The organism is Photobacterium kishitanii, from assembly GCF_003026355.1.
Lineage (GTDB): Bacteria > Pseudomonadota > Gammaproteobacteria > Enterobacterales > Vibrionaceae > Photobacterium > Photobacterium kishitanii.
In genome coordinates, this window is the sequence record NZ_PYON01000012.1 from 57,672 (window position 1) to 115,342 (window position 57,671).

56 protein-coding genes and 2 riboswitches (2 of these 58 cut by a window edge) are annotated in these 57,671 nt (G+C 35.9%); of the genes, 21 read left to right on the forward strand and 35 right to left on the reverse strand.

Annotation, left to right across the window (positions count from 1 at the left end):
- Window positions 1-141, reverse strand: the 5' portion of a protein-coding gene (locus C0W29_RS14350; RefSeq protein ID WP_036790572.1) for a cupredoxin domain-containing protein. Its footprint begins 207 nt before the window's first position; the window shows 141 of its 348 coding nt (coding positions 1-141); it begins with the start codon at window positions 139-141; its stop codon lies beyond the left edge, outside the window.
- A 70-nt stretch (window positions 142-211) separates the two neighbouring features.
- Window positions 212-766, reverse strand: a complete 555-nt coding sequence (locus tag C0W29_RS14355; RefSeq protein ID WP_045041354.1) for an iron transporter — start codon at window positions 764-766, stop codon at window positions 212-214.
- A 485-nt stretch (window positions 767-1,251) separates the two neighbouring features.
- Between C0W29_RS14355 and C0W29_RS14360 the strand changes: the two genes are divergently transcribed.
- Window positions 1,252-1,671 (forward strand): lipocalin-like domain-containing protein, encoded by a 420-nt coding sequence (locus C0W29_RS14360; protein WP_045044787.1) that lies wholly within the window; start codon window positions 1,252-1,254, stop codon window positions 1,669-1,671.
- A gap of 92 nt (window positions 1,672-1,763) precedes the next feature.
- On the opposite strand, the gene C0W29_RS14365 is transcribed toward C0W29_RS14360, so the two are convergent.
- On the reverse strand, window positions 1,764-2,876 hold the full coding sequence (locus C0W29_RS14365; protein ID WP_045044788.1) for a polysaccharide deacetylase family protein: 1,113 nt from the start codon (window positions 2,874-2,876) through the stop codon (window positions 1,764-1,766).
- A 457-nt stretch (window positions 2,877-3,333) separates the two neighbouring features.
- Window positions 3,334-3,433: riboswitch (purine riboswitch) on the forward strand.
- Between the two features lie 84 nt (window positions 3,434-3,517).
- Between C0W29_RS14365 and C0W29_RS14370 the strand changes: the two genes are divergently transcribed.
- Complete coding sequence (locus C0W29_RS14370; protein ID WP_045041357.1) at window positions 3,518-4,534, forward strand: adenosine deaminase; 1,017 nt, start codon at window positions 3,518-3,520, stop codon at window positions 4,532-4,534.
- Window positions 4,535-4,648: 114 nt separating this feature from the next.
- Here C0W29_RS14370 and C0W29_RS14375 read toward each other — a convergent pair whose 3' ends face one another.
- A complete protein-coding gene (locus tag C0W29_RS14375; protein ID WP_045044789.1) occupies window positions 4,649-6,190 on the reverse strand; it encodes an EAL domain-containing protein in 1,542 nt (513 codons plus the stop codon).
- A gap of 400 nt (window positions 6,191-6,590) precedes the next feature.
- Window positions 6,591-7,958 (reverse strand): MATE family efflux transporter, encoded by a 1,368-nt coding sequence (locus C0W29_RS14380; RefSeq protein ID WP_045044790.1) that lies wholly within the window; start codon window positions 7,956-7,958, stop codon window positions 6,591-6,593.
- Window positions 7,959-8,348: 390 nt separating this feature from the next.
- Here C0W29_RS14380 and C0W29_RS14385 point away from each other — a divergent pair, with 390 nt between their 5' ends.
- Together C0W29_RS14385 and C0W29_RS14390 are read left to right on the forward strand one after the other, a co-directional pair.
- Entirely contained in the window at window positions 8,349-8,984 is a 636-nt protein-coding gene (locus C0W29_RS14385) for an NAD(P)-dependent oxidoreductase (RefSeq protein ID WP_181317527.1), read from the forward strand.
- A 155-nt stretch (window positions 8,985-9,139) separates the two neighbouring features.
- Window positions 9,140-9,991, forward strand: a complete 852-nt coding sequence (locus C0W29_RS14390; RefSeq protein WP_045041360.1) for a cysteine hydrolase family protein — start codon at window positions 9,140-9,142, stop codon at window positions 9,989-9,991.
- Window positions 9,992-10,072: 81 nt separating this feature from the next.
- On the opposite strand, the gene C0W29_RS14395 is transcribed toward C0W29_RS14390, so the two are convergent.
- From C0W29_RS14395 to katE1, 9 genes are all read right to left on the reverse strand, one after another.
- Complete coding sequence (locus C0W29_RS14395) at window positions 10,073-11,575, reverse strand: YadA C-terminal domain-containing protein (protein WP_158260028.1); 1,503 nt, start codon at window positions 11,573-11,575, stop codon at window positions 10,073-10,075.
- A 762-nt stretch (window positions 11,576-12,337) separates the two neighbouring features.
- Window positions 12,338-13,501 carry an alpha-hydroxy acid oxidase gene (locus C0W29_RS14400; RefSeq protein ID WP_045044792.1) on the reverse strand — a complete coding sequence of 388 codons (1,164 nt, stop codon included), beginning with the start codon at window positions 13,499-13,501 and terminating at the stop codon, window positions 12,338-12,340.
- A 279-nt stretch (window positions 13,502-13,780) separates the two neighbouring features.
- Entirely contained in the window at window positions 13,781-14,125 is a 345-nt protein-coding gene (locus C0W29_RS14405) for a hypothetical protein (RefSeq protein WP_045041363.1), read from the reverse strand.
- Between the two features lie 576 nt (window positions 14,126-14,701).
- Window positions 14,702-15,094, reverse strand: coding sequence for an H-NS family histone-like protein (locus tag C0W29_RS14410; protein ID WP_045041364.1), 393 nt, complete (start codon window positions 15,092-15,094; stop codon window positions 14,702-14,704).
- Window positions 15,095-15,260: 166 nt separating this feature from the next.
- Window positions 15,261-16,901 carry a HAMP domain-containing methyl-accepting chemotaxis protein gene (locus tag C0W29_RS14415; RefSeq protein WP_107174064.1) on the reverse strand — a complete coding sequence of 547 codons (1,641 nt, stop codon included), beginning with the start codon at window positions 16,899-16,901 and terminating at the stop codon, window positions 15,261-15,263.
- Window positions 16,902-17,726: 825 nt separating this feature from the next.
- Window positions 17,727-18,164, reverse strand: a complete 438-nt coding sequence (locus C0W29_RS14420; protein WP_045044793.1) for a hypothetical protein — start codon at window positions 18,162-18,164, stop codon at window positions 17,727-17,729.
- Window positions 18,165-18,981: 817 nt separating this feature from the next.
- Complete coding sequence (locus C0W29_RS14425) at window positions 18,982-19,491, reverse strand: superoxide dismutase family protein (protein WP_045044794.1); 510 nt, start codon at window positions 19,489-19,491, stop codon at window positions 18,982-18,984.
- Window positions 19,492-19,548: 57 nt separating this feature from the next.
- On the reverse strand, window positions 19,549-19,962 hold the full coding sequence (locus C0W29_RS14430) for an ankyrin repeat domain-containing protein (RefSeq protein WP_373455688.1): 414 nt from the start codon (window positions 19,960-19,962) through the stop codon (window positions 19,549-19,551).
- Window positions 19,963-20,102: 140 nt separating this feature from the next.
- Window positions 20,103-21,611 (reverse strand): catalase KatE1, encoded by a 1,509-nt coding sequence (gene katE1, locus C0W29_RS14435; protein ID WP_045044796.1) that lies wholly within the window; start codon window positions 21,609-21,611, stop codon window positions 20,103-20,105.
- A gap of 682 nt (window positions 21,612-22,293) precedes the next feature.
- Here katE1 and C0W29_RS14440 point away from each other — a divergent pair.
- The 9 genes from C0W29_RS14440 (at window position 22,294) to thiE (ending at window position 32,140) form a co-directional block, all read left to right on the forward strand.
- A complete protein-coding gene (locus C0W29_RS14440) occupies window positions 22,294-25,305 on the forward strand; it encodes a YncE family protein (RefSeq protein WP_158260029.1) in 3,012 nt (1,003 codons plus the stop codon).
- A gap of 339 nt (window positions 25,306-25,644) precedes the next feature.
- The gene (locus tag C0W29_RS14445) at window positions 25,645-26,163 is read left to right on the forward strand and encodes an ester cyclase (RefSeq protein WP_045044797.1); all 519 of its coding nucleotides are present in this window, start codon (window positions 25,645-25,647) and stop codon (window positions 26,161-26,163) included.
- A 177-nt stretch (window positions 26,164-26,340) separates the two neighbouring features.
- Window positions 26,341-26,441: riboswitch (TPP riboswitch) on the forward strand.
- A gap of 108 nt (window positions 26,442-26,549) precedes the next feature.
- Entirely contained in the window at window positions 26,550-27,392 is an 843-nt protein-coding gene (thiD, locus tag C0W29_RS14450) for a bifunctional hydroxymethylpyrimidine kinase/phosphomethylpyrimidine kinase (protein ID WP_045044798.1), read from the forward strand.
- A complete protein-coding gene (locus C0W29_RS14455; protein ID WP_052671607.1) occupies window positions 27,382-28,149 on the forward strand; it encodes an ABC transporter ATP-binding protein in 768 nt (255 codons plus the stop codon). The genes thiD and C0W29_RS14455 overlap by 11 nt, the downstream gene beginning before the upstream one ends.
- The gene (locus C0W29_RS14460) at window positions 28,142-28,945 is read left to right on the forward strand and encodes an ABC transporter permease (protein ID WP_045044800.1); all 804 of its coding nucleotides are present in this window, start codon (window positions 28,142-28,144) and stop codon (window positions 28,943-28,945) included. The genes C0W29_RS14455 and C0W29_RS14460 overlap by 8 nt, the downstream gene beginning before the upstream one ends.
- Before the next feature lie 60 nt (window positions 28,946-29,005).
- Window positions 29,006-29,968 carry an ABC transporter substrate-binding protein gene (locus tag C0W29_RS14465; protein WP_373455517.1) on the forward strand — a complete coding sequence of 321 codons (963 nt, stop codon included), beginning with the start codon at window positions 29,006-29,008 and terminating at the stop codon, window positions 29,966-29,968.
- 12 nt (window positions 29,969-29,980) lie between these two features.
- On the forward strand, window positions 29,981-30,658 hold the full coding sequence (gene tenA / locus C0W29_RS14470; protein ID WP_045044801.1) for a thiaminase II: 678 nt from the start codon (window positions 29,981-29,983) through the stop codon (window positions 30,656-30,658).
- Window positions 30,648-31,487: a hydroxyethylthiazole kinase gene (thiM, locus tag C0W29_RS14475; protein WP_373455689.1), complete on the forward strand. Its 840-nt coding sequence runs from the start codon at window positions 30,648-30,650 to the stop codon at window positions 31,485-31,487. Before tenA ends, thiM begins: the two co-directional genes overlap by 11 nt.
- Window positions 31,484-32,140: a thiamine phosphate synthase gene (thiE, locus tag C0W29_RS14480; RefSeq protein WP_045044802.1), complete on the forward strand. Its 657-nt coding sequence runs from the start codon at window positions 31,484-31,486 to the stop codon at window positions 32,138-32,140. Before thiM ends, thiE begins: the two co-directional genes overlap by 4 nt.
- 49 nt (window positions 32,141-32,189) lie before the next feature.
- Here thiE and C0W29_RS14485 read toward each other — a convergent pair whose 3' ends face one another.
- The 3 genes from C0W29_RS14485 to C0W29_RS14495 all read right to left on the reverse strand — a co-directional run bounded on the left by C0W29_RS14485 (window position 32,190) and on the right by C0W29_RS14495 (window position 35,680).
- Window positions 32,190-34,862 carry an ExeM/NucH family extracellular endonuclease gene (locus C0W29_RS14485; RefSeq protein ID WP_052671608.1) on the reverse strand — a complete coding sequence of 891 codons (2,673 nt, stop codon included), beginning with the start codon at window positions 34,860-34,862 and terminating at the stop codon, window positions 32,190-32,192.
- 18 nt (window positions 34,863-34,880) lie between these two features.
- Window positions 34,881-35,072, reverse strand: a complete 192-nt coding sequence (locus C0W29_RS14490; RefSeq protein WP_045041376.1) for a hypothetical protein — start codon at window positions 35,070-35,072, stop codon at window positions 34,881-34,883.
- Between the two features lie 284 nt (window positions 35,073-35,356).
- A complete protein-coding gene (locus C0W29_RS14495) occupies window positions 35,357-35,680 on the reverse strand; it encodes a YkgJ family cysteine cluster protein (protein ID WP_045041377.1) in 324 nt (107 codons plus the stop codon).
- A gap of 239 nt (window positions 35,681-35,919) precedes the next feature.
- On the opposite strand from C0W29_RS14495, the gene C0W29_RS14500 reads away from it, so the two are divergent.
- Together C0W29_RS14500 and C0W29_RS14505 are read left to right on the forward strand one after the other, a co-directional pair.
- Window positions 35,920-36,567, forward strand: coding sequence for a MarC family protein (locus C0W29_RS14500; protein ID WP_045044803.1), 648 nt, complete (start codon window positions 35,920-35,922; stop codon window positions 36,565-36,567).
- Window positions 36,568-36,777: 210 nt separating this feature from the next.
- On the forward strand, window positions 36,778-38,382 hold the full coding sequence (locus C0W29_RS14505) for an ABC-F family ATPase (RefSeq protein ID WP_080888815.1): 1,605 nt from the start codon (window positions 36,778-36,780) through the stop codon (window positions 38,380-38,382).
- A 92-nt stretch (window positions 38,383-38,474) separates the two neighbouring features.
- On the opposite strand, the gene C0W29_RS14510 is transcribed toward C0W29_RS14505, so the two are convergent.
- A complete protein-coding gene (locus C0W29_RS14510; protein WP_045044804.1) occupies window positions 38,475-39,449 on the reverse strand; it encodes a Gfo/Idh/MocA family protein in 975 nt (324 codons plus the stop codon).
- A 110-nt stretch (window positions 39,450-39,559) separates the two neighbouring features.
- Here C0W29_RS14510 and C0W29_RS14515 point away from each other — a divergent pair, with 110 nt between their 5' ends.
- Window positions 39,560-40,060, forward strand: coding sequence for a peptidylprolyl isomerase (locus C0W29_RS14515; protein WP_045044805.1), 501 nt, complete (start codon window positions 39,560-39,562; stop codon window positions 40,058-40,060).
- 67 nt (window positions 40,061-40,127) lie between these two features.
- On the opposite strand, the gene C0W29_RS14520 is transcribed toward C0W29_RS14515, so the two are convergent.
- Window positions 40,128-40,496, reverse strand: a complete 369-nt coding sequence (locus tag C0W29_RS14520) for a DUF3703 domain-containing protein (RefSeq protein ID WP_201257795.1) — start codon at window positions 40,494-40,496, stop codon at window positions 40,128-40,130.
- A gap of 49 nt (window positions 40,497-40,545) precedes the next feature.
- Window positions 40,546-40,863 carry a heavy metal-binding domain-containing protein gene (locus C0W29_RS14525; protein WP_036790739.1) on the reverse strand — a complete coding sequence of 106 codons (318 nt, stop codon included), beginning with the start codon at window positions 40,861-40,863 and terminating at the stop codon, window positions 40,546-40,548.
- A gap of 205 nt (window positions 40,864-41,068) precedes the next feature.
- Here C0W29_RS14525 and C0W29_RS14530 point away from each other — a divergent pair, with 205 nt between their 5' ends.
- Window positions 41,069-41,443: a DUF2541 family protein gene (locus C0W29_RS14530; RefSeq protein ID WP_036790740.1), complete on the forward strand. Its 375-nt coding sequence runs from the start codon at window positions 41,069-41,071 to the stop codon at window positions 41,441-41,443.
- A gap of 100 nt (window positions 41,444-41,543) precedes the next feature.
- On the opposite strand, the gene C0W29_RS14535 is transcribed toward C0W29_RS14530, so the two are convergent.
- Both C0W29_RS14535 and C0W29_RS14540 read right to left on the reverse strand, forming a co-directional pair.
- Window positions 41,544-42,134: a hypothetical protein gene (locus tag C0W29_RS14535; protein WP_045041382.1), complete on the reverse strand. Its 591-nt coding sequence runs from the start codon at window positions 42,132-42,134 to the stop codon at window positions 41,544-41,546.
- A gap of 325 nt (window positions 42,135-42,459) precedes the next feature.
- Complete coding sequence (locus C0W29_RS14540) at window positions 42,460-42,780, reverse strand: hypothetical protein (RefSeq protein ID WP_045041383.1); 321 nt, start codon at window positions 42,778-42,780, stop codon at window positions 42,460-42,462.
- Window positions 42,781-43,116: 336 nt separating this feature from the next.
- On the opposite strand from C0W29_RS14540, the gene C0W29_RS14545 reads away from it, so the two are divergent.
- Entirely contained in the window at window positions 43,117-44,238 is a 1,122-nt protein-coding gene (locus C0W29_RS14545; protein ID WP_045041384.1) for a TDT family transporter, read from the forward strand.
- A 71-nt stretch (window positions 44,239-44,309) separates the two neighbouring features.
- On the opposite strand, the gene C0W29_RS14550 is transcribed toward C0W29_RS14545, so the two are convergent.
- Complete coding sequence (locus C0W29_RS14550; protein ID WP_080895372.1) at window positions 44,310-45,209, reverse strand: DMT family transporter; 900 nt, start codon at window positions 45,207-45,209, stop codon at window positions 44,310-44,312.
- A gap of 221 nt (window positions 45,210-45,430) precedes the next feature.
- Between C0W29_RS14550 and C0W29_RS14555 the strand changes: the two genes are divergently transcribed.
- Both C0W29_RS14555 and C0W29_RS14560 read left to right on the forward strand, forming a co-directional pair.
- Window positions 45,431-46,894: a C69 family dipeptidase gene (locus tag C0W29_RS14555; protein WP_045044806.1), complete on the forward strand. Its 1,464-nt coding sequence runs from the start codon at window positions 45,431-45,433 to the stop codon at window positions 46,892-46,894.
- Between the two features lie 175 nt (window positions 46,895-47,069).
- A complete protein-coding gene (locus C0W29_RS14560; protein WP_045044807.1) occupies window positions 47,070-48,203 on the forward strand; it encodes a ribosomal protein uL16 3-hydroxylase in 1,134 nt (377 codons plus the stop codon).
- Window positions 48,204-48,235: 32 nt separating this feature from the next.
- Here the strand turns inward: C0W29_RS14560 and C0W29_RS14565 are convergent, their stop codons facing one another.
- Complete coding sequence (locus tag C0W29_RS14565; RefSeq protein ID WP_045041386.1) at window positions 48,236-48,820, reverse strand: MarR family winged helix-turn-helix transcriptional regulator; 585 nt, start codon at window positions 48,818-48,820, stop codon at window positions 48,236-48,238.
- Between the two features lie 123 nt (window positions 48,821-48,943).
- Between C0W29_RS14565 and C0W29_RS14570 the strand changes: the two genes are divergently transcribed.
- Complete coding sequence (locus C0W29_RS14570) at window positions 48,944-49,705, forward strand: hypothetical protein (protein ID WP_045041387.1); 762 nt, start codon at window positions 48,944-48,946, stop codon at window positions 49,703-49,705.
- A gap of 78 nt (window positions 49,706-49,783) precedes the next feature.
- Here C0W29_RS14570 and C0W29_RS14575 read toward each other — a convergent pair whose 3' ends face one another.
- From C0W29_RS14575 to C0W29_RS14630, 11 genes are all read right to left on the reverse strand, one after another.
- Window positions 49,784-51,247, reverse strand: a complete 1,464-nt coding sequence (locus C0W29_RS14575; protein WP_045044808.1) for a BCCT family transporter — start codon at window positions 51,245-51,247, stop codon at window positions 49,784-49,786.
- A 234-nt stretch (window positions 51,248-51,481) separates the two neighbouring features.
- Window positions 51,482-51,901 carry a thiol-disulfide oxidoreductase DCC family protein gene (locus tag C0W29_RS14580; RefSeq protein ID WP_158260030.1) on the reverse strand — a complete coding sequence of 140 codons (420 nt, stop codon included), beginning with the start codon at window positions 51,899-51,901 and terminating at the stop codon, window positions 51,482-51,484.
- A gap of 130 nt (window positions 51,902-52,031) precedes the next feature.
- Window positions 52,032-53,144: an NADH:flavin oxidoreductase gene (locus C0W29_RS14585; protein WP_045041388.1), complete on the reverse strand. Its 1,113-nt coding sequence runs from the start codon at window positions 53,142-53,144 to the stop codon at window positions 52,032-52,034.
- 219 nt (window positions 53,145-53,363) lie between these two features.
- The gene (locus tag C0W29_RS14590) at window positions 53,364-53,645 is read right to left on the reverse strand and encodes a hypothetical protein (RefSeq protein WP_045041389.1); all 282 of its coding nucleotides are present in this window, start codon (window positions 53,643-53,645) and stop codon (window positions 53,364-53,366) included.
- 88 nt (window positions 53,646-53,733) lie between these two features.
- Window positions 53,734-54,204: a pyrimidine dimer DNA glycosylase/endonuclease V gene (locus C0W29_RS14595; RefSeq protein WP_173425420.1), complete on the reverse strand. Its 471-nt coding sequence runs from the start codon at window positions 54,202-54,204 to the stop codon at window positions 53,734-53,736.
- A gap of 50 nt (window positions 54,205-54,254) precedes the next feature.
- Window positions 54,255-54,731: a prolyl-tRNA synthetase associated domain-containing protein gene (locus C0W29_RS14600; protein ID WP_045041390.1), complete on the reverse strand. Its 477-nt coding sequence runs from the start codon at window positions 54,729-54,731 to the stop codon at window positions 54,255-54,257.
- 274 nt (window positions 54,732-55,005) lie between these two features.
- Entirely contained in the window at window positions 55,006-55,254 is a 249-nt protein-coding gene (locus C0W29_RS14605) for a DUF3297 family protein (protein WP_036790764.1), read from the reverse strand.
- A gap of 84 nt (window positions 55,255-55,338) precedes the next feature.
- The gene (locus C0W29_RS14610; protein ID WP_045041391.1) at window positions 55,339-55,734 is read right to left on the reverse strand and encodes an ACT domain-containing protein; all 396 of its coding nucleotides are present in this window, start codon (window positions 55,732-55,734) and stop codon (window positions 55,339-55,341) included.
- A gap of 297 nt (window positions 55,735-56,031) precedes the next feature.
- Window positions 56,032-56,433, reverse strand: coding sequence for a type II toxin-antitoxin system RelE/ParE family toxin (locus tag C0W29_RS14620; RefSeq protein ID WP_235869030.1), 402 nt, complete (start codon window positions 56,431-56,433; stop codon window positions 56,032-56,034).
- A gap of 64 nt (window positions 56,434-56,497) precedes the next feature.
- Window positions 56,498-56,992 (reverse strand): peptide-methionine (S)-S-oxide reductase MsrA, encoded by a 495-nt coding sequence (gene msrA / locus C0W29_RS14625; protein ID WP_045044809.1) that lies wholly within the window; start codon window positions 56,990-56,992, stop codon window positions 56,498-56,500.
- Between the two features lie 295 nt (window positions 56,993-57,287).
- Window positions 57,288-57,671, reverse strand: the 3' end of a protein-coding gene (locus C0W29_RS14630; protein WP_045044810.1) for a L,D-transpeptidase family protein. Its footprint extends 1,326 nt past the window's final position; only the last 384 of its 1,710 coding nucleotides appear in the window; its start codon lies beyond the right edge, outside the window; it ends in the stop codon at window positions 57,288-57,290.

The following is a 57,671-nucleotide window of genomic DNA, read 5'->3' on the forward strand; positions in this document are numbered from 1 at the left end:
TTTTGTTGGAACCTCTAATACAAGTGGAATTAGATCGCCATTTTTAATTTGTAAATTAACCGTAAATTTTTCAGCGGCATGAACAGATATAGGCGAAAATAAATAAAATGAGAGAATAATAAGTGTTAAATACTTTTTCATTTTGCCTCAATATTAATTTGATAAATAAAAATAAGAGGAGGTCACCCTCCTCTTTATTTATATATAATGTTTAATAGCTTCCCTTTCGCCCGACACCGGCATAATTAAATTCCCATGAAACATCAAAAGGTTTAAACCATGGTGCAACACCTGTTTCTTTATCAATATGGCGGAAAAAAGGAGCATTTTTATTGTATGATGGCGGATAAATCGTAAAGACAACTTTATATTTTCCATTTCCATCCAATTTGATGTTTTTACCATAATGAGGACCATCACTAGCAACCATTGGCATAAACATACCTGACTGTGCTTCTTTTTTATCTCCCAATTTAGTTACAGAATATTTGATCGTTAGATATGGAATCCAGTCTCCTTCGGCAAACCCATTTGGATTTTCCTCAACTGCATGTATATCCGCTTCCAAATGGATATCTGCCTTATTAGCTGGTAATTGAGTCATGGTTTTATCTTTTCCCATGTCCATCGTTATAGGCTGTAAATAAACGCCTTGGATTTCCATACCATCTTTAATAGTTGGTTGACCTAAAGGGTATTCTTGAGAAATTGCAGTGGCTGAAAACAAAATTAAAGTTGATGCGATAGCTAGAGATGTTTTTTTCATTATCTATTCCATGATTGATTGCAACAAAGAACCAGATGATATTGATTATCACTCTCATTAACCAATCTTTTTATCGAATCTTACTGAAAACTAAGTTTTACAAAATAAACACAAACATCCACCTTCAGCTACATTTGCCGTTTTAGCATCACATTTAGACTTAACACATTAATGAAAATAGCACTTCGATTGCGACTCTTTAGTAACCATTTATATTTAAAAATTGTATATAAGTCGGTAGATAGGTAGATAGGTAGATAGGTAGATAGGTAGATAGGTAGATAGGTAGATATTGTATATCATACCGTGATGCAAATTTGTTGATATATACATTATGACAGTATTTTTATATCTTCTTTTATAATTTACTGCATAAAATAACTCAATATTTATCTATAATAGTCAAACTTTAATCATTAATATCAGCAATAAAATATTTTAATATTACACTTAATAAATTATTTTATAAAAAGAAAGGGTTATATATGAACATAAAAGAACTATGGGGTTCTTGGAACTTAATTTCATTTAGTCATACCCTCTTAGAGACTAAAATTAAAACTAACATTATGGGTGATAATCCTAATGGAACAATTCTATTCACTGAAGATAATTGTGTTAGTGTTATCATCACGAATGAATCCAGAAAAACAAGTAACGACATTGAAGATACTAATTATCTTTATAATAGCATGATGGCATACATGGGGCGTTATAGCCTCAATGGAAACAAATGTGACTTTCATATTGAAATTTCATGGAATCCATCTTGGGTTGGTTTAATATTACAACGTGAAATAATACTTGAAGATAACAAACTTATTATTAACACACTACCACAGATTGGTATTGATGGTAATTTAAGTACTGCCACATTAATATGGAAAAGAAAGAATAATAATTAAAGACAAGCATCGGTTTTATTAATTTACTAAATACTAAAATTGATGTGTACATGAATGTACACATCATAAATAGCATATATTTTTACAGCTTTTTATTTATCTAAAAATGCTTTAATTTGTTCAGGAGTAAGATCTACACCTATTTTATAATAATCACTAACCTGACTTGCTGTTACAAAATACGTATTTGGATACTCTAGTTGAACTTCTTTAATAAATGCATTTAAACCATCAACTTCATCACTAATTGATAATGACTGACGATGTAAATAAATACCAAATGGCGGTCGAGAAGCATCCTTATAATGATTTAAGAAATTTTCCATCCAAATATTCTTTGCTTGCTCTGGAGTACAAGTTTGGTTACAAGCTCCAAACACTGTATCCATAACGTTTACAATACTACCATCGATATATTTGTAACCCATAAATAATTGATTACTTTTAGGCTGTGTTGCTACTGTATATTTAGGGTAACCACCATCTTCCCAATTAAATTGCTCTTTTTGAGTGAAATCACAGTGTACGTTATCCCATCCACCAGGTACTGATGTACAGTGGCGAACCCCTTTTCTTGGTTGCGTTTGTTCTGGTGCTGCAGAAAGTGAAGAATCATAACTAATATTTAATTGATTCATTATACCTTGCAAATGACCTAGCGCCGCATTCTTATTCTCACGGTCCCAACCACTACTGTTAGTATCTAAAAAGGGTGCACGGAATCCTTTTATCTTATCGCCTGGAATACCTGAAGCGACCAAAAATTCATAATTTTTCTTTAATTCATTCTCAATTTGAGATTGAGTTAAAGGTTCACCTTGATTACCTGACGCAATAGCTGGGTGTGAATATGTATGTAGAGCAAATTCGTGACCTTTCTTATATAAATTATTAATTGATTTAGGGTTGCTTACACATTGTGGCTCGCCTGTTGTTAATCCATCATCATTTACACAAACGATATCAAGCATTGATTCTTCATAAACCCATCCACCAGCTTGTTGCACAACATTGACATAAAATGTTAATGGGATAGTACTGTTTAATTGAGCAACACTTTTTTCCATTTCTTGATTCACACCGTCATCAAGACTGATAACGACAAATTGTGGTTTATTATTAATGTCATCTACTGATGCAAATGTTGAAAATGAAATAGATGTTAAAAAAAGGCATGCCAAATGTGTGTTTTTAATACGAGTCATAAATTCCCTAAATAAAAAAATAAAACTATTCGTAATGAGAATAATTTTCGGGAGAATCATATACGAGTATGCATCACGTTCAATAATATATGTGTAATATATTATGTCGATTTGAGATCATACCTAATGCGTTGCATATTAAGCAATTGATTTCATTAGCTCAGCTGACAATCTAAATGTAACATTTTCCTGCTTATAATTAATTAACATAACATTTAAACACTCTATTCCACTACCGCTCAGGGGATGCTTTATACATATCGTACCAACCAGCGTACTCGCCATTTTTGTCGGTAATTACTTTCTTCTCAGCTCACACTCAACCTCCGCCGCAATAGCTAAACCACGGTCCTCTTGGAAGTAAAAATATTAAACACGTGCAACAAACAGATATAAATTATGAAAATTGCTCTAATATTAAGAAAAGCAATTTATATTTGAAGCATTGCATCACTTTGATATAATCATAAAGTTTCTTCGTATAACCCCAATAATATGGTTTGGGGGTTTCTACCAGTCCCCGCAAAGTACTGATTATGAAGAGTGAAGGTTAAATTGATCTTACTCTGAGTAATCGCATACAACTTCTCGTTCGTTTCTTAGAGTGATCTTCTCCATCCACATAATTAGACAGGTCATATATGAAAGAATTTATTTTAGGGTTACCAAAAGTAGAACTCCATTTACACATCGAAGGTTCATTAGAGCCTGAACTATTATTTAAGATTGCAGAACGCAACCAAATAGATATTCCTTATGATTCACCAGAGGCATTACGCCAAGCTTATCAATTTGAAGACCTACAGTCCTTTCTGGATATCTATTATCAAGGTGCGCATGCTTTACACACAGAACAAGACTTCTATGATTTAACATGGGCATACCTAGAACGCTGTAAACTGGATAATGTGATCCATACAGAAATCTTTTTTGATCCTCAAACACATACAGATCGAGGCATTGCATTTGACACCGTCATTAATGGCATTTACAACGCATTACTTGATGGAGAAAAGTCATTTGGTATTTCTTCAAATATCATTGCATGTTTCTTACGCCATTTATCCCAAGAAAGTGCTATTGAAACATTAGAATCCATATTAAAGCACCAAGATAAAATAACGGGTGTTGGATTAGACTCTTCAGAGGCAGGTAACCCACCAGAGAAGTTCAAATATGCCTTTCAATTAGCGAAACAAGCAGGATTAAAAACAGTAGCTCACGCCGGAGAAGAAGGGCCAGCACAAAATATTATTGACGCAATTGATATGCTTAAAGTTAGCCGAGTTGATCATGGTGTGCGTTGTGTTGAAGATGAAGACTTAGTTAAGCAACTCATTAATAATAAAATGGCATTGACCGTTTGCCCTCTTTCAAATATTAAGCTGCGTGTCTTTAACGATATGAGCCAACATAATATTGTTGATTTATTACGTAGAGGAGTTACTGTAACAATCAATTCAGATGATCCTGCCTACTTTGGAGGATATATGACTGATAATTTTATGGCAGTCAATCAATCACATAAAATGACCAAAAGTGAATTAACACAGTTAACGATTAACGCAATAGAGGCGAGCTTCATTAGCGAAGAACTAAAAGATAAATATAGAATAGAAGTAACAAATTACCTCGAAAACTATAGAGCTAATATTTAACTCATTTTTATCAAAATATACATTACTTTTAATTAATTATGAGTATCTCAAGTTAATTAAGTAACCACCAAGGCTAAGTAATTATAGCCTTGGTTTTTCTCTGTCTTAAACGGCTTAATCACTATCTATGACACTAATATTCTGATTGTAATTTTGAAGAAACTCTCCTAATGGTATTGGTTTTGCAAAAAGAAACCCTTGTAAATTTTCTATACCTTGTTTCTTTAAATATTCAGCTTGCGCTTCAGTCTCAACCCCTTCAGCGATAATACGAAGGGACAAACGCTTAGCAAGTTCTACTGTACTTTCAATTAAATGTTCTGAAGTACAGTCAACACCTATATTTTTAACAAAAATCTGATCTATTTTAAGATAATCTAGATTAATTTTTTGCAAATTAACTAAACTCGAATGCCCAGTTCCAAAATCATCGATAGCAATCTTACAACCGAGTATTTTTAAATCATGAAATAGATCCTGTGTAAACTCAGAAACATCAAGAGCCTCACGTTCAGTTAATTCCAATACCAATATAATATTATGATTTGAAACCTCATCGACAAAGTATTTACATTCATCTAGTAGAATTGAACTATTGCAATGTTGGGGAGAAATATTTACTCCAACATGAAACGGAGCTGGTAAGCAATGTTTATATTCCCGCAATTGTCTTGAGGTTTCTTTTAAAAGCATATGAGTCATTGGAATAATCAGTCCAGAATCTTCTGCTTGTGGGATAAAAAGATCTGGACGAACGATTCCTTGGTAAGGATGCTTCCACCTCATCAAGATTTCTACACCAATAATTTCTTGTGTTACTGAATCTACGACAGGCTGCGCATAGGGCACAAACTCATTTTTCCTGATTGCTCTCTCTAATTCTAAATATAGAGGTCGTGGTCGGGTTAATTGCCACCAGCAGAAAATAGAAAACAATATTTGAAATAATAAAATAACAACAATATAAAACTGATCTTCTTGCCAAAATGCTAGCCAAGATGATGAGCTATTGAAACCAGAATAAACTGAAAAAGGGAAATTTTTTGATTCCACTCGTTGAACGGCTAAAAATGATTTATTGGGGTTATCATGAGTAAATTCATTATTATGGGTTAACCATGAATCTCCTATCGCTAACGATATAACAAATGAATTATTTTTTTGTTCAGATAATAGCTGTTTGATATAACGTCCATCGATACCACTAAGCGCAACATTTTCCCCAATCACAGTCCGAACGGCGATTAATGGGTATTTCTGTTCAACATTACTCCCCGGCATCAGATATAATTTACCGGAAATGTACTTCATTGAGTCACTATGAAATTCAGCAGCTCCCCAAAGAGACGTACAATAAATATTATTACCGTGAGCTAGATTAATAGTTCTCACATAAGGAATACGAGCTACATTTATTCTCATTTCACTATATATTTTTTCGCAACTATCCCCATCAGAGATTAAATTTAGAGCTAGGTTGTTAGACTCTTCACCATAGTTGAGAATAGAATCAATTTCTTTTACTACTTTAACAGCATGTTGCTTTGATTCTTTGTGTAAAGAAAACTCAAAACCAGCATGAAACAAAAGCAAAATGAAAATGCATGGTAAAAAAGTCAAAAGCACAATTAAGATGTTCTTTATTTTACCTCCCATAACCCTCCTTTAAATCCGCCATTAGATATTTTGACATGTGAACTACACATCGTTTATCTCGTGGATATTTCAGCCGTATAATCAATATAATAAAAATCATATTACAATAAAAACATATACACAATATATATAACATTATTTAAAATAACTTTTTACACACAAGCCACTCACAATTGTTTATTAATTAGTCACCAGAAAACCTACTTTTCTACTCGCAATGGTGTTTACGCTAAGCCTATCGAGCACAGCTAAAATAAGATAAGTCTAATAAAGCACATAAATAAAGGGCACATTTAAAATGCGACCCTTTATTCTCTGAAACGAGGACACTCACACAATATAAATTTACTTGCTTATATGCGAGCCATATCAGACTTAACGAACATATGCTTATAAAACATTAGAGTCCAGGAGCAGTATGGCCATCTCCTATACGTTGTTGGCGGAAAATATGACACCACATGAGAGGCAATACGATTAAAGCTAATATTGCATTTGATATAGGCATTGACATCCAAACGCCCTCTAATCCAAATTTTTTCGGTAATATAAAAAGAATTGGAAACTGCATTAGTACGTTTGCAACCGAAATACTAATCGATATGCTACCTTTCCCTATTGACATAAAGTACATTGAGGCAAGAATAATCAACCCTTCTAAATAAATTGCCGCAAGATGAAGGCGAATCCCCAAGGTTGCTTCATCTATTAGCAGAGGATCACCGGATGTAAACAATCCAATCATTTTATGAGGAAATGCATTTACTAAGGCTAACCAAAGTAAACCGATACACAATGTCACTATTGACGCTAGCTTCACGACCTTAGCAATATTAGTGTATTGCTTTGCACCATGATAGAAGCTCACTTGTGGCTGCATACCTTCTGCTATTCCTTCTGCAACGTGGTAATATAAAGTCATAAAGTAAGCAACTATCGCAAATGCAGCAATACTTGTTGGTGAGCCATATTCAACAAATAAACGATTATGTGCAGCCACCACCACTGCATAGTAAAGGAACATCACTAAGGAAGAAGCTCCCATCACTATACTTTTTCGTGCATCGCTTAAACTAAATTGCAATGTGTGTTTGAATACAACGAGGTAAGAATAACGCGACATCAAGTATACGAGTGCCATTACCACGGTCACAATTTGCGCTATCACCGTTCCCCATGCCGCGCCTTTTAATCCCCAATTTAATACACCAATAAAAACATAATCCAGCACCACATTGGTAAGCGCACCCACGACCATCATCGCTGTAGCGACAATAGGACTATCATCATTTCGTATCAGAAATGGTAACGCTCCAGAAGCGACAGTAATTATGCCATACAACGAAAAAACCGTAAGATAGTCATTAGCATATTGTAATGTTTTTCCTGTTGCTCCTTGCAAAGCAATCAATGGCTCACTAAACATAATAAGGTACAGGGAAGCAAGTAGTCCTAAAGCAATAATTAAGCCTAACCCAGTCACCATAGCAGTACGCGCGTACTCAGCGTTTTGCTCACCACGATAGATCGAAATTAAACTACCAGCCCCCATACCAATCAGTAAACCGAGCCCACTAACTAGTGCAATAACAGGCCAAGAGGTATTAATTGCAGCAAGTCCCTCAGCTCCAACATAATGACCAACGAACACTCCATCGACTACTTGATAGAGGCCATTAACCGCCATAGCAGCCACTGCGGGAATAGTATATCGCCAAAAAGTACGTGCAATAGAGCTGTTTTGTTGTATTTCTGATGATGTGTACATAAGAAAAATCCAGTAGAAAATATACGATTATTATCTACTGATATAGGATAGTAAAAAGTCACTTACTATCCGAATATGAGATGGTTTTTTCAGTTGTTGATATTATGCATTCCTGAACTACTACGCATCTATGCATTAATCACATTCAACATTCTAAACAACAATAAAGCCAATTAGCTTATAAAGTAATTATCCCTAAGGGTAATGAAAATATTAAACAAATTAATATTTTTAATTCATAATCCAAAGAAAAAGCTTTAATTTATTATTTATCGCTCAAATAACTCAGACTTATGTAAGTGCTAATGCCGATGAAGTGGACAAAAAGAGTTGGCGATTACCGCATTAAACATGCAAACTATTATCATTATCAACAACTGAGATATATAGATGATGAATATAGCCATATGGGGTGCAGGAAGCGGATTAGGATCAGCCATGATCGACTACTTTCATAAACAAGGAGCTAATGTTATAGCGATAGCACGAAACCCAAGTAAAAACCCCAAAATTACAGAATACAATATTACCGCTATTTCCTGCGATGCAACGGATAAAAAACAAGTTGAAAGTGCTGTTTCTATGCTACCTGAAAATACTATCAATATTTCAACGATGGGTAGCTTTCATGCTGATACCCCTGTTGACTATATTGGACATCGTTATTTGATTGATGCACTAGAACAAAGTGCTTCGAACCGACTATTACTCATTACTTCTCTTGGGTGTGGCAATTCATGGCAATATCTTTCAGACCGAGCTAAACAAGTTTTTGGTAACGCAATTCGCGAAAAAACACTTGCAGAAGCATGGCTTCAAAGTAGTTCATTAGATTTCACGATTCTCCGCCCAGGAGGACTCAAAGATGGCGCTCCAACTAACCAAGGTGAGATTTCACAAGACATTGAAGTACACGGTGCAATTACCCGTGGAGAGGTTGCTCGATTGAGCTACGAATTACTTTTGAATAATGATAGCTCAGGTCATATATTCCAGTGCGTTGACCCTAATCTAGCACCCTACTAAATTTCGACACCCGCGAGGGGTAAACTTTGCCCCTCTCTAATATAGATAACTATCTTATTTCTTTTAAATTAACACTCACCCACGTATATTTAGTTCAATTTATGGCATGATTTCACCAGTATCATGTCACTACCTCAAACATAATGGAGTATGTAATGCGTCAAAAAATGACATCGCTACTCATCATTGATCCTCAATATGACTTTTATGATGTTCCACTCAACGAACAGCTGATTTTAGACTCAAAACAAAACACTATTTCACCGTCTCTTCCTGTTCCTAATTCATGGGAAGATGCAAAAATGCTTGCGGCATTTATTAATAAACAACAAGACCACATCAACAATATTGTTGTTACCCTCGATAGCCACCATGAATACGACATTGCTCATTCTATTTATTGGCAAAATAAGCTAGGTGAACATCCAACACCATTTACGCTAATTAGCCATCAAGATATTATCGATGGCATATGGCAACCAACTAAAATAGAACAGCTTAGCCATGTACTTAAATATACTCAATCACTCGAAAAATCAGGTAAATATAACCTTATTATTTGGCCAACTCACTGTGTTATAGGTTCAGTAGGACATTGCATTGTGAGCCCTATTCATGCCGCTATTACTGCTTGGGAAATGCATAAAGCAACTCAACATCATGTTATTTCAAAAGGTGAAAATCCACATACTGAACACTATGGCGGCTGTGAAGCAGAATATCCGCTTCGAGATGACATAAAAACTCAATTTGATCCGCAATTAATCGAATTAGTTAAGAGTAGTGATCAAGTCTTTATCTCTGGCCAAGCTCTATCACACTGTATTGCCAGTACCGTTGAGCAAATAGTCAAAAAGCTATCATCTGATGATATTAATAAATTAACAATCCTTATTGATACCACGAGTCCTGTAGCAGGCTTTGAGCAACAAGCAAAGACATTTACTGAAAACATGGCCAATTTGGGAGTAAACGTAACTAAAACAGCTGAAGTTACAATGGATTAAATAACAAAGGCTACCAATGGCAGCCTTTAATGCTTATCGTTAATGGATATAAAACTAATGCTGTATCTTCAAAGGAGATAATTAATTAAAAGACCAATTTGCACCGACAGAAGTACCAAAATTATGCTGAGAATCATAAGATGATGTTAAACCAACAGTAGTATTCTGATTAACTCTAAATTTTGCCCCCAATGCCGTTGCTGCTTGCTCACCATATGAACCAAGACCAATACCAATATTATATTTATACCCATTTAACGGTGCAGCTATTTGCGTCATTGCCATAGCAGAAGCAGTTCCTGCATTAGCCCGTTTTCTTACTTGGTAAATATCTTTTTTTAATTGATTCAACTTATTATCAACATCAATTCTATTGTACTCAATGCGAGCAGAGTTACGCTGGATATTAGTACGGTTTGCATCTATGTGCGTTTTATTTTTACTAATATGAGTTTGGTTATTAACTGCTAATTTTTTATTTTTAACTATATCAGAACTGTTGTTCGTGATAACACTTTTATTTGTTTCGATTTGACCTTTGTTGTTTGAAATATTTGTACTGTTAGCCGCAATAGCGCTTTTATTAATGTAAATACCAGAACTGTTGTTCGAAATAACACTTTTATTCGTTCCAATTTGACCTTTATTATTTGAAATACTTGTACTGTTAGCCGCAATAGCGCTTTTATTAATGGAAATACCTGAACTGTTGTTCGAAATAACACTTTTATTCGTTCCAATTTGACCTTTATTATTTGAAATACTTGTACTGTTAGCCGCAATAGCGCTTTTATTAATGGAAATACCTGAACTGTTGTTTGAAATAACACTTTTATTCGTTCCGATTTGACCTTTGTTGTTTGAAATATTTGTACTGTTAACCGCAATAGCGCTTTTATTAATGGAAATACCTGAACTGTTGTTCGAAATAACACTTTTATTCGTTCCAATTTGACCTTTATTATTTGAAATACTTGTACTGTTAGCCGCAATAGTACTTTTATTAATGGAAATACCTGAACTGTTGTTTGTTATAGCATTTTTACTCGTTTCGATTTGACTTTTGTTGTTTGAAATACCTGAGCTGTTTTCTACAACAATCATTTCAACTGTTTTAATTTTATTTTTATTAACCGTAATATTATTTTTTAATGGTATCAACTGGCTAACATTAACACCATCTGTAGCTTTTTGACCTGCTGCCATATTTTCAATACGACGCTGTTCATATATATTACCAATAGAAACCTGACCATCCTCAGAAAAAGAGTGAAAACCAATCGCAATACTTTTGTTACTGGCAACAGAACCGGATCCTAATGCAAGAGACTCATGATCAGAGGTAGCATGATTACCGATAGAAATAGATTCATCCTTACTCTTGCTTTCAATACCAAAATTTAAATTGCCGCTACCTACAAATGTTGTATTTAAACCAATAGCAATATTATAATTTTCCAACTTTCCATTAACATATGGATCATCTTCCCCTGTATTTGGCTGACCAAAAATTATATTTGTCTGTGCAGCGAATGCCGATGTTGTTATTACAGTTGAAAATAATAGAAGACATTGTAGCTTCATTGTTAACATTCCAATTTATAGTAGTTATATAACTATGATTAATGAGATAAAAACATTAGCCTAAAATATTACATTTGCTATTCGAATAAAATGATTAACGTAATTCATAAAAACGATTTACATAATAATCATAAAAAAATAACCATCGGAATTTATTTTACAAAAGCAACAAAGTTATATTAATTATTGTTTTTATTAACAATTAAAAGTTAACAAAAGAAACATAAGACAAATAACTACGGTGTTTATTTTACATATGTGGCGAAAGATATCAATAAATGAAATATATGATTTCACTTATCAGCATTCGTAGTACTAATGAAAAGAATAGATAAAAGCTAAGATAAAACATATATCTAGTTAAAACTCATTAAACACAATCCTTTTTTCTACCTTTCAATACGTAATAAAGACTTGGCGAATTTCAATTCTTATCAAATCCATAACATAACATTTAATTATCTACTACGACATTCATAGACAATCAACTCAGTATATTAAAGAACAAGCTTACAGATCTAGAAGGGATTAATTTACATTAAAAAATAGTCAACGGATATAATTCAAGTAAGATTTAAACTTAGAGTTATAACTACGACTAACTCTATATTATTTTGTATAAAAAAGGCCGCCTACTGGCAGCCTTTAGTGAGCTTCTAATTTTAATATTTTCTCAGAATCTCTACGATTCCGATTTTACGATATAAATAAAAAGTAACATCTACATCGTTTCAAACAGTTCAGATAACAACGTACGATTGATCACCAAATATTCTTGATTTTTGCTAAATGATTAGGCAAATCTTGTGGTTTTTCACAGCATACTTGTTCCATCACTTGCTGGAGCTGTTTCTTAATCATATTCATCGCATGATGACCACCATTTTGACCTAGTGCGCCGACACTATACATAAAACTCCTCCCCATAAATGTAAAATCCATCCCTGCAGCTAGAGTACAAGCAATATCAGAGCCTTCTCTTATACCACTATCCATCATAATAGCTGTTTGGCCTTTACACGCATTAAGGATTTCAACCCCTTTACTTATGGTTGATGGGCCAGCATCCAGCTGTCGTCCACCATGATTAGAGACAATGATCCCATCCAACCCTATTTCAATAGATTTTTTTGCATCTTCAACAGTCGATAAGCCTTTTAGTACTAAGTTCCCATCCCATTTATCACGTAACTTTCGTACTTTTTCCTCACTTAAGCGACCATTAAAGGTTTTATCCATAAATAGGGCTAAATGATGCATATCCATTGAGCCCGACATATATTTGGTTAACGTTTTAAACTCTGGTTTTCCTTTAATTAAGGTCTCAAGCGCCCATTCAGGAGAAAGCATTATCTGCAGCATATTTTCTGCTGTCATTTTTGGAGGCATTGCCAACCCGTTTTTTATTTCTTTCGGACGATAAGCAAATGTAGGAACGTCTGATAATAGTACTAACGTTTTAACCCCTGCTGCTTTACAACGAGCAAGTAAATCATCAGTGATAGCATCATCAACTGGATGATATAACTGAAACCACATTTTACCCTCAGTAATTTCAGCAATCGTTTCAATGGATGCTGTTGACACTGTACTCAATATAAATGGGACGTTATGCTCAAAAGCCGCTTTTGCCAAAATCTCAGGTGCTTCCGGCCAAATAAGCCCTTGTAGTCCAACTGGACTTACACCAAATGGAGCATCATAAGTTTCACCGAACAATGTCGTTTTTAATGAAACATCCTTATAGTCCCTTAAATAATAAGGAATAAGTTCAAGTTCTCGAATATCATCCGTATTACGTCTTAAACCAATCTCGTTGTTACAGCCACCATCAACATATTCAAAAGCAAACTTTGGCAAACGCGATTTTGCTTTTTTCCTGAGTAAATCAACAGATGGATATCTAGTATTAAAATAGTCGTTCATGATACTTCCTTTATTATATTTTTATTTTGATTATCTATTTTTGTATTCATAACTAAGGCCTATTTATCCAATAAACACTACCACTTATCACTCACTAACTCACCATTAATACATCTGTAATATGAAAAACATAGATCACAATTATGCTAATATCTCGATCGTAACTAAATAATAAAAAAGAGGAATAAGAAAAGCTGTATCCCAAGAGAATACAGCTTTACATTATGAAACTTTTCAATCATTAGATTTACAAACAGTTATAAATTATAAAATATAGCGTTACCAACCTAAATTACAGGCATTAAGCTTAGCATTAGATAAACTGTAATATTTTCGTTTAATTAAATAAGTACCATCATTACTTATACCTTCTAATCTCAACCATTTATTTTTACCAAATCGAGCTTTAACAGGAACGCCAACTGCAAATCGCTTACCTGACACATACTTAGCTACATAGAATGAATCTCGAACCCTAAATATATAACCATTTTTCCCACAAATTCTAGCACTTTCAACGCGTCCTTTTTGAATACCTCCCCAACTTCCCCAATCATTAGCTTGAACTGAAGTAGAGGCAATAACAGCTAAACCAAGTAATACGGCAACGATCATCTTTTTCATATCAAATTCCATCTCAAGAATGAATTCAGTACCTATGGTTTATACCTAAAATGGATAAATAAAAAGATCTATTTACATATTTATTTTTCAGAGAGAAATATTATATATTTTCATTCGTTAAATTAAGATATACGAGATTTTACAATACCCAATTTGTAAGCAACGTTGCGTGATAGAAAAAAGAAATAGAATATTAGTTAATATTTTATAAATAAACTACCATTATACAATTTAAATAAAGTTTAACATGCAGATTAAATATAAAATCAACAATACAGATAATAATACTATAAATAAAAAATTATATAGGTAGTATTAAATAATAAACTTACTTCATATTTATAAAATAAAAGGCACGTTCAATTGTGAAATATAATCTATCTTGTTAGAATCAGGTGATAATGCATGCCGTTAATAGAACAATGATAGTTATCAGATACTGCGAATCGAACTAAAATTAAATCACCTAAACTTTAGATATAAAAAAGCCCTAAGAAAACAAATAAACCTAGGGCGATTAAATACAATAGATAAATTACTTTAATTAAAGTTTATCTATTTCATTATTAAATATACTTAAATTTCCAGATCTTCTAATGAATAACCTTGCTCAAGCAATTCCTTTATTATTTTTGGCATACGCCCTTGACCTGTCCATGTTCTTTCATTGCCATTTTCATCATTGAATTTGTACTTTGCAGGACGAGGAGTTCGTTTGGTTTTCTTTTCTGTAATTATACTACTCAGTTCATGCAGTTCAATACCATCTTCAGCTAGCATTAAACGATATTGTTCTAATTTTTCTAATCGTTCAGCATCCTCTTTTTCTTTTTTTTCTGATTCTTCAAAAATCTCATTTACAACTAATGTTAATTTATCTAGCGCATCTTTAAGGTCAGATAATTCAATGTCACGACATACTACACGTAAGCTACGTAAATTAAGTAAAATCTTCATTGTGTCATTCATTTTATTCTTCTCTAAATAGGTTTATAAACAATCTAAACAGATGTTTTTATATTTTATAGTACTAACGTTACGATAAAGGCAGCCACAGCGACCTCTTAAGAATATCCGTATTCAAATATTTTATTTGCAAATAGCATTCAATCTCATTGAATATGAGATAAATTTATTAACTTAATTTAAAACGATTTATTGTATTTTGTAATGATAAAGATAATTGACTAATTTCAGCGCAAGACTTAGCCGTATAGTCAGCTCCCCTTGCCACCTCTATCGCAGAGTTACTAATATTTTCAATATTTTCCCCTAATGCTTCGGTTACAGAGTCTTGTTCACTGCAAGCAGTTGCTATTTGAAAGCTCAGTTCAGACATGCCGTTTACTTGTAATCCAATCGCTTTAATATCTTCACCAGTTTGATGGCTATTTTCAACACATCTATTTATTAACTCTTCACTTTTATGCGTGACCGCTTTAGCAGCATTTACGCTCAATTGTAATTTTTCAATAATAGAAATAATTTCGCCTGTTGAATCCTGAGTTCTACCAGCTAATGTACGAACTTCATCAGCAACAACAGCAAAACCACGGCCTTGCTCTCCAGCTCTAGCGGCTTCAATAGCAGCGTTTAAAGCTAGAAGGTTTGTTTGATCAGCTATGCTTCGAATAACATCAACAACAACATTAATATTTATTGATTCCTTTTCTAGCAGACTAACTATTTCTTCAGCTCTGTTTATTTCAATTGACGCTTTTTCAATTTCTGAGATTGTCAATGAAAGATCACTAATACCTTGTTTTACATTATTATTAATATCACTGGCTGACGATGATGATTTTTCGGTATTATGGGCTACTTCTGCGACGGTTACCCGCATCTGTTCCATTGCAGTTGCAATCAATATAACTTGATTTTGTTGTTCCTGCATACCTGTCGATGACTGCTGAGCAACAGAGCTTACCTCATCAACAGATGAGTTAAGTTGAATAACTAACACTCTTATTTCTTCAATAAGGTTTAGAAGATTATCTTTCATAAGTAGACTAATATCAGCTAATTTACCAAATTCATCATTTGCAATATCAGTACGATTAAACTTATATGTAAGATTACCCTTAGAGATTTCTTCTAATAAATTATTGATTAAAGTTAAAGGATTTATAATTTGGCGATTAAGTATAATATTAATCATAATAAATAAAATAGCCAATATAGAAAAGCTAATTATCGAAACATAAAATGCACTCGATATTTCAGATGATACCTTTTTGTTGTTTTTTTGTGTATATCCAACATTTACTTTATATAAACTATTGACCTTATCATTCATATCTATAAATTTTTTATATGAATGTTCTAATATATCACCGGCTAAATTGATATTATTACTGTTAATATAACTATCAAAATCATCACATTTATTCTTATACGTCTGCCATGATTTCTTTAGCTCATTATAAGCATATTTATCATCGTTTCCATCCACAATTTTACTATATTTTAAGATCAGATTATCAATATTACTATAATATCCATCTATTTTAGATAGAGAGGTGGTTTTTCTCTCTATACCAGAATTATTATATAGAATTACAGCAAATTGTTCTCTTCTTAAGTTAGATATATTTTGATTAATGTCACTGACAATCATTAATCCTGGTATCGATATATCGGATATTCTTATTATTTCCTGACCTATACTTTTCAATTGTTTATTTATTGTGAAAAACAGACACAAAACAAACACAAACATAACTATAAAAGATATTGTTATTTTTCTTACAATCGATGTGTTTTTTAAAAAATTCAAACTAGACTCATTGCTTATAAGGTTTTTAATATTAAGTATATCGACAAAAAACAATGAAATTTAAATATAATAATCTCTATCTTATTAAAAATGTTATAATTCATTGAATCAGTAATGCCTGTAAACCTAGTATAGACAAGGGATAAATAACTTTTTCATCGATATTTTCCCTACCAAAAATCAACTACACATACAGTAAGATCAAGCATTCGATCGAGTTTATCTTTACCTTTTAGGATCTTCCTACACAGCGATAAAGGCTTTTCCTATTCTACCCGCATAATTAATAGGGTTATTATCATTCAGCCGCTATACTTATCTGAACGTGATAATAAAGAACGTATTAATTTGCTCGTACTTCATAGCTATATTTATATTTTTATCGCCAATTTCAAAATCAGTATTAATAATATCTGTTTCAATAATATGGTCACTAATAGCATCTGAAAAATGACCTTTCTCTGTACCAGCGGCACTATCAACAGTAGGACTTACTAATATTCCTGGTTCAGTACTTATCCATTTACTTATAGAGCTAGTTGAAATATTTGGTATGATATAAACTCATTTTATTATCTTTTGCTAACCCTTAAAATAAAAATAATAACTATCGATATAATTATCATCATTTAAACCCTAAGATTTACATATAAATTTAAGTACTTAACCTATTGATTATAAATTAATTATCTCTGGAATGGTTAAATGAATCACCTGCATATAATCATATATAGCAATCATTAATCCTGATTGATAACTGAAGCTTTAATTATTAAATTTTATTTTTTGGTTTAATAAAAAGGCATCCTTGCCTTATTTATATTATTACTGAAGTTTTTCAAACGCTTGATTAAATGAGTTCGTTGAATAAGTTAAGTTTTCAATTATTACACCATCTTTTGTCTTGAACTCATTTAAAAGATATTGAGTGCCAGCCTCTGTTTTAGGATTGAAGCTCCTTAATTGACCCTGTCGTTGCTCTTCCATCATGATTTTTTTGCCGTTAACCATAATCGGGGACTCAGTTTCAATCAATTTGATCCCTACATCATCTGATTTTTTATCGGAAACCATCATCATAGAAAAGATAATCTTTCCATCTTTTTTCTCGAAAGATGAAACCGCCGTAATTCCATCTTGCTTCACTTGAGGGGAACCGATAAGACCGTCTTCAACGACCCAGCCAGTTACAGGACTGACCGCAAATGTTCCAAATGAAGCGAACAAAGACGCAATAGCAATAGTTTTAATTGTAGTTTTCATAAATTTACCTATTTAAATAATGAGAGATTTTAAGTGTTTTACTTTTACGAACGTAATCAACAAACTTTGATAATTCAGTAATTAGTTATTTATTTTTAAGAGGATATTTCACCCCGAAACCGCTTACCTATAAAGCAACAAAGTTGAAATAAAAAAACCGTCATCGACGGTTGCATCCAAACAATAAGTCTTCTTTATTTAGGCATAAAGAATTTAACTCTTACCAGTTTCACTTCCTTATAAGCCCTTGATACTCGATAACAATTCCGATGTGAAACTTCACTATAACCACTAAAAACCCAATAAACTCTAGTGCTTATATCTTCAATGCACAAACACCTGTACCACTAGTCGCAACATTCAATATGGTACTTATTATTATTTTATAGAAAATTAGTGCTAGAAGCTTTTATTAAGAATTATACAATTCAATTCTTAATCAGTTGGACTAATAGTTTATTAAGTACATTTATTGACGTACGTAATTTATAAAAGAGCTATGAGATCTATCTCAATAGCCTGAATTATAATAGCATAATTAGTACAGAGTCAATACAAGTGTTAACTTTATGGTTAACAGTATAGATAATAGTATACCATGACTATAGATCTGATTTTATAGTAACACATTCAACTTATTGCTTTTCCGAAGTTTATTTTTTACTCTATTCACTTACTCTAAAAATAAATTTCGTTGCTAAAGCTAATTCCCTTTGGCTTTAATATAGATAAAATAAATAATCTTGATACAAACAATAAACTTAGTGATTAAAACAGCCATAATACTTCTGCTAAATATTATAGCTGCAATCATTTATTATTTAACCACCCCACAAACCAAACGTGCGCCACCACCACCAAGAGGGCTAGGATGGTCTGAATGGTTATCACCTCCAGCATGAATCATTAAAGCTCGCCCTTTTAAATCAGACAATTTCAATCTAGGAGCGAGAACGGGTTGCTCAACATTACCTTTCATGTCGACATAAAGCGGCGGTAAGTCACCTAAATGATTATCATCATTCCATGGATAGCCATGTTTATTCGTTTTCATTGGATCATAGTGACCACCTGCAGCACCACCTAAAACAGGTTTGCCCATTTTTTCTGTTGTGCCACATGATGGATTAACATGAACATGGAAACCATGTAATCCTGCAGGTAATCCAGCTAAGTGCGGAGTAAAGACTACACCATATTTTGTTTGCTGTGCTGATATAGTACCTACCATTGCACCAGAATTAAGATCTGTCATTTTAACAGAAAGATCTGCAGCACTTACGCTCGCAGAAGCTAAAATCAAAGTAGAAAGTAGTATTTTTTTCATATTTATTATCCTTTAAAATAATTCCATACCACAGTTAAATAATATTTTATTAATTATTTACCGCTCCAACTTATTAAATGAATCTAATGCTTTTCGTTGTCCAAATAAAGTAGCAAACTCTTCTAAACTTAGCCCTGATTTATTACGATGATCTCCATAACTACAATTAGCCTTATATAACTTCCTTGCTATTTTTATTTCACCTTTAAGTAAAGCACCCATGAATGCAGTATTTCCTTTTTTATCTTCAATACAAGCATTAGCGCCTTCTTTAAGCAATAAATCGACGGATGATTCATTTCCATAATAAGCTGCAACCATCAATACGGTATAACTTTGAGGATTACGCTCATTAATAGGAAACCCAGCATAAATAAATTCATTTAGCACTTCATTATTTCCAATCCTAGCAGCATCAAAAAATAATAATATTAACTGTTCAGAGTCTTTTTTATGATGATCTAAGGCCATTGCTAAATTTGATGTTGCTAATAACATCAGAGAAAACGTAATATAAATTATATTTTTCATTTTCTTCACCTTTGAATAGAGGAAACTTACAAAGGTGTTAATTGGGGGAATTAGTAATACCCTTTGTAAGCTAATGTTATTTAAATACTTTTATTAGTTATTTTCTCCAATGGTATATGGGTAGCTTTAGCTAAACGCATCCCATAGTTTTCATCTGCTAAATAAAAATAACGTACCATTTTTATTTTTATTTCTTCATCATTAACTTTATTTAAGTCACTTGAAAGGTTATGAATAAGATCTTTTTTGTCTTGCTCATTAAGACTTCTATAAAATATACCTGCTTGATAAAAATCGCGTGGATTATTAATCCCCTCCTGTTGAATAACGCCATGAAGTTTTGTTTCAATACTTTTATATTGTGGATCATCCGATAATTTTATCTGATTACTTGGTTCGTAATTAATATTTGAATCTATTTTAGCGTTATTACTAAATCCATCTTGATTATAGTTGTTGACCGGCGCTAATGGACGGTTTATTGGTAACTGAAATTGATTTACACCTACACGATGGAGCTGCGTATCAGCATAAGCAAATAAACGCCCTTGAAGTAATCGGTCTTCAGATGGTTCAATTCCAGAAATTAAATTAGATGGAGCAAATGCAGCTTGCTCTGTTTCCAAAAAGAAATTACTAGGTATACGATTGAGCGTCATCGTCCCTACTTTTTTCTCTGGAATATTAAGCCATGATTTTGTTGCATCTAGTCCATTATAATTAAGTTTATGCATTTGCTCAGGAGATAATACTTTTACATAAAGATCCCATTTGGGGTAGTTACCTGCCTTTATTTCTTTATATAAATCATTGGTTAAATGATTAAAGTCTTTGCCCTGAATCTCAGCAACTTCATTCGGTCTAAGACTTTTTACACCTTGTTGGCTTTTCCACTGAAATTTAACATAATTGACATCGCCTTTGTTATTAATCCATTTATATGCATGAACACCAAATCCATCCATCATTCGATAACTAGCAGGAGTTCCTAAATTACTATAAACCCATGTAAGCATATTTGTAGCACTAGGTTCTAAACTAAAGAAATCAAAAAAACGATTAGGATCTTGTATATTAGTAATAGGAGATGGTTTTAAAGAGTGCACCATATCAGGAAACTTAATCGAATCACGAATAAAAAACACAGGTAAATTATTACCAACTAAATCCCAATTTCCCTGCTCGGTATAAAATTTTGTGGCAAAACCTCTAGGATCTCGCAATGTTTCAGGCGAGCCTTTAGAATGAATTACGGTTGAAAATCTAACAAAAACAGGCGTTATCTTACCTTTTTCTGCAAATGGCGCGGATAACGTTAAATCTGAAAAATCAGACTCTGCAACAAATTCTCCATGCGCTCCAGTACCGCGAGCGTGAACTACACGCTCTGGGATACGCTCTCTTGCAAAACGCTGAAGTTTTTGAATAAGCTGAACATCCTGAAGAAGTACCGGCCCATTTGCTCCTGCTGTTATTGAATTTTGATTATCACCAACTGGTGAGCCATTATCTCTTGTTATTGTTTGGGCTTGTAAAGACGCACTCGCTAACACAGTTGTTATTAATAATATATTATTCGACGATCGCATAATTATTTTCCTTATACATTCATTCCAGTTGCACACATACCCATATCTAACGAATTTTTACTTCGAGGCAAAACTATCTAGACATAGCAAGAATGTATAACTGTTAATAACAATGATACTAATAGGTATTAACAATGAAATTTTTACAAAAAAAACAATGCTACAAATCATTTTTTACAAGCAGAATGCAGTAATCGAATAAATATTTCAGGAGAAACTTATGCCACAAATGTAAAATATGACAAATCATTCAACTATCATTATTTATTATACTTTTCAGCAACCAACTCTCTATTGATACTTTAATAAAGAACATATAAGTAGAATTTTTACTTGGCTTTGTAGTAGCTAGACATTGTTTTAACTGCTTTTGTTGTGAGAATGCCGTATCGATCAATTCTTTACCTTGTTAAGGCTTATTAATTACCGTCGCAAATAACTTAATAGAATCCAACATTTCAAACGCTAACCTCACATATAACGCTTAATAAACACTCACCTCACCAACCAAAAATGTAACAATTTGTATCTAAGCGCTTATTGCTATTCATTTTATTTCTTTTATTTCAGCAATGTATTATTCAAGCAAAAATACAAATCGTAACAATAAAATTTTTATATTTCCAAAAAATATACACATAACTTAAATATGCAACTAGTTTAATAATGAATGGAAGGAACCATGATGAAGATTAGATTATTATCAGCAGTAATTGGTATGTCGATGCTACCCCTCTCGCTCGCTATTAGTTCTGAAATGAATAGAACATTATCAACTGAGCAACAATACTTTGTGCAAGAGTACCAATCTAAATATAGTCAAATTAATGATCGCTTAAGAGAATTACAGACATACGCAGAAAACCCTGACAATGTAATTATTATTAACGGTGAGCGTTTTATTGAACTAAGTGGTATTAAATATAAATTAAATAATAAAAATAATCCGGAAATTCCATTAAGATCGTGGGACGACACTTCAGCGATACAAACCCTATTCCCATTCTTTACTGATGATTGGGAGCTAAGCCAATATTCTGGCGGTGCAGTATTTGTAAACAAATATTTTGGTAACTATAACTATGGAAATGGTTGCCTGCTTGAGTATTATCCAGATGGAAGTATTCAAAATGGTCAGATTACCGATGTAATAATTGAAACATCTAGCTGCTCAGTTAATTCATTTGATACTAATGTACGCTATTTTGGTAACCCTATAAGATTAACGCCTCAGGATTTTAATCAAGATCGTTTCCATGCTACTGCTGTAGAACGCTATAGAGATCGACTCTACATTACTCGTTCAGTGCAAAATCAAAATAATTATATTGATGTTTATAATATCAAAACGAATGAAATTATAGATAGGATTGAAGGCAGCACAACATCTAGTGGGCAAACGTACAAATATCATCGTTTAAATGAATTATACATTGAAGACAATTACTTATTTGTAGTTTCGTGGGAATCTAACCGTGTTGATGTTTTAGATCTTGATAATAATCATCAACATATCATGCAAATTGGTATCGATAGTTCTACAGGTACTGGCTTATTTAGACCACAATCAGTTGTAGGTAACAATAATTATCTATTTATATCCGATGCCAAAGATAAGATTGCCGTCATAGAAAAAACGCAAGTAACACCAGAAAACTCGAACCACATGGATCGCTTTGCATCGTTGGCATTTGGCACAGGTCAATATAGCCATCGATTGGTACAAATGCATATATTAAATGACTATTTACTTGTTAATACATCTAACAATAATTATGCAATTTACGATACGAGAAAAATTCAACCAGGTATCACACTACAGCCTGAAAAAGTTGTAGCGTTAGCCCCTAACAAAATTGAACGTTCAGGCGAACATTTGATAATAAATATCAATGGCCGGCTAGAGTGGCACAAGATATCGACATTTATCGCTAATAACTTTGAGTTTATTGAGCCTGAAGGAAATATTAAGTCATTAAATGGAGATGAAGTTAATAACTATCAAGATATTCATTTTGATAATAATGAGCTAATAACGATAACTGCTAATAACATTAATATTAACTCGTACATCGTTAATAGCGACATCACTTTTACCGCAGATCAAAGTCTGGAGGTAACTCCAGTACAGTTTAATCAACTCATGCCAAGTGCAATACAGCAAATCTATACTAATAATGACACGTTAGACATTCTTACAAATGCAGAGCTACGATCTGTACGTATAAATAAGTTAATTAACACAAAATTTACTGATAATAGTACAGTTGAAATCACTAACTATACTGCCAAAACAGTCACCAACATTGATATTGAAGCAAAACTAAATGGCATTGATAAGTGGTTTATATTAGGGAATATCGACACACTGCCACCCTTTACACGTATTACACTTCCCCTATCTGCTTTTGGTGAAGTTGGACGCTATAACAGTAGCAATAATGATGGTGTATTTGATCTCACTACCATGATGAGCAGAGATGATAATTTTACTGACTTACTACAGACATCATTTAATTCCAAAACAGATAAATTTGTACAAAAGATCAAAAAAATAAAGCCTCGGTGGAACATACGCACAACGGGTGCGAGTACTGGTAACTGGCTACCAATGAGCGCACTACATGCTCGTGAATACCTCATCATGATGACAAACTTTGCTTACATGGCGTCATCTGAAGAGTATAAATTGTTCTGGTTCAATTTTAGTGAAATGTACGGAAATGGGACAGAGTTCTATGGAAATGCAGGCCCAGTAGAAGGTCCTAATGGCTTCTTCACTCCAAATGACTATGATCACTACTATGATGCAATGCTTAATCGTGATTACTTAAGTCTAGGTGTTGTTCAAAATGTTGGGGGCTTAGGTAGCCCATCTATTACCGGTATTTCTGAAAACAATTTTTATCTTCACTACTATGGTTACTATGGGATCCTAGCTCACGAGTTTGGCCATGGCTTTGATGGTAAACACCTTTATAACGATGGCACCGCTTTCTCTGCTTCATGGTTTGGATTCCAACCTATGATGACTGACTTAGGGATGTACTTGATCCGTAAAGGTGATATGCCTTATCTCGATGTAGATGAAGATCTAAACGGTTTTTACAAAGATGAGAATGCTCGATACCGCCACTTCCCTGCAACAGCGAAGCGTGCTCACCGACCTGATAGTAACTCAAATAAATTTGATAAATGGTTTATGGCCTCTTCAACAATGCCTCAAGGATGGTTTGCTAACACTGACTCCTTTAAATATGAGCAACTAAACAATCATGAGAAAGCTTCAATAGCTAAATTAAATAAAGATGGGCAGCAACTTCCAATTTGCCGATTTACTCAAGAGATAGAAGGATACCAAAAAACGCTATACGGTTATGTTAATGAAATAACACCTGATAGCTATGAATGTACATTAGGAAGTGAAATCAGTTATCGACTAAGTGATGGTACTCATTTCACCCCAGTGTCAACACTAAACCAATTTGATTGGCTATCGCTACATAGTCCCAACTCTTCTGGTCAGTTAGTGGCAAGTGACCAAGGATCGCCATTGTGCACGATCAATTCATCTGGCTTCTATGGCGTTGGCTTTAATGTAAATAATGCCTGTCAACAGATTCCAGAAATATATTGGTCGAACGGCAACAGGTGGTTTTTCTCAAGTGGTCATAGTACCTATCAATATCGCTAATAGCCATTAAACCTGCAATTCCTCCCCCAATAACACTTAATTATTGGGGGATTCCCCATCAACTTAGATATCTGATTCAACTTAGCAGAATCGGAGCTAGATATTATAATTCGTCTTGCTAATAATTCACCTTACACTTTCCTTTGGGATTTATCGTAAAACTTCAGCTAAGTACATATATGGTCTTTTCCGTGAACTTATGTAATTAACTATCTCAATCCTTCCCTCTCATTATTTGACTGAGATGAACACTCAATTTAAATATTATCTAATTATCAAATTCATTCTAATTAATATACTTACCCTATCGAAACAAAATCAAATAAAAAGAGATATCGGATGAATAAAGGAAAAATTAAAACTGCAACTACAGCTATATGTATCGCTATATTACTAGGTAGCTCTGTCCAAGCTAATGAACTTAAGCCAGGAAAATTTGTAAGTACCGATCAATCAGTACATGCAGTAGAAATAAAACAAGCAGCTATGAATTACGCTAAGTTTTGGAATACGGGGAAAGAAGCATATGCTCGTGAAGCTTTATTAGAAAACTTTCAAGATATGACTCCACCCAAAGGCAGAAAAAAAGGTATTGAAGGTGTACTGGAGGCCTCTCAAAATTTCCGAAAAGTCATACCTAATTTACATGTAGAAGTTGAGCATCTTCTTATTAGTGGTGACTTTGCAACAATTAGATACCGTTTTAAAGGTAACTTTAACGGCAGAATGGGAGACGTTATAGGCCAAGGCCAAGTTGTCGATTTTCCAGCGGTTGATATTTATGAAGTACATAATGGAAAAATCATAAGAAATTGGCATTTGGAAGACTATAATACTTTCTTTTCTCAAGTAAAATAATCTCTGCTGCCAGTTCATCTTCAAAATAGAAGAACCTTTAAAAAACCACGCTTTACCCCAGCAACAAAACATGCAATAAATTAATGTGTTATTCATTAACATCTTTAAACAACACCTGTAACCTATTATTTTTCAATAAAATATAGTGACAACCTAATTATTCTGGATTAGGATAATTGCCATTAGTCGGGGGGCTTTAAGCTGAGATCACCATAATGGTGGGACCCGTTGAACCTGAACCAGTTAGCACTGGCGGAGGGAACTAACTATCAACGGTACCATACTGTTAATAGATCCAAGCTGAGTCATAACTGCACACACTTACACCGCAGTTTACACTTTACCGCTTGATACTTGTTCCTGATGCTACGCATGAGGAATTATGTATGTCACTTATCACACTGTCACACCACACTGTTACGCCTATTGTGTTAACTATCGCAGGATCGGATAGTGGCGGCGGCGCTGGCATTCAAGCTGACATTAAAGCCATTTCAGCAACAGGCAGTTATGCTTGCTCGGTGATCACCGCTATTACCGCACAAAATACTCAAGGTGTTAACGGTATATTCGCGATTCCACTTGAGATGGTAGAACAACAGTTAGATGCTGTTTTTACGGATTTAAATGTTCAAGCTGTAAAAATTGGTATGCTCGCTGATAGTGAGATTATTCGGTTAGTTGCGGCTAAAATTCGTCATTATCAACCACAATTTTTAGTTATTGATCCGGTAATGGTTGCCACCAGCGGTGATGTATTATTACAACAACACGCTATAACTACGCTCAAAACTGAATTACTGCCATTAGCTGATATTATTACCCCTAACCTACCAGAAGCCGCTGCATTAACCGGTTTAGAAATCCCACAATCTATGGCTGATATGCAAGCAATGATTAGCGCATTGCGAGACATTAATCTTCATGCCGTGTTACTTAAAGGCGGACATTTAGAACAAAGTAGTGATAGCACTGATTTATTGATTTTAGCTAATAACGTTATCGAGCTAACAACCCCTCGTATTGACACCAACAATACTCATGGCACTGGTTGTACTCTGTCTGCGGCTATCGCCTCCTATTTAGCACAAGGCAATGATCTTACAACAGCAACTACCTTGGCTAAACGCTACATTACCGCAGCCATAACCGCCGCCGATGAACTCAATATTGGTCATGGTCACGGACCTGTTAATCACTTTTTTGCAGGCCATCATCATGTGCGCTGATCTGAACATCACCATAACTAATGGCAGCTTACGTTATTACTCAAATGGCAGCGCGACCGAAAATATCCCTGTAATTAAGGATCTTAATTTAACGATTGCTGCTAACAAATGGACATGCCTAGTGGGTAAAAGTGGTTGTGGAAAAAGCAGCTTAATTAAATTCTTAGCGGGATTATTAAACGAGACAACTGAATGGCAAGGTCAACTGACTATTTCAGATAATCAGCCTTTAACAGGGCGAGTCGCTTATATGGCTCAGCAGGATCTGTTATTGCCTTGGTTAACTGTACTCGAAAATGTATGTCTTAGTAGTAAGTTCGGCCACCATGCTTCGAACTCAAATCTACAACAACGGGCAATAACATTATTAGAGCACGTCGGCTTAGCAGATAAACAGCAGCTATTACCCCAACAGTTATCGGGCGGTATGCGTCAGCGCGTCGCACTTGCTAGAACATTATTGCAAGATCAACCGATTGTATTAATGGACGAGCCATTTTCAGCATTAGATGCTGTAACACGTTATCGCCTCCAAGATCTATTTGTTAAATTACTTAAAAATAAAACCGTTGTGCTTATCACCCACGATCCTCAAGAAGCAATCCGATTGAGTGATCACCTGTATATATTGCAAGGTCAACCCGCTTTTGCCACTGCATTGTCATTACCGCCGACATTACCACCACGGCGCTTTGATGCTGAATCTGCTAGCCACCAGCAACGTATTTTTGACATATTGGCACACGATCATGACTGATATTACTCGTTTAATCACCACCAAAGCAGCCCATAAGCAGTCACGTACAACCCATGACCTTGCCGCACCAATACGGTTACTAATCAGTATTAGTGTGCTACTAGGGCTATGGCAACTTACGGTCGTGGTGTTCAACTTACCCAGTTTTATTTTACCACCACCACTGGATGTGGCGCAGCGATTAGTTACGCGATACGACGTGTTACTTCGTAATACTTGGGTCACAGGGCAAGAGATCATTCTTGGACTCATTTTAGGTTTATCGCTAGGGCTATTTTTTGCCTTGCAAATGTTGTTATTTAAACCTGTTAAACGATGGTTATTACCATTACTAATTGCAAGCCAGGCCATTCCTGTGTTTGCCATCGCGCCAGTATTAATGCTGTGGTTAGGTTATGGCATTGGCTCCAAGGTCGTTATGGCAGCGTTAATTATCTTTTTTCCTGTTACCACTTGCTGCTATGACGGCTTACGTAATACACCAACTGGTTATCTTGAATTATCAACCACGATGGGCGCGACTAAGTGGCAACAGCTTAAATATATTCGCTTCCCTGCTGCCTTACCTGCACTGGCTTCCGGCATTCGAGTCGCAGTGGTTATCGCACCGATTGGTGCAGTCGCAGGTGAATGGGTCGGTGCCAGTCAAGGCTTAGGCTATTTAATGCTTCAAGCTAATGCACGAATGATGATTGATGAAATGTTCGCAGCACTGTTTATTTTGTCTTTGTTATCAATATCGCTGTATTACATCACAGACAGATTATTAAAACGCCTGCTCCCGTGGCAACCATAACGACACATTTAAATATAACTCCTCCCCTCATTTTGATACTTAATATTTAAAGGATTGATTGTGAAACGTATTTTTTTAATGACTACCATAATGTTGATACTATTTGGCCTCTCAATCAGCGCTGAAGCAAGCCCACAACCCCAGAAACTCACCAAGATAAGCCTGATGCTTGATTGGTTTGTAAACCCCAATCATGGGCCGATTATTATTGCTCAAGAACGCGGTTATTTTAAACAGCATGGCATCGAGGTTGATATTCAACAGCCTGCCGATCCGTCATTACCACCGAAATTAGTTGCCGCTAATAAAATCGATCTTGCTGTTTCTTATCAACCCAATTTAACTATTGATGTTGCTGCTGGTTTACCGTTAATTAAAACCGCTACTCTGATTGCAACCCCACTTAATACATTGATGGTATTAAAGAAAAGTGGCATCACTGATTTATCGCAATTGAAAGGAAAAACCATTGGGATTTCAATTGCAGGTAATGAAGATGCGACCATTGGCACTATGCTTGCAGCTCACGGAGTTAAATTAAGCGATGTTAAAATTGTTAATGTCGGTTGGGCACTCTCATCATCATTGGCTTCAGGTAAAGTGGATGCTATCTGGGGGGGACTGCGTAATTTTGAAACCAACCAATTAGCTTTAGAAGGTTATCCAACTATCTCGTTTTTTCCTGAAGAAAACGGTATCCCTAGTTATGATGAATTAATTTTTGTCGCCAATAGCAAACATTATAACCGTCAAGCTATCACGGCTTTTAATGCTGCTATCACCCAAGCAACCACTTATATCATTAATCACCCAGATGCAGCTTGGAAGCAATTCATTCAATACGCCCCTGACACCTTAGATAACACGCTTAACCATAAAGCATGGAATGACACTTTAAGCCGATTTGCTTTGCGCCCTGCGGCCGTTGATTTTAAACGTTACGATGATTACGCCCAATTCTTATTTAACCACCACGTTATAACCAAACTACCTCAAGCCAAAAATTACATTGGCAGCTTCTAAGGAGAGATTATCATGACATACCAAGATTTAATTGATGCTTGCCAACCACAATGGCAGACATATACCCACCATTCATTTGTGATGCAACTTGGTCAAGGTACACTGCCTCACACCTGTTTTATGCATTATTTAAAACAAGATTTTTTGTTCTTAAAACAATATGCACGTGCTTATGCGTTAGCTATTTATAAAGCCCGAACGCTAGCCGATATGCGTCGAGCACTGCCAAGTGTAGCCGCTTTACTTGATCACGAAATTGCACATCATGTTGATTATTGTGGTGCTTGGCACCTCACTGAACAAGATATGGAACAAGAAGCTGAAGATGTCGCTACTGTTGCTTATACACGTTATGTATTAGATGCAGGTATGCAAGGGGATATCGTCGATTTATATGTGGCTCTTGCGCCTTGTGCCATTGGTTATGCTGCAATTGGTAATATGTTAATCAATGATACTCAGACAGTGTTTGATACCAACCCTTATCGTAGCTGGATTGATCTTTATAGCGGTGAGAATTATCAGCAAGGTGTCGCTGCTGCAACGGTATATTTAAATAACCTATTAGCAGAAATCTCCGTTCATAGTCAACGTGGCCAACAATTGATTCAAACTTTTAAAGTAGCAACAGAAATGGAAATTGCATTCTGGCAACAAGGACTCAATGTTGGAGTAGTCGATAGTGAATAACTCATCAAACGCCACTGTTACTGATGTTTCTATTACCAATGATATTATTGCCGCATTGGCCTTAGTGAGAGAACAAAAACCATTAGTGGTCAATATTACTAATTTTGTCGTCATGAATACTACCGCCAACGCTTTGCTCGCCATTGGAGCTTCACCCATTATGGCGCATTCGCAGCAAGAAATGACAGAGATGATGCAAATTACAGGATCACTAGTGATCAATATCGGTACACTAGATAGTGTATGGATTGAAAGAATGTTATTTGCGGTAGAGCAAGCCAACGCGTACAACAAACCGATCATTTTAGATCCGGTCGGATGTGGTGCGAGTCTACTCCGCACTCAAACAGCACGTACCATTGCCGCTAACGCTAATAATTTGATTATTCGCGGTAATGCTTCAGAGATTATTGCTCTTGCTGGCGAAAACAGCCAAACCAAAGGTGTTGATGCTCTCGATAGCAGTGATACGGCATTAACCGCTGCGCACTATTTAGCGACACATTATCAAGCTAATGTGGTTATCTCTGGTGAAGTGGATTACGTTGTTAGCGCCACTCGCGTCATTAGCCTTAAAAACGGTCACCACATGATGCCATATATCACAGGAATGGGATGCTCACTAACCGCACTGACTGGCGCATTTGCTGCTGTCGGTGATAGTACCGGACTAGCTGCTACTGCTATATTAGCAATCGTTGGTGAAATAGCCGCGAAACACTCAGCAGGCCCTGCAACATTACAACTCAATATTCTCGATGGCTTATATCAGCTTAGTGCCGATCAAATACGTCAGCACCTTCGTATCGAAGTGGTATCATCATTATGAGTAATATCCACAACCCTTATTTATTGTATTTAGTCACCGATGATCAACAAAGCATCACGGCTTTAGAACGCGTGGTACGTGAAGCCGTTGCTGGCGGCGTAACTATGGTACAAGTGCGTGAGAAACACGGTGATGTACGCGAATTTATTCAACGCGCTCAAGCAATTAAAACCATTCTTCAGCAAATCTATACAGCAACAGGCCATCATATCCCATTGATCATTAATGATCGGGTTGATGTTGCCCTAGTCGTCAATGCCGATGGCGTTCATCTAGGACAAACGGATATGCCCGTCACCCTAGCACGAAAGTTATTGGGTAACGATAAACTGATCGGACTTTCAATTGAAACCGAGCAACAGCTATTAGATGCAGTCTCACTACCGATTGATTACATCGGGCTCAGTGCTATTTTTGCGACCACTACGAAAAACAATTTGCTGACATATTGGGGAATCGAAGGCTTACAGCACGCAGCAGCAATCAGCCGCTTTCCAATTGTAGCCATTGGCGGAATTAATCACTCTAATTTAACTGCAATAATGGAAGCGGGGGCTGACGGTGTTGCGATTGTGTCGGCAATAAGTCATGCCGAGGATCCTCGTCAAGCAACAAAAGAGATAGCAGCATTACTTAGCCCAAATTTACAATAATAAAAAATGGGCTGAAACTCTCAGCCCATTTTAAATTATCGATTCTGTTTTAGTGTTTACGTCTAAATAAACTTAAACCTAGCAGTGATAGCAAACCAAAGATTCCCCAAGAGCCACCAGAACTATTATGTGGTGGCGTAATATCATCATCAGCCTTGACACCATCACGATGTCTAACATTAACCTCTATCTGTTGCGTCGCATTATCAACAACCGCTTTTTTCGTTATCGAGCGTGCTAATGAAAGCGTAAACGTATAATGACCCGCTTTTAAACCATCAACATTAAACATAATTGTCTGAGCACCATTTTGTTTTAATTCGATGCTAGGTAGAGATATTTCAGGCGTTGGTGAGATTGCTATTGTCGCAATATCCCCTGCTTGTGCCGTTACTGGCAATGTATAAGGTACGGATAAGCGGCTACCATCAAGTAACATTTGCAGTGGCACCTCACCCGCTTGGTTATAACGGTATGCTAACGCCAAAATAGCAGGATCATGATCCGATGAGCGGTAAGCATCAGCACTGTATAATAAATCAACATTGGCGCCTTTATGCTCTTCGTTATAGTCAAATAACGTCGATTCCGCAGCATTGATATGCCAATCCGTTGCATCTAAAACGCGATCTTTAAGCGAAGGACTGACAAGAATATGATCAAGCGAACCAATTTCATCATTGTATGAATAACTATAACCAACGTGTGGTTTACCTTTACTCATCATGTCTACCGCATTGATGTAACCATAACTGTGGCTGATCACCCCACCTTCAGTGCCAAACTGAGGCTGTTCACCAATAAAGGTATCACGCGCAGCTTTAAGTGTTTTTCCTGTTGGATTATCCGTTAATACCAACAATGCATCTTCTTGGCCGTAAGAGTTTAAATCACCAACAATGACGCGATCTCCACCCCATTTTTCCATTTGCTTACCAATTTCGTAAGCCGCTGCTACTCGGAAGTTTTCACAAGAGCCTTGGAAATCTGGATCTTTGACTTTACCTTTGGCTGGATCGAAATTTTGCCATGTTTCCCAACCTTGCCAGTCTTCCCAACATGTAGAACCTTTTGATTTAAGATGATTAACACCAATAGTTAAACGTTTACCAGTATTATTAATAATGAACGAAGCAGCCAACATATCGCGTTGATAGTTTTTGCCGCTTTCACGCACTTTACCTTTACTATCAACTAATGGAACACCATTTTTATCCGCAACCACAGGCGCTTGCTGTGATGGCATCAATATTTGTTTTACTTGTTCAACAGAAACTCGAGCAGGACGGTAAAGCATACCCGAGGTGATCGCATCACCACCAAAGGTATCTAATTCATCAATGATCGTATCGCCGTTAGAATCAACCCCAATAAAGGCATAGCGGTTATCAATATGATCAGCTGTAGTGTGATCTGCTGAGTCTTCACGGTTATATTTTAAATTAACGCTGTTAACTAAACCTGAAATAGCCCCTGCACTACCATAGCCGTTATTTTCAATTTCCATTAACCCAAGAATATCAGCATCTAAACCATGAATAGCCGCGACAATTTTCGCTTGTTGCCGTTCAAATTCAGCTTCCGAGTCAGCGCCTCGATTTGATTGCTGTGGGTTTGCATCACCACCGAATGGTGAATTAAAGTAATTCAATACATTTAAAGTCGCTACACGTACATCAAAACTATGATGTTCAGTTTTATCGTTCACTATTGGTGTAGGCTGACGAGGTTGATGTTTAATAATGTTTTCAGCTGTAATTGTATTTTGAGTAATTAAACGAAAATTATTATATGAGTAGCTTAACACCCCTTCTAAACCAACAATAGCATCGTTAATACGCAGCGGATTATTCAGAGGATCAACGGCAAAGTCAGGATAAAAAGGGATCACACCATCAGCAGCTTTACTATCAGTTTCAACATATAGGCGACGGTCGTTATTGTCTTCAGCCTGCTGTTTCGCTTCCTTACTGCCAGCAACATAGTGTTGATTCGGTTGGAAATTTGGCCGTTCAAATGCCAGAACTAAATTATTACGGTAACCACTATAATCAAAACTGAACGTACGAGAAATTCGCATTGTTTGATCATCTTCTTGCTCTGGAACAATGTCAGTAGGCAAGCGAATCAACATACCTTCATGACGTTCTAGCGTTGCTTGAAAACTATGACCATCTTCAGCAATTTGAACGAGATCGGTTGCCGCAGGCTTTCCAGCATTGGGGTTAACGACTTCCCACAAATCATTGGTTGCGACCACTTTGGTCATACCGTAATCTTCTTCAATAAAACCACGAATACAAATTTCTTGACCAACAAGATCTGCATTTAACGGTTCATTGGTCTCAACAAATATGCCATTCGATGTGGTATCTACACCATCGTCATCAAATAGATAAAAGCCTTTCTCTAATCCAGTAGTCACAGCACTAACTACACCCGTTACCAGATATTCTGCATCACTCTTATATTTACCATCAGCAATAAGTGGCGAACGGTATGAACTCCCCTGAATCTCACCGATACGTTTTTGACTTATTCCCTTAGCATCGCGACAAGGTGTAATAGATGCAGATTTCGTGGCTAATATTTCTATCGCTTTATTATTTGAAGAGCCTTCAACATCTTTAGAAATAGATACATTATTAATACCCGCGTAACTCGATGAACTAATAGCAGCACTCACCGCTAACGCCAATAAAGAGAGTGATTTATTATTCATTATTATAATTCCCTTCAATTAAAAATATAGAGTTGCGTAAGTATCTTGAGCGGCTTTACCAATATTAGCTTCAAAGACTATAAAGGTTGAGACTGTCATCCTAGAACGTTCTTTATCCCACCAATAGTTATTAGTTTGGTCTTTATCTGAAACTAACGCGCCATAAGGATCAACCATTTGTTTGCCGTTAAATACTGTAATAATATCCATATTTTCTTCTTGTTTTATTAAAGAGACAGAATTTAGCTTGCACAGTAATTTAACCAATCAAAAACTCAATATTAAGAGTAAAGTTTTGTGACCTCAATTCCATATAGAGAACAAAACATTAAACAAATAATACTATTTTTATAATTTGGAATTAATGTAGGAGTTATTATTATTTTATGTCGATTTAATACGAGGAAGAAATGAAGATTAATATAGTTAATAACCAAAATGTATTAACTATATTTATTTTAATACGCTAATACAGTTTGATTTATAATTTTCTATTATTTTGTTATAGATGGTGATCGTGGCGGCATAGTTGCTCTTTCAATGCTGCACTCATATGACCCCATTTCAAACTCACGACAAATCCACGGTCTATTTTCGTAAATAGTGCATAGTAACGTATCGCGATCAACAGCAGCACACCAGCCATCGTCAAGACGTAGCATGACTTCACCACCCCATTCGTCAATATCAATGTACTCTTCAGGAACACCCGTATCGGTAATAATCATCACTTCTAAGCGGCAACAACATGCTTGGCAGGTGCTACAGGTCATACTTGGATCAGGTTCGGTGCTTATATTCGTTATATCAATGGTCATATCTATTATCGCCATGTTTTCTTAGACGCATAGTAACTCAAACCCACTCTAAAAACACTGACATCATTGTTATTGCTTATACAAGCACTATCCTATTCATAGTATAAATAGAAATATGATGACAATGTGTAAGCAATCATTCTCCCTTCACTCGTGTATATATAGATTTACGTCCATATACTATAAATCCATGCTATTGTAATCAAATCAATAACAAAAAATTAACCAAAAGGATGGTTATGCACGATATTACAACAATGACAATCACGGTTTTTATGGGGTTCTTTGCCATGATGAACCCTATTGCCAATACCGCCGTTTTTGTAGGAATGACAGGGAGTCAAACTCCTGAACAACGCAAAAAAACCGCATTTAAAGCCCTTACCGCTGCCTTTTTTATTATTGCTACCTTCTGTCTGTTAGGTAAAGGGATCTTTGAATTATTCAGTATTACCTTACCAGCGCTGCGACTTTCAGGTGGCATTTTAGTCTTTTTAGTCGGTTACCACATGTTACAAGGTGATAGCTCAAAAATGCACTCAGAATCTAAAAGCAGCGACGTTAGCGAAGAGAAAGACATCTCTATTTCGCCATTAGCGTTACCTATTTTAGCCGGCCCTGGTACTATCGCGACAGCAATGAACTACTCCGCATCCGGATCATTTCTACATACTATTATCACCATTGTTGCTTTTGCGACCTTGTGTTTAATTACCCTAGTGTGTTTTCTTTATGGCCCAAAGCTGGTTGATAAGGTCGGTGAGGCCGGAATTACAATTACTACCCGCCTAATGGGATTAATTTTAACGGTTATTGGCATGCAGATGTTAATTCAAGGTGTACATGATGCATTCATGCTATTTAACACGACAAGTTTAGCGAAATAATTCGCGATTATTTGCTCCTCGATGACAAGATAACAGCCTTAACCCTTCCTTTTTTAAGGTTGTTATCTTGCATTGGTTACATTTTCACCCTCGACATTTACAAACAAACCTCTGTATAATCCGCACCCTTTACATCTATCTCTGTTTTCGTGCATCTTCTTTTGGCTTTATTGTCAAAAAATCATCGAATAAAACTGCTAGGAATACCTCTTGATATCTACCGCAAACATTACAATGCAATTTGGCGCTGAGCCGTTATTTGAAAACATTTCAGCTAAGTTTGGCAACGGTAACCGTTATGGTCTTATTGGTGCTAATGGTTGCGGCAAATCAACCTTCATGAAAATCCTTAGTGGCACACTAGCCCCAAGCTCTGGCAACGTGTCTATTTCTCCTGGACAACGTTTAGGTACCCTAAGCCAAGACCAGTTTGCGTTTGAGCAATACACGGTTGTTGATGCGGTAATTATGGGTGATGCAGCGTTATGGAAAGTAAAACAAGAACGTGATCGTATTTATGCTCTGCCAGAAATGACAGAAGAAGACGGCATGGCTGTGGCTGAACTAGAAAGCGAATTCGCAGAAATGGATGGCTACAGTGCAGAAAGCCGTGCTGGGCAGTTACTGCTTGATGCTGGTATAGATGAAGAGCTTCACTATGGCTTAATGTCACAAGTAGCACCTGGTTGGAAATTACGTGTGCTATTAGCACAGGCTTTATTCTCTAACCCTGATATTTTGCTACTTGATGAACCAACCAACAACTTGGACATCCACACGATTAACTGGCTTGCTGGTGAGTTAAATCAGCGTAAATGTACCATGATCATTATTTCTCACGACCGTCACTTCTTGAACTCTGTATGTACTCACATGGCAGATATCGATTACGGCGAATTACGTATTTACCCTGGTAACTACGAAAAATTCATTGAGGCATCATCTCTGATTCAAGAACAATTATTATCAGAAAATGCTAAGAAAAGTGCTGAAATTAGTGAGTTACAAGACTTCGTAAACCGCTTTGGCGCTAATGCATCAAAAGCAAAACAAGCAAGTTCTCGCGCGAAAAAAATGGATAAAATCAAACTTGATGAAGTAAAGTCTTCAAGTCGATTAAAACCATCATTAAGTTTCAAGCCAGGTAAAGCGCTTTACCGCCAAGCACTGATTCTAGAAGAACTCGGTCATGGCTTTGATGGGGAAACATTATTTGAAGGCGGCGACTTAATTCTAGATGCTGGCTCTAAATTAGCGATCATCGGTGAAAACGGTGTTGGTAAAACCACCATGTTACGTTGTTTAGTTAATGAACTAAAACAAAACCACGGTGTGATTAAATGGTCTGAAAATGCATCAATCGGTTACTGTCCTCAAGATAGTTCAGCTGACTTTGATAACGATTTAGGTATCTTTGATTGGATTTCACAATGGCGTACTAAAGATCATGATGATCTAGCCGTACGTAGTATCTTAGGCCGTTTATTATTTACAGCTGACGATATCAATAAAAAAGTGAAGAACTGTTCTGGTGGTGAGAAAAACCGTTTAATCTTTGGCAAACTAATGATGCTAAATATTAACGTATTGGTAATGGATGAACCAACTAACCACATGGACATGGAAGCAATTGAAGCGTTAAACAACGCCCTAAAAGTATATGAAGGCACGTTGATTTTTGTAAGCCATGACCGCGAATTCGTATCATCATTAGCTACACGCATTATTGATATTCGTGAAAAGAAAGTGGTTAACTTCCACGGCACATTTGACGAATACATGTCAAACCTAGCCCTTGAAGGTAAAGTTGCTTAATACATGATACAAGTAGCAAGTTATCGCATTTGATATAACTTGCTACTTCACCATCTAAATATCTACCTTAACAGTGTCATTATAATCCAGCGTTATATTGCTAATATTTGCGACATAACCCACCCGGTATGCGCAGCAGTTTTACCTGTAGATGGATGCGGCAAGCCTTCTAACAATTGCTTTCGCATATTATCAATATGATATAACTGAATATTAGTCGGATTTTCAATGATGATTTGTTGCTCTTTATCACCAGAAATAACCTCTATTGGCGCTTCATCAAACACTGAAAAGCGAATTTCACCTTGGCTTCCATAAATCACGACTTTATCTTGCCGTGAATGACCACCAAAATTCCAACTTCCACTTCCAGTCACCCCATTAGTATGTAACCAACACGCACTCACAGCATCTAACGCGGTATATAAATGCTGTTGATTAATACCTATCCCTTTTACGCTTGCAAAATCACCCAACAAATATCCAAATAAGTCTAAACCATGGCTCGCTAAGTCATCAAAATAACCACCAGCTGCAATCGTTTTATCCGTACGCCAGTTATATTGCTGCGAGAGATCCATTGGATTAGCTGGCTTATTCAAATGCCAACTAATATGACGTATATCTCCAATTTCACCATCATCAAGTAGCTGCTTGATATGATTAAAACGCGGTAAAGAACGACGATAATAAGCAACAAATAATGGTAACTGTGCTGCTTCAAATGCAGCAACAATCGCTTGGCAATCTGCATAATTTGGCGCTAATGGCTTCTCGACACAACAAATTTTCCCTGCTTGAGCGACCTTCAAAGCCAACTCTTTATGGCTATCAGGTGGGGTGGCAATATATATTGCGTCAATCATCGGATCATTAATAAGGACATCAGCATCGGCAAATACTGTCTCTATATTGTGTCGCTGAGCATAATCTTGCGCTAGAACTTGGTCACGGCGCATAACAGCCGCTAATGTGAAATTTGATACTTTATGATAAGCAGGTCCGCTCTTAACCTCAGTGACTGCACCACAACCAATCATGCCCCACCGGATCATCTTCGTGTTCATTACTTAATTCCTTTTCATGGTTATTATTGCTCTGTCACTCACTGTAGTCGCTATAGTTTATGCTATAAATTACGTATACTACGAACAAGAATTCCAATTAGATAGTTACTATGACAACCATTACTTTAATTACCAATGTCGGTAATATTGATATTAGCCTTAATAAACAGAAAGCTCCTGTCACTGTACGAAATTTTATTCAATATTGCCGTGATGGTTTTTACAACGATACAATTTTTCATCGTGTTATTGCAGGCTTTATGATTCAAGGCGGTGGTCATAGCAAAGATTTAATTGAAAAGCCAACTCGAGACCCGATTGTAAATGAAGCTAATCGTGGTCTTAAAAACACCATCGGTACGATAGCAATGGCGCGTACAGACGCTCCCCATTCAGCAACGGCACAATTTTTTATTAATCTCGCTGATAATGATTTTCTAGATTACACAGCAACAACAAATAGCGGTTGGGGTTATACCGTCTTCGGCAATGTAACGGCGGGGATGGAGGTTGTAAACCATATCGCCCAAGTTAATACGACAACAACACAAGGCCATGATGATGTGCCGTGTAGTGCAATTATCATCAAACAAGTAACGATTACTGAATAAGCATTCTTTTATTATGTAGGAGCGTTGAATGATAGCCACCACTCCTACTGCAACACTAAATGGTTAATTAACGTGATAACGCTTTCGTTTTAGTAATAATCTCAGCATTCTTCGCTGAAATAGGCATTACTTTTAGCGCATGCACATTACTTCCGCCAGTATTACCAATCGGTACACCATCGATAGCTGTCAATAATGCAGCACCTATGATACGTATTAACTGACCACTGATTTCTTTAATATCACGTTGTTTAATCGCCCAACGCAACATCAAATAATGTACTTTAACATGCCAATAGGTTGATTCCTGACCTAACACATGCGCATTTTCCAAATGTCGAAATGCTGTTATAGGATCATCTTTTTTTTGAGCTCGATATGCACGAATCATTTCTTTTTTAACATAAGGAGCTATGTTTTGGCTAAAATTACTCATTATCCCTCCGAGTTATTATTCATCCTTAAATAATTAACCTACGATAGTTCTATTCGCGTAGCGTTACAGCAGTACCAAACGCTAATAATTCACAAGAACCATCCATAATTGCACTCGTTGTAAATCGAACGCCAACAACAGCGTCTGCACCTAATGCTGAAGCATCTGCTTCTAAGCGTGTCATTGCTTGCGCACGTGCCTCATTAAACATTTCGGTATATCCTTTTAATTCTCCTCCAACAATTCCTTTTAAACTTGCCATAATATCACGGCCAATATGCTTAGATTGCACCACATTACCTGTTACTACACCTAGTATAGCGATAATCTCATGCCCAGGAACCGTTTCTGTTGTTGAAAAAATCATTATATGAAATTCCTCTTAATGATAATTATGAGACACTCAATAAATCAAATACATCTAATTATATATTCCACAATAAAGGAGGTCCCCTCTCAATACAACAAAGGCTGAAAAATATGTGACAGAAACACCTGCTTACATGTAAACTATTGAGTTTACATTTTTTGCCTGATATACTTTTTATACAAATTCAATAGAGTGTAAAAAAATGAAAAAAGGCTTAATTGGACTAGCTCTACTTGCAGGTGGTCTTGTCACATCTCTTCCAGCAACTGCCGGTACGTTTACTTTAGGCCACACTTGGCTACTTGAAATTGGTAACGTTAAAGGAAAGATCCCATTTCCAATTTGTCGTAATGCAAAAGGTTTTAAAATCGAAGCGCAACGTGATCTTAAACTTGATCGTGTAAAAGTACGCTTCCGCAATGGCGAAGAAAAAACCTATAATTATTATCGCGATGTGAAAAAAGATAAAGATACAGGCGCACGTCTATTTGGCTATGAGCGTTGTATTAAGCATATTGAAGTATCAGGAAACTCTGAAGGTACTCGTGCAGGCGTTAAAGTAATCGGTATCGATTAATACGCCTTAGAATTAAAGAGGTATTAATCTAAATAGCGTAATATGAACCTATTTTTTAAGGTCTCGTATTACGCTTTTTTATTACTCCGCAATAATATTACTATCCTACAGATTTAGAATTAATAATAATTTGTGCTATTACATTTGAAATAATGGCTGATATAGCAAGAAATACAAAATAAAATGCTATTATATCTACAGCAGAAACAGTAAAGTTCAATGCCTTTGCTACCCCAAGCACGATTGGAAATAACCAAGAGACAAAAGAAATGGCTCCTACAGCAGCAATTAGCATCATCTCATGTCTCGTTAGAGTCTTTAATAGTGTCGAGCCGACTGATTTTTTTATCTTTGGTATAATTAATTTATGTACAAAATAACCATTAACAGTCAATATTAATACAATGAATAACTTACCCCATATTTTTTGATTCTGTAAATTTTCTGGCGCATAAAAATAATAATGGGCAATAAAAAGCAGTCCAGAAATCCACAATAATGCTAGGCCTGCAAATACAAATTTAGATGCAAATTCAATCAGTTGATATTTATCTTTAGATATTTCATTTTTAAAATACTTTATAATAAAAGCGTCGAGCATCCAAGCACAGCCAAGTCCAATTGCTAACCCAGATAGATGCATAAATTTAATTAAACATTTAAGGTTCAAACTAGAAAATAGATCTTCCATGACACATCCATATAATATATAAATTAATTGGTGTTGTATTAAATAACTATTATTTAATCATCCGTAAAATACCATCATTATCAAAAACAAAAAATAGCATTATTATATAACTAATAACCACTAGTTTTATCTTTATTAATAACATTATATTCATTACTATTTGTTATATTAATAATATATAATAACAACTCATTATTAATATTTTTTAATCCGCTTTAATCGATGACCAACAAGCACTGAAATGAAATTTATATTCTAATACTATTCATTACATAGATAAAAATATCTCGATAATATCCACATAATAAATATTATCGAGCAATTTTTATAAATCACTGCAACTGCAGGTTACAGCTGGAAAGTAAGTCATTTTATTATTGCGAAATAGAACCATGGCCGTATCAATGAAAGAAACAATATTATTACGTTGTTTAGTAAGTGGCTGCTCATAAATCCAACCACTACAGCCATAACCCACTAAGGGTAAAGTTTCACGATCAATAGCTTGATCCTCGGCAATTTCAATAATAAGAGTGGTTGATGTCGATGATAAACACCACGAGTAACCTTGCACTTCCCCGCTGCCACTCACTTTAGAATTAATACTAATAACACCACGATAATACTGGTTATTTATTTCAATCATTCTTTTAGCCTAATATTCTTATAAATAATTTTTAAGACATTTACTCATACACACTATAGTAAAAAACTTAAAATACAAGAAGATAGAAAACTGTAGATTATAAGTATGCACAAATAGCAACTAAAGAATCAGGTTAAGTAATAATTAAACCCTTATTAATGATATTAAATTTTACAAAAATAAAAATAGCGCTATAGTTTGCATACTGCTTGGTTAGCACAATAATACAAACGTCTTATTTGAAAGATAAAGATATAATACTAGTATTATATTTCCTATAAAAAGTAGATATATCACAGGCTATTTGTGAATATTATCTCATTGAAAAGTAATGTTATGTCAAATAATAAACAACAAATCGAATTACAAAAAGAAATGGGTCCTAACTGGTTTGCATCCGTTATGGGTACAGGTATTATCGCCAATGCTGCTGTTGGTCTACCTTTTATAGGTAAAAGCTTAGTTGGATTTTCAACCGTCGTTTGGTTGATTGCTTTTGCTATGCTGATTTTTATGACAATCTTTAAAAGTTATCAGACAATCACTAGACCACACATTATTAGACGCCAATTTAACGATCCCGTTATGTCGCAGTTCTTTGGTGCTCCACCGATGGCGTTTCTAACTGTCGCTGGCGGTACACTTTTACTTGGTCCTCACCTTTTCGGCCAAAGTCTTGCGCTTAACATTGCTTGGCCACTATTTTGGATTGGTACTATAAGCGGTATTATTACAGCAATTATTATTCCTTACCGTTTATTTACTCATAATGAAGTACATGATGATGCGGCATTTGGTGGTTGGTTAATGCCAGTTGTACCTCCTATGGTATCTGCAACAATTGGTTCAATGTTTATATCACATATGTCTCATTCAGCAGCTCAACAAACTCTACTTTACGGCATGTATGCCTGTTTCGGTATCAGTTTAATGGCATCTGTTATTATTATTACGCTGATTTGGAGTCGTCTAGCGCATGCTGGTACATCAGGCAGTGCTCGTGTGCCAACATTGTGGATTGTATTAGGTCCACTAGGCCAATCTATTACTGCTGCGGGTTGTTTAGGTACCGCTGCATTGATCACTGTTAATGAACCTATTGCAAGTGCAATGAATGTGATGGCAATTTTATATGGCGTGCCTATTTGGGGCTTTGCTATGTTGTGGTTCTGTGTGGCAGCATTATTAACTCTACGTGCTATGCGTCGTAAAATGCCATTCGCATTAACGTGGTGGGCATTTACCTTCCCCGTTGGTACATGTGTAACAGGTACAACACAGTTAGCACACCATACTGGTTTACCGGCTTTTCAATGGGCTGCAATTATTCTATTCGCGTTCTTAATTTTAGCGTGGGTTACAGCAGCATTAGGAACATTGAAAGGCTTTAAACAAGGTAAGATCTTCCATAACCCGACATCGGTTATTCATATTAAATCGAAGAAAGGTAACAACTAAATATAGAAATCCCAGTAATCTTTAACTTATAAAGGTTAAAGATTACTGGATTATTAATTCTGTGCTTATTATTAAACTTTTACCGTTTTTTGAGCACGTAGACTTCCAATTACATTCACAAAAGCACCCAAAATAATCATTGCTCCCCCAGCTAATGTCCATACTGAAGGCACTTCACTAAATACTAACCACCCTAGTACAATCGAAAACACGACTTGAATATACGAGTAAGCAGTTGCTTTACTTGCAACTTCTGTTTTCATTGCTTTCGTTAAACCCACTTGCCCAAACTGGGTAAAAATACCCACAAATAACAATAATCCTAATGCTTCTTTAGACGGCATTACAAAATCATTCCCCAGTAATATCACTGATAATGGCAATGCTATCAGCGGAAAATAAAGGATGATCACCGAGCTATCCTCAGTCGTACTTAAACGTTTTACAATAATGTAAGACACTCCACTACCAAATGCGCCTAACAGTGCAATACCAATACTAAATAGCGGTAACTGTTGAACATGATTTAAGGTTAACCCCGGCCCTACCATCAGTACCAAACCAATGATTGAACAAAATATGCAAAGAATGGTGCTTATATGGATTTTTTCTTTAAGGAAAAGTATCGCTAAAATGGCAGTAAAAACAGGATTAAGATATTGTAAAATAGTCGCTTCAGCTAAAGGTAAGGTTGATACGGCGTAGTAAACACAAATTAACGCCAATGACCCAGTAACACCACGAGTTAATAATAGCTTTCGATTATTCCCCCACACACAAATACCTTTACGCTTTACATCAGCATAACTAATCAGTAATGACACAATAGCTCGCGCTGCCACGATTTCAAATACGGGAATACCATAGGTATGCACTAATTTCACACAACTCGACATCAATGAAAATGCAAGTGCTGACATCAGCATATATCTAACGCCAATGGGTATTTTATTTAAAGAGGAATTAATCATGATAGGCAGTTCATTAACATAAATAATCATTTTATGAAAAAAAACATCAACCTCGCAAGTGTTATATTGTACCGCTATTTATTAAATCCTAATTGTCACCGTCGTCATTACGGCTGAAAAATGAACTGAAAATTAACAATATGAGATTTCCATAGCTGATCTGTTCATTTCTACCAACAAGCCTAGAATCAGTATTAATTTTATAAACTTGATTAACTACTATGAAAAAACTCCCTTTATTAGCTTGTGCAATTGCTAGTTTACTTGGCACTCAAGCTGCAAATGCATGTACAACTTTACTTGTTGGTAACCAAGCCTCAACTAATGGTGCCTACTACATGGCACGTAACGAAGATTATAAGGCCGTATGGGCTAAACACTTCGTACTCCACCCTCGTACCATTAATGAAAAGGGTGAGTTCCACTCAAACACTGACCGTTTTACCTATCCTTATCCTAAAGTGTCGCTGGCTTATACCTCGATGCAAGACTGGGATACCCATGATCAAACAATGGGCGAAGTTGGTTTAAACTCAGCGGGCGTTGGCATTACCTCAACAGAAAGTTTAACCAATCGTAAAGCTGCACTTACTGTTGATCCTTATATCCAAAATGGCATTAATGAAGATTCAATAGAAAACGTGATTTTACCTCGTATTCACAGTGCTAGAGAAGGTGTTGAGTTACTAGGTAAAATCATTGAAGAGCGTGGCGCATCGCAAGGCTTTGGAGTTGGATTTATTGACAAAACAGGTATTTGGTATTTAGAAACCGGCAGTGGTCACCAATGGATGGCACGTAAAATCCCTAATGATGCCTATTTTATCTCAGGTAATCAGGCTCGTTTAGAAGAATACCTACCTCACAATAAGGATTATTTAGCATCGCCTAATTTAGTTTCTTTTGCAGAGCAACATGGTTTATATGTTGCAAAAACCAATAAACCATTTAATTTCCACGATGCTTATGGCACCACTGGCGGCCAAGAAAATATCACTTACAACTACCCTCGAGTTTGGATTGCACAGCATATTCTTAACCCTGGGCTTAAAACACAAGTTGATCGTGACCAACAAAATTACCCTGTGTTTTTAACCCCAACACATAAGATCTCTCTTCAAAAAGTTGAAGCTATTATGCGTAACCATTACCAAGGTACAGCTATGGATCCGTACGCCAATAAGGATCCCCTTGGTCACTACCGTCCAATCTCAGTATTCCGTTGCGCTGAATCACATATTATTGAAGTACGCCCAAACCTACCTATTGCTATTGGTGAAACAGAATACATCAATCTTGGGATGACTGCGCTTGGGGTTTATATTCCATTCTATCAAGGTACAACTAAAATTCCGTACGGTTATGATATTGGTACCGATGTTGCCAGCAACGGCTCTATTTTCTGGGATATGCGTAAACTGCAGACATTAGGTATGGCTAATTGGAAACAAAATGAACCCATTATTCGTGCTGCCTATGATAAATATGAAGCCGATACAGCTATTGCTCAGAAAAAAATGGAACAAAAATACTTAGCTATTTATAAACAACATCCAAAAGAAGCGACTGCTTTAATTAATAAATTCGAGAAAACAGCAACAGATAATGCGCTTAAAGTCACTAACGAAATATTCACTACACTGACTCAAAAAGCAGATATGGCATCGCATTTCGCTGGCGCTTAAGTACTTAGTCAACACTGATACTCAATGCCGCCATTAAAAGCGCTAACCTAAAAAGTTAGCGCTTTTTTATGATCCTCAGTTTTCAGTGTGTCATGTCAGTAAACTCAAACAAATGATATCTCTACGAACGGTTTACGTTATAATCGCCGTCCAGCTCAACAATAAATAGCGTGATATGTACCAACTTACGTTTTCATTTGAAGAATTTCTTGCCGAGTTTTGGCAAAAGAAACCAACCATCATTAAAGGTGGTTTTAAAAATTTTGTCGATCCCATTACACCTGATGAACTAGCAGGATTAGCAATGGAAGAAGAGGTTGATTCGCGCTATATCGCTAAATTAGCCGATACTTGGGATGTTCGTCATGGACCACTGACATTTGATGACACCCCTGAAGATAATTGGTCATTTATTGTTCAAGCCGCTAACCATTGGCATGAAGGTGCAGCACAATTAATTACACCATTTCGTCAATTACCCGGATGGTTACTTGACGATTTAATGATCAGTTACTCTACTCCTGGCGGCGGTGTTGGGCCACATATTGATCAGTATGATGTATTTATTACGCAAGGTTCAGGCAAACGTCATTGGCGCGTAGGACCGAAGAAAGATGATTATGAAGAAGAATTCCGTCATCCAGCACTACGCCAAATCAAAGGCTTTGACCCTATTATTGATGATATTCTAGAGCCCGGTGATATTTTATATATTCCACCAGGCTTTCCTCATGATGGTTACGCAATTGAAACCTCAATGAGTTTCTCTGTCGGGTTTCGATCACCTAAAAAACAAGAATTATTAAGTAGTTTTGCCGATTTTGTGATTGCTAATGATATTGGTGATGTGCACTATCATAATCCTATGCTTCCAGCCCGCGCTAACAACGGTGCCATTTTACCTGCAGAAGCAAAAGATCTTGAAAATATGATGCGTAGTTTGCTTGATCACCCACAACTATTAAAACAATGGATGGGTGAGCATTTAACTCAGAATCGTCATGAACTAGATATAATGGCTTCTGAACCGCCATGGCAAAATAATGAGACTTATCAGTTCTTAGAAGATGGCGAAGCATTTAAGCGTATCGGTGGTTTACGTGCATTTTACCATCCAGATCAGGCACACATTCTATACATCAACGGTGATCAATATCAATTACCGCCAGAATGTGCTGATGCCGCTAAATTATTGTGTGATGAAGAACAAGTAACCTATGCTCAATTGGGTGAACAACTTGATCATCCAGCATTTTTAGCCATGCTAACCCAATTAATTAACCTTGGTTATTGGTACCCTGTCGAATAAGCACTCAACAATAAGAGAGGCCATTGCCTCTCTTATTTTTCTTTAGCCCGTCGCTGATGCTCGACACAAATCAGTGTTATATCGTCAGATGTTAATGGTAATTGAGTTAACCCACACACATAGCCATTATTGACATGAAGATGGTGCTGACAAGTAGAACACACCCCAAAAGAACGATATTGATGTTGTTTTTGCATTGATGCTAATAATAAGATTAATTGTTGCTGTAATAATTCAGGATCAAATTCCGAGTTTTCCCCCTCTAAACCCGAACAGGCAGATAACAACTTCGCAGACGGAAAATAATCATCCAATAATTGACGCCCTTTTGCGGTCATTATTAGATGCATTACACGTTTATCAGTACAATCAGCAACTTTCTCAATATATCCCTTTGTTTCTAAAACTTTAATTGTCTGAGATACCGTACCTTTCGTTAAGCCTAAAAACTCAGTGACAGCTTTGGGCGTATTAGAAAAACGGTTACAAATTGACAAATAATACAAAGCATCAAACTGAACTGGCTGCAAACCATGTTCAATAAGCCCCGTTCGCATTTCTACTCTGATCAAGTTACCGATACGATCAAGTAACTGTTGAATAATAATTATGTCCATAAGTTAATAGTATCGACTCAAAACAATATTGACAACTGTCTTGTTATGTTCTTATATAAATATAGTATTGAGTCGATACCATAATAATATGAACATCACTCAATTCACACAACGGAGGATGTCATGAACACTTCAACCAACCATAAAACGATGCTGGCCATCATGGTCACTGCAGTATTCACTTTTTCAGGTTCCGTTTCTGCCCATTCAATCCACACCGGTGGTATTCAAACCCAAACCAATAGTCAGGCACTTGCACCCTTTGACATTATTCATACTAAAGTCACCACTCAAGGTAATGTGGCTACTTTTCATATTGCAGTCTCAGGCAATGCAGGAGAAATTACCCCAACGCCTATTGGTAAATTAGCGGGAAGTGATGTTTTCTCATATGTATGGCCATTAACATTAAATAGCCATGCGGTAGGTTTTGAAAAAGATGCTGGTATCTTAGCGTTAGCTATCACCTCTCATCCCGATTTTGATGACACACCACTTTATGATGAGAATGGCGATGGTAACAAAGCTAACGACGGTAATATATGGCATAGCCACTGGGTTGTTTTAGCACCCAATGAAAAATGTGGTCCTAATGCCCTCGGTGTCGTTGATATTCCAAAAGGTGAAAAACCAATGCTACCTAAAACATGGCCAGGATTACCGCTATTAATTGACAGTCCTAATTACCAACCTGAGTTCCGAGGTCATGATCTTAACGTTAAAGTAAGATTTAACAATATTGAATCTCTTAAAAGCGCTAACTTTGATGGTGTAACTGCAGGATTAAGGATCAATACAAGTGCACATTCACCGCTATTATGTGTGAAAAATGTCTTTGATGTTGCTTCTGGTGATTTGAGCCTACCCGGAAAAACGAATCACTAACCATTATCTGTGACATATCTTATCAATAAAGAAATCAACCTTACCTCTCTAACAATTCGAGTAAGGTTGATATCAAGATTATGACGAGCTATAAGTCGCTTGACTACGTTGCCACCAAAATACTATTTTATGGTAAACAACCACCAATATTTGAGTGATCATCACCAATATAAATGGAATAGCGCCTACAATTGCTACCTGCTTATTAAGATCAACATTATTAATTATTGCTAACGCTATTCCCATCGTCACAACAATAATTGACCAACAAATCTTACTGCTAGTTCGAGTATCATCCATTAACATACACGCAGAATAAATTGCAGAGTCTGAACTCGATATTACAAACGTCAGTAGCAATAGTAATGCTGCTGTCGACAATACGTCACTCATTGGTAACTGAGCAAAAAAAGTAAACAACCCCTTGGTATAATCTTGATTTACAGCTTGCACGACTTCAGTAAGATAGCTACTTTCAAACACCGCACCAGCAAAACCAGAGAACCACATAATGGATGCTAATGTTGGTATAAAAATAGTACAAATTAAGAACTGTCTCACCGTACGCCCACGGCTAATTCGAGCAATAAATGGCCCGACAAATGGCGCCCAAGAGATCCACCAAATTAAATAAATAACAGTCCAGCCTTGGCTCCACTTTTCGCCCCCCTCAATAGCAGCCAACGAAACTTGTGGCAATAAAACAATATAGGCAGTTATTGAACTCATCATTCGCCCTGCGACGGCAAAAATATCAACATTAACCAATACAAAACCAAAAATTGCCACCATAAGCCACATATTAAAACAACTAAGTCGCTTAATACCTTTTTTAAGCCCTAGCGCACTTGAGACCATGAACAACGTACCGACAACTACCGTCAATACTACGCGCATAGCTGTCAAATCTTGTTCGATACCCGTAACACTTCGAATTCCTTGTTCAACCAAAGCCATCGTATTTGCTAGAACACCAGCAATGCCAAACAAAATAGCTAAAACCGCAATTAAATCGACAATAGCTAACCATTTAGGCCGTTCAGATTTGGATAATGATGCACTGATCCTCATTGGTCTTTTATTGATATATACCTGCCACCCAATAAGAAGACCAGCCAAGGCATACAAGCCCCAAGCATGGATCCCCCAATGAAAATAAGTAAGCCCTAAAGCTGCATCTTTAGGATCTCCGTCATACGTTATTGGAGGCATATTTGAAAAATGGTAGATAGGTTCTGCCACTCCCCAAAACACTAATCCTGAGCCCATTCCTGTAGTAAACAGCATCACTAACCATGTCACGATACCAAATTCTGGCGCTTCATCACCGAGTGTCGTTTTACCTAAAGGTGATATACAAAGTGCAAAACAAATTACCAACACCACTGTTGAAAACAAAATCACATAATCATCCATTTCAGTGATTACAGCTTCTGTTACTGAGGCTAATTGATAAACGCTAAATTGCGGAAAAAAAATAAAGAGCACAGCAATAAATGCTGCAATAAAAATGAATAAACGAGGTTGGAAGTTTACATCCATGTAGGTTACCAATAATCATCAAAATATTAACAATAAAGTTACTTTGTCAAATCGTACCAACCCTGTCCATAACACTATTGAAACAATTTTCATATTAGGGATCTTTGTCACTTTTCAGAAGGGAGCCGTAAGTCTTATATAGATAAAGATTCATTTATAACAGAGGGTTAAACATAGTTCACAATTGAGCTGAGCCACAATCATCATCACTAATTAGTATTTATCTAAACATATTTATATGAAACGATCATTTATATCTGCCGTTGGTAATAAACATTGGCTATGTTTCCCAAACAGCGCATATCTATTTTTAGCTATTTTTTTATAAATAAAATCACGAATAAATACTGGAATATATTTCAATAAACTAAAGTAACGCCACTTTCCACCCAAAAGCTCACTAATAGCAAAAATAGCATTACTACGTTCAAAAACGATACCATTTGAGATTAAAACTACAGTTTCATTTTTAAGCGCATCGATCTGATATCGTTGCTGCAAATAGACGCCTGTAGCAGATTGAGCCGAACAAAATGAAAATAGCCGCTGCGGGTCTCTTTTTATAATAAATAACACTGAGCTTTCACATAAATGACAAATACCATCAAAAATAACGATATTTGGGGCGACTTGGCTGTTATCGTTAATATCCACAATAGATTCTCTATTCAGCTTACCTCAAACAATAACAACAGATTAATCATGAAATAGATATCTTTAACTTAAAAAAAAGAGCTAACACAATGGTTAACTCTTATTTAGGTGAAATAGATAATAACGTAAATTATAACCGTGCTAATTCAGCTTTACGGTTTTTATTTACCACACAAAAATTACCACGACGGGTGCGACACTTTGAGCATCGTTCACATTCAACGTCAGCTTTATAACCCTCTAACCAACGCTTAATTAGTTTTGGCTCAGACAGTAATGGTCGTGAAAGTGCAAAAAATTCGATGCCCGTATTATTCGCCATTGCTTCAATAGCATCGAATTCACTTAAACCGCCAACCGTAATAACGGGTACATCAACATCTTGACTGATCACATCACCATATTGATGGAAGTAACCTTCAGGCTCAATGGTATAGCCATCGTAAGACTCACCAACCATAGTGTCAGCTTTACCATGGACATTCCCTGAAATAATAATTGCATCAACACCAACAGCTTCTAGTTTTTTACAAATTAGGCGAGTATCAGCAAACGTTAACCCACCATCAAAAAATTCAGATGCGGTTAGTTTAACTAAAATAGGATAATCATCACCGACTAAGGTTCTAATTTTAGAGTAAATTTCTAATAAGAACCGCATACGGTTTTCAAGGCTACCACCATATTGGTCATCACGTTGATTATAATATGGGCTTAAAAATTGGTTAATTAAATAAGTATGTGCGGCATGAATTTCAACCCCATCAAAACCCGCATCTTGTGCACGTTTAGTGGCTAATGCAAAGGCTTCAACAATATAATCAATATCAGCTTGAGTCATCGCCTGACCCAACGTTTGCGTACCTTTTTCACACACAGCACTGGGTGCAAAAATCACGCGCTCGCCAACATTATAGGTTGTTTTAGTACCACCATAAGCAAGTTGCATAACAATTTTAGCGTCGTATTGGTGAACAAGATCGGTTAACTTTTGATATTCTGCGATAAAAGAATCGTTATACATGCCCATCATACCGGCATTAGGCTTTTCTTCTTCGACAATATTTGCATAACCCGTTACGATCAGCCCGACTTCCCCTTGCGCAAGTTCTTCATAAATAGCATAAAGTTTATCGGTCATATGGCCATCTTCTGTTGCCATATTTTCCCATGTTGCACTACGAACAAAGCGGTTTTTTAATGCCATGTTACCAATACGGGTTTCTGTAAACAAAGTACTCAAATCAAATCCTCTTAAATATCGTTTCTTCTTAATTCACCAGCACCCAAAAAAGCCAAAAAGAACAGCACCTTAATACTGTTCTTTTTATAATAAGCGCTAAGCTGAAATGAATAATACCGCTAATATACCTAAAAATCCTTAATCTGGATTAAGATAATGTCACTTATATCAACTATATTCTTAAGAGCAATTTACCGAATTACAGCATCACATCAGCCATTACAAAATGCTAACACCTTCCGTTTCAAGCACGCTATTTGCACCAGCGCGATCAATGATTTTAACTAAAACAGATTGAATTGTTTCATCTTCTCGAACATCATTCTCACTGGCAAACTTTTGCTCTTGAGGCTCAGCGCCCTCTTCAAGGGTAAATGTGACCACAACTTCAGTTGCAATATCAGCAGTCTTACCAAAATAAGCCAAAGATAGCTGAGGATAACCTTTAAAACCCTTCTTAACTTGCTTTGCTATGCGTTTTTTCGCTTTATCTACATTCATAATTAACTCTTACTGGTTATTAAATAAAATCGAATAGTACCGAATCATAATACGTTGATTACATCAGTGATAATACCTAAATTAAGCGCTAAAGCATGGAAAACCAATAAGGTGGTGACCGTTTAGTCCATTTGGCAAACGCTGATTTATCACCTCTATAAAAATTTCGGTAAGCCGCTATCGCATCACCTTCAACTTTGAAATCATCTGGCATTGCTTGAACAAAAGGAGTAAGCCCGATTGCATCATATGAGAATGCTGAAATATCACTAAGAACGACAATCGATTTATGATCATCTGGCTTATCGTAACGAAATTTGTACTCTTTATTTAATGCTAAGGTTAATGCTTTTAGCCATAAAAAATTATCGTATGATTGCTCAACCCACAGTACACAAGGGTGATTAATGTGGGTCGATTTATAAGGCGTCGTAAATCCCTTTTTATTAAGAGCAGTACATAAAAGTTGCACACTCTCTAAAATCATTTTAACCACATGTTGATCACAGTGGTATTGCGCACACTTTTCAATATCATCATCTAAAATAAAAATATTCATCGAATAGTCCCTTATTTGATGTACTTCTAGTTTAGAAGAAAATATGAATGTTATAATAATATTTCTATATATTGTCGTTGATAATGCGCTAATAACTGTTGTACGCCATTTACAGTAATATCCAATGTCGCTGTATTGGTAAACGGATGACATTGTAATGATGAATAATTAAATATTGTATTATCAATAACTAACTCAACCTCATTATTCTTATCTTTGATTATATCTAAAATAGATACAGCCCCAGGTGTAATACCTAGATATTTTTCTAACCGACGCGGAGAAGCAAAACTTAAACTTGTTACGCCTAGACGTTGACTGAGCGACTTTAGATCAATACTTTTATCAGCAATTACAACAACTAAGAAATGTCGACTACCTTTTCTATCCTTAATAAATAGATTTTTAGTGGCCACACCCTCAATATTCAACCCTAAAAGATGTGCTTGTTCACAGTTAAATACTGCTGGGTGATCATATTTTTTATAATCAATAGATAATTCATCAAGTATGTTATATATATTCATCATTCAGCCTTTATTAAATTTAATAATAACACTAATAAATAAGCTATATTTATTTTCTGATTTATATTATTTAAATTTAATCAAAATTGATAATAATATTGAGTATTTGTTTAAAAAATAGAAGACTGATCATATTAAGGCAGGAAGTGAACACATAGAGCCTAAACATGCTAGGCTCTATGTTATGCGAATAGTTAATATAATAACGAGAAAACGTAACTACCGCACCCACTAAACAAAAGCATAACCTTGCTTAGTGCCTATAAGGCATGTTTTACTTATAAAAAGCTTCAACAGTACCTTTTAATGTAATAAGTAGCGGATTACCGCGACGATCTAATGCTTTAGGTGATGGTACTTTTACCCAACCTTCACTAATGCAGTATTCCTCAACATCAAAACGCTCTTTGCCGTTAAGTAGAATGCCGATCTCATATTCAAAAGCAGCTTCTAGGTAATGTGGGCTACGAGGATTACCAGATAGGTGATCAGGTAAAGTCGGGCGTGATGTAGTATCGTTCATGTTGATGCCTGTCGAAAATCAAAAGTGCGCTATTGTAGACAATCTAAGACTAACGCTCAAGAGTTGTATCAGTAGAAGCAAAAACTAACCACCAAACGCTTGTAATGCTAACATCGCAGCATCAGCTTTGCGCGTCTGAACAAAAATATGATCATGATAATACGCAGCGACAACATTCGCGCTAATATTATGCTCAGCTAACTTAGCCGACACAGCAGCGGTAAGCCCAACCGCTTCTAGACTTGAATGGACCGTTAATGTGATTTGACGAAAAGAGCCACTAAACGCTAATTGTGCATCTTCCGCGACATTTTTTTCAAGGACCAACGTCAACCCTTCTGCTTCTATAAAAGTGGCTTTAGGCTGTAAATCAACATAATCTTTTAGATCACCCGCAACCGTGCAAAAAACAAACTCTTGCTCTAATAATACCGGCTTCATTGACGCTAATAATTCACTTAACTCTGTAATACCTGACATAGCAAATCTCACTCCATGATGCTTAAATATAAATAACCAATAACTGGTTAATATATAATTGAATTGTTATCTTACATACTTATAGGGTAATTGATTTGGCTTCAAGAGTTTTTATTACGCGGCAATGATCCTGACGACTACACGAATATCACGCGTTACCACGCTACCTGCCTTTATCACACAATTATCGCCAATAGTTACACTGGGTAATATCGGAACATTACCTTCTCTCCCAACCTCATTAACCATAGTAGTATTCGCGTCATTTATGCATGAAGTTAAGTTGGATCTGCCAGATCAGACATGCATACAATTGGCTGTTAATTGTTCAATATTTATATCATCCAGCTGTTGATAGACATTGATTGCCTGCTTCGCTTCTTTCTTAGGCGTTTTCTGAGTAGATTTTAAAAAGGCGTGAATAATAACGATATCACTGTCTTTTGTTTTAATGAACAATACCCTTGCTGATTCTTTGCCATTATCGACTCTTAACTTATAAATTAACCCTTTATATTTCCATATTTTAGGGTTGAGTAATTTTAAACTTTTACAATGATAAATATCATTATGAGTTTGATACGATTGAAATTTATGTTCAATATTCAGTTGTAATTTTTGTGAAATACCATCAAAAAAATCATAAAGCGCTATTGTTCTATTTTCTTTTTGTACTCTATAAATGTTCATTTTTATCATTATATTAACGCAATATTTTTAACATTTGGCTCCTCAAATAATGAAAAGCCAAATAGTTATTTTATTATTCAGGAAGCACCCAATCTGGACGCGGAAAATGGCAGGTATAGCCATTCGGTTGATGCTCTAAATAATCTTGATGTTCAGGCTCTGCTTGCCAAAAATCACTCGCAGGCACAACTTCTGTCACTATCGGGCCAGGCCAAATACTTGAAGCATCCATTCGTTTAATAAAATCTTCGGCAATGATTTTTTGCTCATTTGAGGTATAGAAAATAGCAGAGCGGTATGACGAACCAATATCATTCCCTTGGCGATTAGGGGTTGAAGGATTATGGATTTGAAAAAAGTACGTCAGGATTTGAGTAAAGCTCGTTTGCGTATTATCAAAGGTGATTTCAATCGCTTCAGCATGGCTACCATGATTGCGATAGGTTGCATTATCAACATCCCCACCAGTATAGCCAACCCGTGTTGAAACCACACCGTGTTGTCGACGAATAAGATCTTGCATACCCCAAAAACACCCACCCGCTAGAATTGCTTTTTCGAGACTCATATCACCACTCCTATCGTCACATTGCGTGAACTTATGACTTTTAATACAACCACAAGTTAATATTTATCGCAATGAGAACTTGAAAATACCACTCACCAATTAGCGCTAACCATACAAGTTAATATCATCAATAATTTAATGACTATTGAGGGATCAGATGAGTTAGCCGAATAGCAACTCATTGTTAAACAGTTTATTGAACACAAACGCTACGCGGCAGAGTAAATAAACCATTAAGCTACCGTTAATATTCCTTATAATGGAGTATTAACGATGAACAACAACAACGTTCAAATTAGCTAGTTTGATCATTCAATGCCAGTTTAATACGTTGCTTCGTACGGTAGTTTGGAATCGAAATAAATTGATTCTGAATCGGTTGAGCTCGTGAATTATCGTAACCGTAAATATCATGACGCATCTCTAACTGACCACTGGGTGTTACCCAAGCCGTTAAGTAAGCCACATCAAGATTAACACGCATATTCAAGCCAATCTCACGGTGCTTGTTGGTATTAATCATATCGTCAACCGAAGGCAAGTTCGGCATATTTTGATAAGACAAAATCATTGTTGCCAACTGACGTGGTTTTTGAACACGCATACAACCAGAACTAAAATCTCGGTGATAATGTTTAAACAATGGATACTCTGATTGCGCTTCATCGTGCAAATACAC

Bases quoted from the DNA above. Each gene is read 5' to 3' on its own strand.
- C0W29_RS14355 (WP_045041354.1), bottom strand. From the start codon at position 766: ATGAAAAAAACATCTCTAGCTATCGCATCAACTTTAATTTTGTTTTCA.
- C0W29_RS14360 (WP_045044787.1), top strand. From the start codon at position 1,252: ATGAACATAAAAGAACTATGGGGTTCTTGGAACTTAATTTCATTTAGT.
- C0W29_RS14365 (WP_045044788.1), bottom strand. From the start codon at position 2,876: ATGACTCGTATTAAAAACACACATTTGGCATGCCTTTTTTTAACATCT.
- C0W29_RS14370 (WP_045041357.1), top strand. From the start codon at position 3,518: ATGAAAGAATTTATTTTAGGGTTACCAAAAGTAGAACTCCATTTACAC.
- C0W29_RS14375 (WP_045044789.1), bottom strand. From the start codon at position 6,190: ATGGGAGGTAAAATAAAGAACATCTTAATTGTGCTTTTGACTTTTTTA.
- C0W29_RS14380 (WP_045044790.1), bottom strand. From the start codon at position 7,958: ATGTACACATCATCAGAAATACAACAAAACAGCTCTATTGCACGTACT.
- C0W29_RS14385 (WP_181317527.1), top strand. From the start codon at position 8,349: ATGATGAATATAGCCATATGGGGTGCAGGAAGCGGATTAGGATCAGCC.
- C0W29_RS14390 (WP_045041360.1), top strand. From the start codon at position 9,140: ATGCGTCAAAAAATGACATCGCTACTCATCATTGATCCTCAATATGAC.
- C0W29_RS14395 (WP_158260028.1), bottom strand. From the start codon at position 11,575: ATGAAGCTACAATGTCTTCTATTATTTTCAACTGTAATAACAACATCG.
- C0W29_RS14400 (WP_045044792.1), bottom strand. From the start codon at position 13,501: ATGAACGACTATTTTAATACTAGATATCCATCTGTTGATTTACTCAGG.
- C0W29_RS14405 (WP_045041363.1), bottom strand. From the start codon at position 14,125: ATGAAAAAGATGATCGTTGCCGTATTACTTGGTTTAGCTGTTATTGCC.
- C0W29_RS14410 (WP_045041364.1), bottom strand. From the start codon at position 15,094: ATGAATGACACAATGAAGATTTTACTTAATTTACGTAGCTTACGTGTA.
- C0W29_RS14420 (WP_045044793.1), bottom strand. From the start codon at position 18,164: ATGAAAACTACAATTAAAACTATTGCTATTGCGTCTTTGTTCGCTTCA.
- C0W29_RS14425 (WP_045044794.1), bottom strand. From the start codon at position 19,491: ATGAAAAAAATACTACTTTCTACTTTGATTTTAGCTTCTGCGAGCGTA.
- C0W29_RS14430 (WP_373455688.1), bottom strand. From the start codon at position 19,962: ATGGCCTTAGATCATCATAAAAAAGACTCTGAACAGTTAATATTATTA.
- katE1 (WP_045044796.1), bottom strand. From the start codon at position 21,611: ATGCGATCGTCGAATAATATATTATTAATAACAACTGTGTTAGCGAGT.
- C0W29_RS14440 (WP_158260029.1), top strand. From the start codon at position 22,294: ATGATGAAGATTAGATTATTATCAGCAGTAATTGGTATGTCGATGCTA.
- C0W29_RS14445 (WP_045044797.1), top strand. From the start codon at position 25,645: ATGAATAAAGGAAAAATTAAAACTGCAACTACAGCTATATGTATCGCT.
- thiD (WP_045044798.1), top strand. From the start codon at position 26,550: ATGTCACTTATCACACTGTCACACCACACTGTTACGCCTATTGTGTTA.
- C0W29_RS14455 (WP_052671607.1), top strand. From the start codon at position 27,382: ATGTGCGCTGATCTGAACATCACCATAACTAATGGCAGCTTACGTTAT.
- C0W29_RS14460 (WP_045044800.1), top strand. From the start codon at position 28,142: ATGACTGATATTACTCGTTTAATCACCACCAAAGCAGCCCATAAGCAG.
- tenA (WP_045044801.1), top strand. From the start codon at position 29,981: ATGACATACCAAGATTTAATTGATGCTTGCCAACCACAATGGCAGACA.
- thiE (WP_045044802.1), top strand. From the start codon at position 31,484: ATGAGTAATATCCACAACCCTTATTTATTGTATTTAGTCACCGATGAT.
- C0W29_RS14485 (WP_052671608.1), bottom strand. From the start codon at position 34,862: ATGAATAATAAATCACTCTCTTTATTGGCGTTAGCGGTGAGTGCTGCT.
- C0W29_RS14490 (WP_045041376.1), bottom strand. From the start codon at position 35,072: ATGGATATTATTACAGTATTTAACGGCAAACAAATGGTTGATCCTTAT.
- C0W29_RS14495 (WP_045041377.1), bottom strand. From the start codon at position 35,680: ATGACCATTGATATAACGAATATAAGCACCGAACCTGATCCAAGTATG.
- C0W29_RS14500 (WP_045044803.1), top strand. From the start codon at position 35,920: ATGCACGATATTACAACAATGACAATCACGGTTTTTATGGGGTTCTTT.
- C0W29_RS14510 (WP_045044804.1), bottom strand. From the start codon at position 39,449: ATGAACACGAAGATGATCCGGTGGGGCATGATTGGTTGTGGTGCAGTC.
- C0W29_RS14515 (WP_045044805.1), top strand. From the start codon at position 39,560: ATGACAACCATTACTTTAATTACCAATGTCGGTAATATTGATATTAGC.
- C0W29_RS14520 (WP_201257795.1), bottom strand. From the start codon at position 40,496: ATGAGTAATTTTAGCCAAAACATAGCTCCTTATGTTAAAAAAGAAATG.
- C0W29_RS14525 (WP_036790739.1), bottom strand. From the start codon at position 40,863: ATGATTTTTTCAACAACAGAAACGGTTCCTGGGCATGAGATTATCGCT.
- C0W29_RS14530 (WP_036790740.1), top strand. From the start codon at position 41,069: ATGAAAAAAGGCTTAATTGGACTAGCTCTACTTGCAGGTGGTCTTGTC.
- C0W29_RS14535 (WP_045041382.1), bottom strand. From the start codon at position 42,134: ATGGAAGATCTATTTTCTAGTTTGAACCTTAAATGTTTAATTAAATTT.
- C0W29_RS14540 (WP_045041383.1), bottom strand. From the start codon at position 42,780: ATGATTGAAATAAATAACCAGTATTATCGTGGTGTTATTAGTATTAAT.
- C0W29_RS14545 (WP_045041384.1), top strand. From the start codon at position 43,117: ATGTCAAATAATAAACAACAAATCGAATTACAAAAAGAAATGGGTCCT.
- C0W29_RS14550 (WP_080895372.1), bottom strand. From the start codon at position 45,209: ATGATTAATTCCTCTTTAAATAAAATACCCATTGGCGTTAGATATATG.
- C0W29_RS14555 (WP_045044806.1), top strand. From the start codon at position 45,431: ATGAAAAAACTCCCTTTATTAGCTTGTGCAATTGCTAGTTTACTTGGC.
- C0W29_RS14560 (WP_045044807.1), top strand. From the start codon at position 47,070: ATGTACCAACTTACGTTTTCATTTGAAGAATTTCTTGCCGAGTTTTGG.
- C0W29_RS14565 (WP_045041386.1), bottom strand. From the start codon at position 48,820: ATGGACATAATTATTATTCAACAGTTACTTGATCGTATCGGTAACTTG.
- C0W29_RS14570 (WP_045041387.1), top strand. From the start codon at position 48,944: ATGAACACTTCAACCAACCATAAAACGATGCTGGCCATCATGGTCACT.
- C0W29_RS14575 (WP_045044808.1), bottom strand. From the start codon at position 51,247: ATGGATGTAAACTTCCAACCTCGTTTATTCATTTTTATTGCAGCATTT.
- C0W29_RS14590 (WP_045041389.1), bottom strand. From the start codon at position 53,645: ATGAATGTAGATAAAGCGAAAAAACGCATAGCAAAGCAAGTTAAGAAG.
- C0W29_RS14595 (WP_173425420.1), bottom strand. From the start codon at position 54,204: ATGAATATTTTTATTTTAGATGATGATATTGAAAAGTGTGCGCAATAC.
- C0W29_RS14600 (WP_045041390.1), bottom strand. From the start codon at position 54,731: ATGAATATATATAACATACTTGATGAATTATCTATTGATTATAAAAAA.
- C0W29_RS14605 (WP_036790764.1), bottom strand. From the start codon at position 55,254: ATGAACGATACTACATCACGCCCGACTTTACCTGATCACCTATCTGGT.
- C0W29_RS14610 (WP_045041391.1), bottom strand. From the start codon at position 55,734: ATGTCAGGTATTACAGAGTTAAGTGAATTATTAGCGTCAATGAAGCCG.
- C0W29_RS14620 (WP_235869030.1), bottom strand. From the start codon at position 56,433: ATGATAAAAATGAACATTTATAGAGTACAAAAAGAAAATAGAACAATA.
- msrA (WP_045044809.1), bottom strand. From the start codon at position 56,992: ATGAGTCTCGAAAAAGCAATTCTAGCGGGTGGGTGTTTTTGGGGTATG.